Source organism: Streptomyces sp. NPDC054883, from assembly GCF_053610645.1.
Genome location: NZ_JBSGYT010000008.1, coordinates 55,745 through 112,116, shown reverse-complemented (window position 1 = coordinate 112,116; position 56,372 = coordinate 55,745). Strand labels below are relative to the sequence as shown.

Here is a 56,372-nt window from a genome sequence, read left to right as displayed (position 1 = left end):
GCCGTCAACTGGGCCCACAAGCAGGGACGGCCGGCCCGCATCCGGTTCCTCTACGACGGCGGTGTGCTGAGCCCGGCCGAACTCGGCGCCGTCCGGCTGCCGTCCAGCGAGCTGCTGAGCTGGCGCACCGCGGCCCGGGGCGAGCTGCGTTCGTCAAACCCCTGCTGCGCCGGCAGATCGAGGCCTGCCTGACCGCGCTGGCCGAGGGCACCGGCCCGCTGGAACTGCACGGCGGCCGTCCGTATGAGGAACCCTTGACCCAAGGTTGACCGCTTCCCTGGCGAGCCCCGCCGGTCCGGCAACTACGTTCCCATCCATGTCTCTACGACCCCCACCCCTCCCCGTACTCCCGTACCGCAAGCCGACGCGCGGCCGCGACTACTGGATACTCGACGACGTGCTGCCGGACCCGGACGCCGTCCGGCAGCGCTGCCTGACCAGGAACGACTGGACGGAGGGCTACCCCCACAAGCCGGAGAGCTGGCCGGGCCTGCGCACGATGCCCGCGCTGGAGCCGGCCGAACTGGCGCACGTGGAACGGCTGGTGCGCAAGGCGACCGGCGCCCCGAAGATCTGGGCCGAACAGCCCTCCGGGGGCGGTACCTTCAACCACAACTGCGTCCAGGTCGTCGGCGCGGGCGAGTGCGAGCCCCGCCCCCACACGGACTCCCGCTCCCTGTGCCGCTACGCGGCCGTGCTCTACCTCAACCCCTCGGTGCCCAAGGACTACGGCACGAGCTTCTACCGCCAGCAGCTGGCGGGCGGCAGCCTCGGCGGCAACCAGGTGGCCGCCCCGCACAACAACCTGGTCGACGCCCTCGGCACCCGCTTCGTCTCCCCCGAATCCTTCGTGGAGGACGTCCGCGTCCCCCACAAGGCCAACCGTCTGCTCCTCTACTCCGCCAATCTGATCCACACGGCCACGGCTTACTGCGGCACCACCCTGGAGGAGAAGCGCATGACGGCCGTCTTCTTCTGGATGGCCTGACGCCGCACACGGTCGGCCTCACGCGGCTCCCCCCACCCGTACGCCGCGCCCCCGCCGACGGCCGTGGACGGTATCGTCGGGCGCGGGAGGTCGGAGCGTGAGCGTGAGCCGGAGCGGTCGGGCGGCGGGTGCCTGGGGGCAGCTGCTGCTGATCGTCGTGCTCGCGCTCGGTGTCTTCGTGATGCACACGACCGGCCATCCCGACAGCCCGTCCGCCCACCAGACCGCCCACCCGTCCGCGCACGCACCGGCCGCGATGGCGGCCTCCGGCCCGGACCGCGGCGACCGGGCGGCACCGCACGCTCCGGGCATGGACATGGCCTCCCTGTGCCTGGCCGTGCTGGGCGCGGCCGTCCTCCTCGTGCTGGTGCGCGCGGCCCTGCGCCGGTGCACCGAAGGACCGGCGAATCGGCGCGCGGGCGCGGTGACCTGCCTGGTCCCCCGCCCGCCGCCACGGGCCCCCGACCTCACCCTGCTGTCGATCCTGCGCATATAGGCCGAACGCCGCCGCGGGCCGGTCCCTCCTGCCCGCGGAACCCCGTCCGTCCGCATCCGCAGATCAGACACCACGAGGTTTCACCATGCCCAGTACCACCCCGCGCACCACCCTGCGCCGCATCTCCCTCGCCGCCACCACGACCGCCGCCGGGCTGCTCCTCGCCGCCTGCGGGGGCGGCGGCAGCACGATGAACGGTATGGAGCACGGCGCACCCAGCGCCACCCGGGCGGCGTTCGGCGCCGCGGACGTCACGTTCGCGCAAGCGATGATCCCGCACCACCAGCAGGCCGTCGAGATGGCCGCGCTGGCGGAAGGACGGGCCCGGGACACCGGTATCAAGACGCTCGCCGCCGCGATCCGGACGGCACAGGACCCCGAGATCCGGACCATGAGGTCCTGGCTCGCGGCCTGGGGGAAGCCGGAAGCGGGCAGCGCCATGCCGGGGATGGAGCACGGCTCCGGCGCGCACGAGGGATCCGGCACCGCCGGGATGATGTCCGACCAGGACATGAAGGACCTCGGCGCCGCCCGGGGCACGGACTTCGACAAGGCGTTCGCCCGCCTGATGATCGCGCACCACAACGGGGCGATCGAGATGGCCCGCGCCGAACAGCGCAACGGCCAGGACCCCGCCGCGAAGAAGCTGGCCGACGAGGTCGTCAAGAACCAGTCGGCGGAAGTCGGGCAGCTGACCGCGATCCTCGCCCGCCTCTGACACTTCCTCGCTCTCCGTCCGGCCGCTACAGCGGTCGGACGGGGGCGGGGACACAGTCCCAGGGGGCGGGGCCGGTGCCGGCGGACCAGGCGTGCAGGGCCTGCCGGTCGAAGCAGAGGATGCCGCACTGCTCGGCGTACTCGGCCGCCGGGGCGGTGAAGTCGCCGGTGGTCACGACCGCGGCCACGTCGGCCTCGTGGACCGCGTAGCAGGTGCCGCCGAAGCGCTGGAGGTCCTGCGATCCGACCTTGTTGGTGGCGCAGTAGCGCTTGCACTGGACGACGACGCGCCGCCCGTCGGGGGCGGTGGCGACGATGTCGGCGCCCAGGTCCCCCGCGCCGCCGACGACGCTCACGTCCCGGCAGCCGTCCCGTTCGCACAGCTCGGCGACGGCCACCTCGAACGCGTCGCCGTCGAGCGCGTCGTAGTCCGTCCCGGCCATGGCCACCTGGGGCGCCACCGGCTCCGGCTCCACCGCCACGGGCTCCGGCGCCGCGCATTCCGGTGCGACGGCCTCGGCCGCCGCGCGGTCCAGCGCCCGCGCGGCCCGGCGAGCCGCCCGGCGCAGCCGCAGCCGGCGCCCCGCACGGACCGAGCTCCACCCGGCCGGGACGCAGGCCGCCGCCGCGAGGGCGGCCGCGGCCGGGTGCTCGGCGGCCGCCCCGGCCAGGATCCGTACGGCGAACCCTGCGCCGCACACCAGCAGCGCCACGGCGGCGAACCACAGCGCGGTCGCACGCAGGCTGAACCGGGGCCTGCGCCCGGCCGGTCGCACGGGCCCCGGTATGGGCCGGGTCGGAATGGTCATCGGCGCATCGTCCCCCTGTCGGTGCAAGATCGTTGCTGGCTTCTGCCCGGGTCGGCCGGGTTGAAGCGGCCGACGACGCGGCCGGCCCGTCCGTCGGCCGGACAAGAAAAGTGGCGGTGCAGTGTTTGCGCCCCCGGATCCGGGCCATACGGCTTGATGTCGGTGGGCTGGCGCTTCGAGCGGTGTGGCAGCCCACCGGGATCGGCGCCCGCACGCGGCACCCCCTCCCCCCGGGTGTCGTGTGCGGGCCACCGAACCGGTACCCCCCGCTGCCGTACCCACCCGTCCCGGCCGAGGCCCGACGGGCCGGTACGGCAGCTTGCGCTGCCCGGAAGACTCACGAACCGACCGTACGGGGAAGGTTGAGGGATGCGGCACATAGAGGTGGACGTCCGGCGCCCCGCGGGACGAGGGCCGGCCCGGTGACTTCCACGGTGGCCGACCAAGGGGTGCGCGCCGTCTCCCGCGGCGGCACCGCCCGCGAAGTCACGGCGCGCAGCGGGCTGGTGGCCCGGGGCGTGCTCTACGCCCTGACCGGGCTGCTGGCCGTACGCGTCGGCCTCGGCACCGGTGGCGGACAAGAGGCCGACCGGCAGGGGGCGTTGCAGGAACTGGCCGGGAAGCCGTTGGGGCCGTTCCTCGTCTGGGCCGTCGGCATCGGTCTGGTCGGCATGCTGCTGTGGCGGTTGTCCGAAGCCGCGTTCGGCGCCGCGGGCCCGAAGGGCGACGCGGCCACGAAGCGGCTGGCCTCAGCGGCCCGGGCCGTCTTCTACGCCGTCGCCGCCTGCTCGGTCCTGTCGTTCGCGGCCGGCTCGGGCGGCGCCCGGTCCGGCGACGAGCAGTCGCGCGACGTGACGGCGAAGGCCCTCGGCTGGCCCGGCGGCCAGTGGCTGGTCGGCGCGGTCGGCGCGGCCCTGCTCGTGGGCGGAGTCGTCATCGCGGTACAGGCCGTCCGGCGCACGTTCCGCAAGCACATGAACCTGAGCGGCCTCTCCCGCCAGTGGCGCCGGGCCGTCGAACTGCTCGGCGTGGCCGGCGGCGCGGCACGCGGCACGGTCTTCGCCGCGGCGGGCGGATTCGCGGTGCACGCCGCCGTGCGCTACGACCCGGCCCAGGCGAAGGGCGTGGACGACACCCTGCGCACGCTGACGCAGACCCCCGCGGGGCCGTGGCTGCTGGTGGTGGTGGCCGTCGGGCTGATGCTGTTCGGGGCGTTCTCCCTGGCGATGGCCCGGTGGCGCGAAGTCTGACCCGCGGCCTGCGAACAGTACGTGTCACTCGCCCGACCGGTTCGGCCGGGGAACCCGGACGCGTGGGTCCCGGGCGGCATCAGGCCGTACCGCCCGGCCCCCCCTTCGCTCCCGGCTCGGGGCGCCGCGGGCTTCGCGCACGGCCCCGCCGCCCGTGGAGCCGCGGGCCGGGTCGGCCGTCCCCTGGGCCGCGTACCCGGCTTGCTCCCGGGTGACGGACACGGCGTCCTGTGCGGCGGGCCCGACGGATTCGACCGCCGCTGCGCGGTTTACGTCCTGAGCCGCCGCCGAGGCGGTCTGCCCGGCCGGCTCCAGCACTCCCTCCTCCGCCGCGGTGACCCGGCAGCGGGCCGGCTCCGAAGGCGATGAGGCCCGCGGCCAGAGCTGCCCCGCGGCTGCCGTCCGGCCCGGGCGGGCGGCTGCCGGAGGGCCCCGGTCACGCCGCCCTCCGCCGCCGGGGCGGTGCGGCCGGGAGGCCCGGGCGGCTTGGTGCGCGGGCCGCCGGGGCGGTGCCGGCGAAGTGACCGGCGGCCTTCCGTCGGGTGGCCGGAAATCCGCGCGCAGACCGGCGCGGCGGGCGCGCCGTGTGCGTGCGGCGGCTGCGACCGTCCTGCGGTGTCGAGGGATCGGCGTACGGGCCCCGGCCAGCGCCCAAGTCGAGCGGCGCGCCCGTGCCGTCGGTGTCCGGCGAGTTCGGGGCGAACCGTTCGCCCCGGTGCCGGAGGGCCGGGCGGCGTTCAGTCCGTGGGCCACGCACGCGGCCGCGGAGCCCGCCGGTGCCACGTCCGCGAGAAACACGCCGGGTCGGCGCCGCGCGAAGTCCTGGAGCGACCGGGCCGTCGGCCCGACGCCCGCGGAACCGGCTCTCGGCCTGGGCCGACCGGGGCAGAAAAGACATATGCGGTGCAGGGTGGAATGCGCGCGGAAACGGGTAGCAGAACCCGTCCAGTCGCAGACGACGGCGGAGTGGTGCGTGATCGGTGATGGCCGACTGCAAGGTTCCCGACTACCGCACGGGCAGGCGCGGCCGGCACTGGACGCACGCCCTGCGCAGCGCGCAGCGGGCCGGAGCCGTGATCGTCACGGATGACACCGGGGAGCCCGTCTCCTACTCCCACACCGGCAGCGGCCCCGGCCGCCTGCGGCCGTGGGTCAGCGCGCAGGGCGTCCGCTACGACAGTTACGAGGTGCACCCGGAGTGGTAGCGCCAAGGGTCCCCGCCGTCGGCCGTGGGGCGTCCGGCGGGAGCGCTCAGGCCGCCGACAGGGCGCCGCGGCCGTGCCAGTCGAGGCAGACCACCAGCGCGTCGTCGTCCGCGTCGGCGTCGCGGTAGTCCGCGAGCGCCCGCAGCACCGCGGCGGGAACCTCGGCGGCGGGCAGCAGGCCGGCGGAGCCGATCGCCCGGGACAGCGCCTGCCTGTCGTACGTCTCCCCGCCGGGCGAGTGGGCGGCGTAGACCCCGTCGCTGACGAAGACCAGGCGGTCGCCCGGCAGGACGCGGAACTCCTGGAGCGCGTACTCCGACTGGTCGAACATGCCGAGGGGGAACTGGGCATCGAAGCGGATGCGCTCCACCACCTTGTCCCGCTGGCGCCACAGCTGCGGCGAGCCGGCGTCGACGACCTGCACCCGGCCGGTGGCCAGCTCGAAGGAGAGCAGGAGGGTGGAGACGTACGCCTCACCGCGGTGGGCGGCGTACAGGGCCTGGTCGGCGAGGGCGGCCTGGTCCGCGATGCCGATCCCGGCGCGCCGGGCGTTGCGCAGCGCGTTGACCGCGAGGTTGGTGAGCAGGGCCGCCTGGATGCCTTCGCCCATGCCGTTGGTGATGGTGAGGGTGAGGTTCTCGGCGGTGGTGGCCCAGTCGAAGTTGTCCCCGTGGATGGTGTACGCGGGCTCCAGCTGGGCGCCGATGGAGTACTCGGTCCGTGCGCAGGCGCGGGCCGGCAGCAGCTGCCACTGCATCTCGGCGGCCAGGGTGAGCCGGCTGACGCGGCGGGCCTGGAGGTAGACGTCGGTGTCCCGTTCGGCGACGAGGATCTCGTGCCCGAACAGACCGGCGATCTCGGCGAGGTCGTTGCGCGTCTCGGGGGTGACCAGTTCACCGGGGAGGGAAACCGAGAGGATCCCGAGCCGGTCGCCGCGGACGGTCACCGGCAGGTGCAGGACGACCATGTCCGGGCCGGTGTCCTCCTGGCAGGGCACCTGACTCCCGAAGGCCCGCCCCGCGACGGTGTTGTGGACGGACAGCGCGGCGGCGGTCCGGGGCAGGGCGGTGACGGGGTGCAGGGTGGTGAGGCTGTAATCGGCCATCAGCAGTTCCACGGCATGTGCCCCGTAGTGGGAGGCGAGGGCGGAGCGGGCCGCCTCGATCAGTGCATGCGGGGCGGCGGCGCGCAAGGCGCGCTCGACTGCCAGGAAGTTCGTCATCGTCGGGTCAGGCTCTCTTGGGAATCACAGCGGTCGGGGGTTCACAGCGGTCGGAGGTGACGGCGGTCGGCGTCACGGCGGCGGGCAGGGCTGGGGAAGCCGCGGCTCGGGTGACGGCCGGGACTGCCGGGATGGCTAGGACAGGGTGCGGGATGACACAGTAGGCCAATGCCCGCTCCCGGCCCGCCCCCAGACCACCTGGCGGCCGCGCATGCCCTGAGCACGGTCTCCCAGCTGCTCGACGTGTTGTGGGCGCGCGGACAGGAAGCGGTGGCGACCGGGTCGGTCCCGCCGTCCCAGCTGCGCGCGCTCTTCGTCATCGAAGGGAACCAGGGCAGCAATCTGCGGGCGCTGAGCGAGGCGTTGGGTTCCCGCCCCTCGGCGGTGAGCCGTCTGTGCGACCGCCTGGAGGCCGTGGGGCTGCTCCACCGGACGGCGAGTGCCCACAGCGCGCGCGAGATCGAACTGCACCTCACCCGGTCCGGGCAGGACACGCTCGATCAGATCCGCGCCTTCCGCCGGCGTGAGGTGACCGGCGTACTGGCCGCCATGACGCCCGGGCAGCTGGCCGCTCTCGCCGAGGGGCTCGCGGCCTTCGAGGACGCCGCCGGCACCCGCATGGGGCTGCCCCGCCGCGATCCGGGCTCCCCGGCCGCCATGGCGGACACTGCCTGAGCCGGACCTCGCCGCACACCTGGTCCGGAACCGGGGCCGCCGGTATGCCCGCCCCACCAGCAACTGTTGCCATGTGGAAACTATATCGCTAGCGTGGAGATCCTGGTCGTGCATCAAGGCCGGAACTGCGCACCGGTCCATCCAGCGAGGCGGGGCCGCCGCAGAACCCGAAGCGGGAGACGACCGTCCGGTCGGCCTCGCCGTCGCCCATGAGAGGCCATCTGTGCCGACGACTCGTATTCACCACCTGAGCAACGACCTGTTGAGCGTGACCACGGTCCGGACCGAGAACGCCTGGGTCATCACGGTCAGTGGAGAAATCGACCTCGACACCGTCGACCCACTGCGGCTCACCCTGGAGGCAGCGGCCTCCCCCCGCCAGTGCCTGCCCGTCCTGCTCAACCTGAGGGACGTGCGCTTCGGCGGCTCGGCCCTGATCAACACCCTGCTGCGGGCCCGCCTGGAACTCGGTTCCGACCGGCTCCTCCTCACCGACCCCGCCCCCCGCGTCATCCGGCTGTTGCGCCTGGCGGGCCTGGACGCCCACTTCACGATCAGCCCCCGCCTCGGGGCCCGGTCCGAGGCGGACAGCGTCGCGGAGGTCACGCACCCCTGAGCGGTGCGGCCCGGCAGCGGTGCGGCCCGGCAGCGGCGCCGCCGGGACGCCGGGGGCGCGTGAGAATTGTCCGCCGTCGGCGATGGCCCGGCGGGCGAGCGGGGTAGTCGGACGTTATGACCGACCTGAACCCGAACGAACAGCAGCCGGACAAGGACGTCGACGAGTGGGTGACCGGCGACGAGCCGGCCACCGGCCCGCAGCTGAGCTACCTGCACACCCTGGCCCGGGAGGCGGGCGAGAACGTACCGGAGGAGCTCACCAAAGCGGAGGCCTCCCGGCTGATCGACCGCCTGCAGCAGGCCTCGCCCCGGACGGCCGCGCCGCAGGGGTCGGTGCCCGGTACCCCCGCCGACGAGGCGGCCACCCGGCCCGGCGCCACCGAAAGCCCGTGACCTGCGGTCTTGAGCGGTAGCGCGGGGGAAGTCCGTGGTGCCGAGAGCCCCCAACGGGGGAGTCGAGATGCGTGTTGTGCCGGAGCGCCTCGTGCCGGAGCTGCGGGCCGCAGAGCGGCGTCTCACCCGGCGCATGGCCGGCTGGGACTCGCTCTGGGCGCGTCGGCTGCTGCCGGCGGTGGAGGACGCCGCCCAGCACACCAAGCTGTGGTGGGGCGTCGCCGTGGTCCTGGCCGTCGCGGGAGGCCGTCGCGGACGCCGGGCCGCGGCGGCCGGGCTGACCGGAATGGCGGTGGCCGAACTGCTGTCCAACGGGGTCGCGAAGCAGCTCGTACCCCGGGACAGGCCGCCGGAGGAATGGTTCCACGCGGACGAAGTGCGGGACCGGCCCGACTCCTCGTCGTTTCCGTCGGGACACACGGCGGCCGCCGTCGCCTTCACCGCGGCGGTGGCCGACAAGTGGCCGCGAGCCGGTGCGCTGTGCCTGGTGGCGACCGCCGCCGTCGCCGTCGAGCGGGTCCACAGCGGTGCCCACTACCCCAGCGACGTCGCGGCCGGGGCGGCCATCGGCCTCATGGCGCGGTCCGTGGCCCGCGCCGCTCCCGCGGTCCTGCGCCGCACGTGGCGGGTCCTGCCGCGGACCGCCCTGCGTCAGTGGCCCGGACGGCCGCGGCACTCGTAGCGGGCGTCGGCGCCTTCCTCGTTGAACCAGTAGTCCCCGGCGGCCAGGTAGCGCCGACGGGCCTCCCCGGCCGTGCCGACCGCGCTTCGGGGGGCGTCGGCCGCTGCGGCGACGGGGAGTTCGGTGCGGTCCTGACGGGGGTGGCGTTCGAACACAGCGGGCTCCTGACGAAGCTGGGGTGGGGATCCCCCTCATGATGGCGCCGCGCCCCGCGTCCCGCAGGTCGAGGCGGATCCCCCCGCTGCCGGCAGCCGCCTGCGGATGCGCGGGGCGCCCTTCCGTGGCAGCGTGAACGGCCCCCGGCGCGTGGGGTGCGCCGGGAGCCGGGCAGCGGGCCCTGGCCGGTTCCGGCCCCGGGTCCCGTACCGCTCAGGAGGTCTTGCCGGCACGGCCGAGGCCGATCGCGACGAGGGCCGCCGCGGCGATCACCGTCACCGCGTCGATCAGCAGGACCGTGCGCACCCCCTCGAAGAGGGAGACCCGCGTGGTCGCGAGCACACCGAGGAGCGGGATGCCGATGGTGATGCCGACCTGCTGGGTGGTGGTGACGAGGCCGGTCGCCAGGCCCTGTTCGTGGTCCGGGACGCCGCTCGTGACCGTCAGCCCGTACGAGATGATCGCGCCGAGGTGGAACATGCTGGCCACCGACACCGCGACGGTCGCCACCAGCGCGCCCGATCCCGCGCCCACCGCCAGCAGCCCGGCGGTGCACACGCCCTGGCCGAGCAGCGAGCCGATCAGGGTGCGCCGGGCTCCGAACCGGCCGATGACCTTCGGGGCGTACGAGCCGGCGACCGCGGACGCGGCGCCCTGGACGCCGAAGACCAGGCCGGTGCCGAGGGAGGACAGGTCCAGCGTCTCCTGGAGGTAGAGCGTCAGGACGAACACCACGGTGGACATCATGGAGAAGGTGACCAGACCGCCGAGGTTGCCCCAGGCCACCGTGCGCCGCCGCAGCATCGGCAGCGACACCAGCGGGGCCGCCGACCTCGACTCGACCGCGACGAAAGCGCCCAGCAGGGCCACTCCGACGATCAGCGTGCCCCATACGTCCGCTCCGCCGAAGCCGCGCTGGGCCGCCGTCGACAGGGAGTAGATCAGTGCGAGCAGGCCGCCGGTGACGGTGACCGCGCCCGGCACGTCCAGCCGGGGCCGGTGCGGGGTGCGCGATTCGGGCAGCAGTCCGGGGGCGAGCACGAGCACGATCACCGCGGTGGCCGCCAGGAGCCCCATCGTGGAGCGCCAGCCGAGGGTGTCGGTCATGACGCCGCCGAGGACCATCCCGACCGTGAATCCGAGGGACAGCAGGGTGCCGGAGATGCCCAGCGCCTTGTCCCGCAGCGGGCCCTCGGGGAACGTGGTGGTGAGCAGGGACATGCCGGTGGGCACGATGGCCGCCGCCCCGAGCCCCTGGAGGGCCCGCGCGGCCAGGAAGACCGCCGGGTCCCAGGCCAGCGAGGCCAGCAGGGACGCGGCGCCGAAGACGACGAGGCCGGTCAGGAACAGCTTCTTGCGCCCGTAGAGGTCGCCGGTGCGGCCGAAGAGGAGGAGGAAGCCGCCGGAGGGCAGGGCGAAGGCGGTGACCGCCCACTGGAGGGCGGACCGGCTCAGGCCCAGGTCCGCGCCCAGCACCGGCAGGGCCACGTTCAGTACGGAGAAGTCGAGCGCCACCATGAACTGGGCGGCGCACAGCACGAAGAGGACGAGCTTGGCCCGGCCGGTCAGCCGGTCCTCGCCGGGGGCCGCCACCTGCGGCCCGGGGGTTGTCACTTGGGTATCGATCGCCATGACCACCACCCTGGCGGGCGGGGAATGCCCGTGGAGAGTGGGAACTTATCCTGTTGGTGGCACCACCAGGCAGCCGACAGGGGGAGTGAGTGGCCACACCGACCGACCAGCACCGCCGTTCCGAGCTGCGGGAGTTCCTGATGAGCAGGCGGGCCAAGGTCAGCCCGACGGAGGCCGGGCTGCCCGTCGGCGGGGGCCGCCGCCGTACGCCGGGCCTGCGCCGCGAGGAGGTGGCGGTGCTCGCCGGGGTCGGGGTGTCCTGGTACCAGTGGCTGGAGCAGGGCCGCGACATCACCGTGTCGCCCCAGGTCCTGGACTCCGTCAGCAGGGTCCTGAAACTGACCAGTGCCGAACGCCGGCACCTGTACGTGCTCGCGAGACTGAACCCGCCGGCCCTGGCGGTGGCGCCGGGCGACCAGGACATGTGCCACGGCCTGAAGCGGCTGATCGACGCCTGGATGCCGTTTCCCGCGCACATCATGGACCCGTACTGGAACACGGTGATGTACAACGACTCGGCGGCGCTGGTGCTCGGCATGCGGCCGGAGATCGTGCAGAACTGCCTGATCGCGTTCTTCACCGATCCCGTCTACAAGGCGCGGTCGCGGCACTGGGAGGAGAACGCCGGTCCGGTGGTCGCCCAGTTCCGGGCGGCGTACTCGGAGTTCCCCGACGACGACGGGTTCCGCGCGGTCGTCGAGGAGGCGCGGGAGCTGAGCCCGGAGTTCGCCGAGCTGTGGGACCGCCGGGACATCCGGCCCGGCGGTCAGCTGCAGAAGGAGCTGGAGCACCCGGTCGTGGGCACCCTGCACGTCGAGTCGACCCAGCTGCGGGTCCCGGCGCGGCCGGACCTGGCGATCATCCTGCACACTCCGCTGCCGGAGACCGGCACGGAGGAGAAGCTGCAGTGGCTGACCTCGCCGGAAGCCCGTCGGGGCTCGATGTACCCGATCGCCGGCTGACCTGGGACGCCGAGCGCCCCGGGTCGCGGGCCGGGCGGCCGGGCGGCCGGGCGGCCGGGCGGCGTATGGGAGGCGTTAAGGGCACCTCGGCAGCCGTCAGGGGGTCGTCAAGGAGGGCTGGTCCCAGCACCGGGACGCGGTTAGCTCGACTCTGGCCATACGGCCGAATCCTTTCCTTCCCCTTCCTCCAGGAGCTCACGATGGCCGATGTGGCCTTCGTCTTCGCCACGGTCGCGGTGTTCGCGCTGGTGGCTCTTGTCGCCCGGGGGGTGACCAAGCTGTGAGCGTCGAGAACGTGGTCGGCCTCGCCGTGGCCGCCTCCCTGCTGGGTTACCTCATCCTCGCCCTCCTGTACCCGGAGAGGTTCTGAGCGGATATGAGCTCCGAAACCGCCGGCGTGCTCCAGTTGCTCGCGCTGATCGCCGCGCTCGCGCTGGCCTACCGCCCCCTCGGCGACCACATGGCCCGGGTCTACTCCTCCGAGAAGCACTACGCGCCGGAGAGGTGGATCTACAAGGCCATCGGCGCCGACCCGTCGACCGGGATGCGCTGGCCCGGCTACCTGCGCGGCGTCCTCGCCTTCTCCGCGGCCGGCGTCCTGTTCCTCTACGGGCTGCAGCGCCTGCAAGGCGCGGTGCCGGGCTCGCTCGGCTTCGCCGCGATCGATCCGGACCAGGCCTTCAACACCGCCGCCTCCTTCGTGGCGAACACCAACTGGCAGTCGTACGCGGGCGAGCAGGCCATGGGCCACGTCGTGCAGACCGGTGGCCTCGCGGTGCAGAACTTCGTCTCCGCCGCCGTCGGCATGGCCGTCGCGGTGGCCCTCGTACGCGGCTTCGCGCGCTCCCGTACCGGCGAACTCGGCAACTTCTGGGCGGACCTGGTGCGCGGCACCGTCCGCATCCTGCTGCCGCTCTCGGTGATCGGCGCCGTCGTGCTCGTCGCCTGCGGCGCGATCCAGAACTTCGCCGGCATCCACCAGGTCGGGCAGTTCGCGGGCGGAACCCAGCAGTGGAACGGCGGCGCGGTCGCCTCGCAGGAGGTCATCAAGGAGCTCGGCACGAACGGCGGCGGCTACTTCAACGCCAACTCCGCGCACCCCTTCGAGAACCCGACGCCCTTCTCGAACCTGTTCGAAGTCTTCCTGATCCTGGTGATCCCGTTCGCGCTGACCCGTACCTTCGGGCGCATGGTCGGCTCGATCCGGCAAGGCTACGCGGTCCTGGCCACCATGGCCGTCATCTGGCTCGGTTTCACCGCGCTGATGATGTGGACCGAGTTCGCCCACCACGGCCCGGCGCTCCAGGCCGCGGGTGGGGCGCTGGAGGGCAAGGAGACCCGCTTCGGGGTCGGCGCGTCGGCGATCTTCTCGGTGGCCACCACGCTGACGTCCACGGGCGCGGTCAACTCCTTCCACTCCTCCTTCACCGGCCTGGGCGGGGGCATCCAGCTGCTGGGCATGCAGCTCGGCGAGATCGCGCCCGGCGGTGTGGGCTCCGGCCTCTACGGGATGCTCGTCATGGCGGTCATCGCGGTGTTCATCGCCGGCCTGATGGTCGGCCGCACCCCCGAGTACCTGGGCAAGAAGATCGGCACCCGCGAGATCAAACTCGCCGCGTGCTACATCCTGATCACCCCGGCCCTCGTACTCGGCTTCACCGCCGCGGCGATGGCGCTGCCCACGCCGGTGACCTCCATGGCCAACCCGGGCGCGCACGGATTCTCCGAGATCCTCTACGCCTACACCTCCGGCGCCAACAACAACGGCTCCGCCTTCGCCGGCCTGAACGCCGACACGCAGTGGTTCAACAGCACCATCGGCATCGCCATGCTGCTCGGCCGCTTCCTGCCCATGGTGTTCGTCCTCGCGCTGGCCGGTTCGCTCGCCGAACAGCGGCCGGTACCGGAGACGGCGGGCACGCTGCGCACCGACAAGCCGCTCTACGCGGGCCTGCTCGTCGGGACGATCGTCATCATCACCGGTCTGACCTACTTCCCGGCGCTGGCGCTGGGTCCGCTCGCCGAAGGGCTCGCGTCATGAGCACCATCACCCCCACGCCCACGCCCTCCCGCGCATCCCGCGAGGACACCCCGGCGGACCGCGTGCCGTCCGCCGGCCGGGTGGGAGGCGGCCTCTTCGATGCCCGGCAGCTCCTCGCGTCCATCCCGGACGCGGTGCGCAAGCTCGACCCGCGCGCGATGGTCAAGTCGCCGGTGATGTTCGTCGTCCTGATCGGCTCGGTGGTCACCACCGGGCTGGCGCTCGAGGACCCGGCCGACTGGTTCGGCTGGGCGATCACCGCCTGGCTGTGGCTGACCACCGTCTTCGCCAATCTCGCGGAGGCCGTCGCCGAGGGCCGCGGCAAGGCCCAGGCCGACACCCTGCGCAAGGCCAAGACCGACACCGTGGCCCGGCGCTTGGCCGACTCCGGGGAGGAGTCCGTGCCCGGCACCGGCCTGCGGGTCGGCGATCTGGTCGTCTGCGAGGCCGGGGACGTCATCCCGGGCGACGGTGACGTGGTGGAAGGCGTCGCGTCCGTGGACGAATCCGCCATCACGGGCGAGTCCGCGCCGGTCATCCGGGAGTCGGGCGGCGAACGCAGCGCGGTCACCGGCGGCACGAAGGTCCTCTCGGACCGGATCGTCGTCAAGATCACGACGAAGCCGGGCGAGACCTTCATCGACCGCATGATCAGCCTGGTCGAGGGCGCGGCCCGGCAGAAGACCCCCAACGAGATCGCCCTCAACATCCTGCTGGCGTCCCTGACCGTCGTCTTCCTGCTGGCCGTCGTCACCCTCCAGCCGTTCGCCGGCTACGCGGGGGCCGGACAGTCGATGATCGTACTGACGGCGCTGCTCGTCTGCCTCATCCCGACGACGATCGGCGCGCTGCTCTCCGCCATCGGCATCGCGGGCATGGACCGCCTGGTCCAGCGCAACGTGCTGGCCATGTCGGGCCGCGCGGTGGAGGCGGCGGGCGACGTCTCCACCCTCCTCCTCGACAAGACGGGGACCATCACTTTCGGCAACCGCCGTGCCTCGGAGTTCGTCCCCGTCCCGGGCACGACGGAGTCCGAGCTCGCGGACGCCGCCCAGCTGTCCTCCCTCGCGGACGAGACCCCCGAGGGCCGCTCGATCGTCGTCCTCGCGAAGGAGAAGTACGGCCTGCGCGAGCGCCACCAGGGCGAGCTCGCGCACGCCACCTGGATCGGGTTCACCGCCCAGACCCGGATGTCGGGAGTCGACGTCGACGGCAAGCAGACCCGCAAGGGCGCCGCCGGATCCGTCATCGCGTGGGTCGAGGAGCAGGGCGGCGAGGTCTCCGACGAGTCCGGTCCGCTCGCCGACCGCATCTCCGAGGCGGGCGGCACGCCGCTCCTCGTCGCCGTCAAGGACGGGAAGGGCGCCCGGGTCCTGGGCGTCGTCCACCTCAAGGACGTCGTCAAGGAAGGCATGCGCGAGCGGTTCGACGAGCTGCGCCGCATGGGCATCAGGACGGTCATGATCACCGGTGACAACCCGCTGACCGCGAAGGCGATCGCGCGGGAGGCGGGTGTGGACGACTTCCTCGCCGAGGCCACCCCCGAGGACAAGATGGCCCTGATCAAGCGCGAGCAGGCGGGCGGCAAGCTCGTCGCGATGACCGGCGACGGCACGAACGACGCGCCCGCCCTCGCCCAGGCCGACGTGGGCGTCGCGATGAACACGGGCACCTCGGCCGCCAAGGAGGCCGGGAACATGGTGGACCTTGACTCCGACCCGACCAAGCTCATCGAGATCGTGGGCATCGGCAAGCAGCTCCTCATCACGCGGGGCGCGCTGACCACCTTCTCCATCGCCAACGACGTCGCGAAGTACTTCGCGATCATCCCGGCCATGTTCGCGGTGGTCTACCCCGGCCTGGACAAGCTCAACATCATGCGCCTGGCCTCGCCCGAGTCCGCGATCCTCTCCGCGGTCATCTTCAACGCGCTGATCATCGTCGCCCTGGTGCCGCTGGCCCTGAAGGGCGTCCGGTACCGGCCCGCGAGCGCGGACAGGATGCTCCGCCGCAACCTCGGACTCTACGGCGTGGGCGGTCTGATCGCCCCGTTCATCGGAATCAAGATCATCGACGTGCTCATCTCCTTCGTCCCCGGGATCGGCTGAGAGACCATGAACCACTCCGTAGGCAACACCGCGCGGCTGCTCGGCGCCGGACTGCGCGCCCTGCTCGTCCTCACCGTCATCTGCGGCGTCCTCTACCCCCTCGCCGTCACCGGCATCGCCCAGGCGGCGTTCCACGACAAGGCCAACGGCTCGGAGATCCGGGACGGCGGCGGCCGGGTCGTCGGCTCTTCCCTCATCGGGCAGAGGTACGACCTGCCCGAGCGGAACCCTGGCGACGCCCGGGAAGCGGCCGAGCCCGACCTCAGGTGGTTCCAGCCGCGCCCCTCCCGCGGACTCGGCACCAACACCGTCAACCGGCAGTACTCCCTCCTCCTGTCCGGCGCCACCAACAAGGCGGCCGACAACCCCGAGCTGGTCAAGGCGGTCACCGAAGCGAAGGCGGTGGTGGCCGAGAACAATTCCACCGCCGGCCACAAGGTGGAGCCGCAGGACGTCCCGGCCGACGCCGTCACCTCCTCCGGCTCGGGCCTCGACCCGGACATCTCCCCCGCCTACGCCGAGCTCCAGGTCCGCCGCGTCGCGGACCGCAACAGGCTCGACGTGGCGCAGGTCGAGAAGCTCGTAGCGGCCCACATCCAGCCCCGCACCCTCGGCTTCATGGGCGAACCCCGCGTCAACGTCCTGGAACTCAACGCCGCCCTCAGATCCCTCCCCGACAACTGACCCCAGCCCCGGAGCCGGGCCCCCCGCAAACCGGGGCGGCCCGGCTCCGGCGCAGTCTCAGACCGGGTCCTCCAGGAAGCCGCCCGACTGGTGCTGCCAGAGCTTCGCGTAGGCGCCGTCCGCGGCGCGGAGTTCGTCGTGCGTGCCCTGTTCGATGATCCGGCCGCGGTCGAGGACGACGAGGCGGTCCATGGTGGCGACCGTGCTCAGACGGTGGGCCACCACGAGCGCCGTGCGCCCCTCCATGAGCCGCCACAGCGCGTCCTGGACGAGGATCTCGCTCTCGGAGTCCAGGGCGCTGGTCGCCTCGTCCAGCAGCAGGACCGGCGCGTCGCGCAGGATCGCCCGGGCGAGGGCGACGCGCTGGCGCTGGCCGCCCGACAGCTTCACCCCCCGCTCGCCCACCATGGTGTCGAACCCCTCCGGCAGCCCGTCGGCGAACTCCGTGACGTGCGCCGCCTCCGCCGCACGGCGGATCTCGGCGGCGGTGGCGTCCGGCCTGGCGAACGCGATGTTGTCCCGCAGCGTGCGGTGGAACATCGCCGGGTCCTGGGGCACGTACGCGATCAGGCTGCGCAGATCGGTCTGGCACAGCCGGCTGATGTCCTGCCCGCCGATCAGGATCCGGCCGCCGTCGATGTCCGTCATGCGCAGCAGCAGCCGGGTGAGCGTGGTCTTGCCGCCGCCGGAGCGGCCCACGAGACCGATCTTCGACCCGCCGGGCACGGTCAGGTCGAGGCGTTCGAAGAGCGGCCGCGCGCCCGCGTGGGTGAAGGTCACCTGCTCGAAGCGCACGTCGGCGGCGGTCTCGGACAGCAGCGGCTCCGGGGACGGCGGGTCGAGCACGGTCGGCGGCTCCAGCAGCAGTTCGGTGAACTGCGCCGCCTCCGTCATCGAGCTCTCCAGCCGGCGGTAGATCTGATTGAACTCGAACATGATCCGGGTCGCGTTGGAGTAATAGGTGAAGGCGACGACGACCGCCTCCACCCCGTGCCCTCCCCCGGCGAGCGCGGCGGCGAGGAGCAGCCCGAGCGCGTTGGTCAGTACGGACATCGGCGCGACCAGCGTGTCGATGCGCAGGTTGCCGTAGTCCCACGAGCGCAGCGTGAGCCGCCGTGACTCCGCCACCCGCGACCGGTGCTCGGCGGCTTCACGCTCCTCGGCGCCGAACGCGCGGATCGTGTCGATGTTCATCAGGCTGTCCGCGACGTGGCCCGAGACCCGGGCGATCGCCTCCTCCCGCTCCCTGACGAGCGCCTGGCGGCGACGGATCAGGGGAGTCACGCAGAGCGCCGTCACCGCGATCATCGCCAGGAGGGTGACGACGAGCAGCGGCTCGTAGTGCCACAGCACCACCGAGCCGAAGGCCAGCGGTACGAAGCTGCCGACGACGGAGAAGGTCAGCGTGTCGACGAGCTCCTCGAAGCGGGAGGCGAAGCTCAGGACCCGCTTGGTCAGCGACCCGGCGAAGTTGTCGTGGAAGAACGCGGCGTCCTTGGCGAACAGCTCGTCCATGCCGATCACGTAGAGGCCCTCGATGCCGCGGGCGTCGAGGCGGTTCAGGCAATGCAGTCCGACGCGCCACATCACCTCGGCGAGCAGCAGGGTCCCGGCGAAGACGAGTACGTAGGGCAGCATCGGACCGATGCCGCCACCGGCGCCTCCCGCGATGCGGGCGATGAGCTTCGCGACGACCAGCGGGGCGATGTAGTTGATGCCGATGTTGCCCAGCGCGGGAAGCAGCATCGCGGGTACCGTCAGCCACTTGAGGCGGCCCAGCTCCCGTACGTAGTACCTGAGGGCAAGGAGCGTCGCGCCCGTGCCCGGCGAGGATTCGCGTAATTCGAACGTTCCCATCCCAACCCTTGCCTTGTCGGACGTTCAGGTCAGAACCGGAAGTGTCCCGCACCGGCGCGCACCCGGTCCAAGCGTTTTCCCACCGCCGGACCACCGCCGGACCATCGCCGGACCACCCCGTCGCGACGCCGGTGGTGCCCCGGCGCGGCCCCGGTATGGCCGAACTCCACCGGAATCCGGCTGCCGTTCGCCTGGTGTATCCACCGCCGTCACGCCAGGCTCCCTCTCCGGTACCCCGGGCGCGCTCTGCTGGGGGCGCTCAGCCATCCGCAACCGCAGAGGTCGTTCCCCATGGCAGAACTCAACCGCCGCCGCTTCCTGCAGCTGGCGGGCGGCGGCGCCGCCCTGACGGCGCTGGGCGAGAGCATCGCGCGCGCCGCCGCCATCCCGGCGCAGGGCACCAGCGGCACGATCGCCGACGTCGAGCACATCGTGGTCCTGGTACAGGAGAACCGTTCCTTCGACCACTACTTCGGCGCCCTGAACGGCATCCGCGGCTTCGGTGACCCCCGCCCGGTGACCCTGCCCAGCGGCAAGTCCGTCTGGCACCAGTCCGACGGCACGAAGGAGACCCTCCCCTTCCGGCCGCCGTCCGACGACCTCGGCATGGAGTTCCTCCAGGGCCTCAACCACGACTGGGCGGGCGGCCAGAGCGCCTTCAACAAGGGCAAGTACGACAATTGGGTCCCGGCCAAGACGGCCACCACCATGGCGTACCTGACCCGCGAGGACATCCCCTTCCACTACGCCCTCGCCGACGCGTTCACCATCTGCGACGCGTACCACTGTTCCTTCATCGGCTCGACCGACCCGAACCGCTACTACCTCTGGTCGGGCCACACCGGCAACGACGGCAAGGGCGGCGGGCCGGTCCTCGACAACGCGGAAGCCGGTTACGGCTGGACCACCTACCCGCAGCGCCTGGAGGCGGCCGGCGTGTCCTGGAAGGTCTACCAGGACATCGGCGACGGTCTGGACGCCGCCGGTTCCTGGGGCTGGATCAACGACGCGTACCGCGGCAACTACGGCGACAACTCGCTCCTCTACTTCAACAGCTACCGTGGCGCCGAGCCCGGGGACGCCCTGTACGAGAAGGCCCGCACCGGCACCGACGCCAAGAACGGCGAGGACTATTTCGCCCGGCTCCGCGCCGACGTGGCCGCCGGGGCCCTCCCCCAGGTTTCCTGGATCGCCGCGCCCGAGGCGTTCAGCGAGCACGCCAACTGGCCGTCGAACTACGGGGCCTGGTACATCGCGCAGGTGCTGGACGCCCTCACCTCGAACCCGGACGTATGGTCCCGTACCGCGCTGTTCATCACCTATGACGAGAACGACGGCTTCTTCGACCACGTCGTCCCGCCGTACGCCCCGGCCAACGCCGGCCAGGGCCTGTCGACCGCGCCCACCGCCCTGGACGTCTTCCCGGGCAAGGCCGGGTACGTCGCCGGTCCGTACGGCCTCGGGCCGCGCGTGCCGATGCTCGTGGTCTCCCCGTGGAGCACCGGCGGGTACTCCTGCTCGGAGACCTTCGACCACACTTCCGTCATCCGCTTCATGGAGAAGCGGTTCGGCGTGCGGGAGCCCAACATCTCGCCGTGGCGCCGGGCAGTCTGCGGCGACCTCACCTCCGCCTTCGACTTCGCCCGCAAGGAGACCGGTACGGTCCGGCTGCCCGACACGGGCGCCTGGTTCCCGCAGGACCGCGACCGCCACCCCGACTTCCGCCCCACCCCGCCGGCCGAGGGCGCGATGCCGCGCCAGGAGAAGGGCCTGCGTCCCACCAGGGCGCTGAAGTACGCCCCGTACGTGGACGGCGCGGCCCTGGTCGAGGAGGGCAGGTTCCGGCTGACGTTCAGCGGCGGTCCGGACCTCGGCGCGCAGTTCTACGTCACCTCCGCCAACCGCACCGACGCCCCCTGGACGTACACCACCGAGGCCGGCAAGTCGATCGCGGACGCCTGGGACACCCGCTACTCGGCCGGCGTGACCGACCTGACCGTGCACGGGCCCAACGGCTTCCTGCGCGGCTTCCGCAACCCCGGCACCACCGCCGGCCCCGAGGTCACGGCCCGCCACAACGCCGCGACCGGCAACCTGGACCTCACCCTCACCAACGCGGGCGCGACGACCGCCACACTCAGGGTCACCAACGCCTACGGCGGCGGCCCGAAGCGCCTGACGGTCGCCAAGGGCGCGACGGTCACGTACCCGGTGTCCCTGAAGAACACCCGGCGCTGGTACGACGTGACGGTCACCGCCACCGAGGCCCCCGACTTCGGACGCCGCTTCGCCGGCAAGGTGGAAACGGGCGCCTCCGGCCTCTCGGACCCGGCCGTCCTGACGGAGCAGTCCTCGTAAGCCGCCCCACCAGCAGATACGAACGAAGGGCCGGTCCGGAGCAATCCGGACCGGCCCTTCGTACTACGCCTCTGCGCCGGTCCGGCGCGGGCCACCACTCGTACGAGTCTACAAGGGGGGCCAGCTGACCAGCCAATTCCTTTAGGGCTTTGGTGACTTTCCCCGAGGGGTCCGGCCGGATGTACTTGCGCTATTCCGCATTAACGGCACATGAACAACGCCCGGAAGGGGCAGGGGGGGCTTTTTGATGATCGCCCGGACTTCTCCCTCCCGCACCCGCAGAACCAAGTCCCCCACACTCCCCGACATAGGAGCGACCATGACCGCGCACACTCAAGAGATCAGCATCGAGGAGCTTGAGCGCACCTGGATGGACGAGGCCATCGGCCTCGCCACCACCAGCGTCAAAAACGGCGGCGGTCCGTTCGGCGCGCTGATCGTCAAGGGTGGCGAGATCATCGCGATCGGGAACAACAACGTCACGTCGCACCTGGACCCGACGGCGCACGGCGAGGTAACCGCGATCCGCGCCGCCTGCCAGGCGCTGGGCTCCTTCTCCCTCGAAGGCTGCGTCCTGGTCACCTCGTGTGAGCCGTGCCCGATGTGCCTGTCCTCCGCCCTGTGGGCGAGGGTCGACCGGATCATCTTCGCCGCCGACCGGGATGACGCCGCGGTGGCCGGTTTCGACGACCGCAAGTTCTACGACCTCTTCGAGAAGCGGCCCGCGGAGCTGTGGCCGCTGCAGATCGAGCGCGTGGAGATGCCGAACCGCAACGCGCCGTTCGACGCGTGGATCGCCAAGACCGACCGCGTCGATTACTGAAAATCCGGTTCGAAGGGATCTCCGCCGCCCGGCCGTGCCGGCGGCGGATCATCCATGCCTCCGGCAGGAAGCCGAAAAGGGTGCCCCCGCACATGTGCGGGGGCACCCTCGTCGTTCCGGGTGACGGATCAGTCGCCGTCGGTTTCGAACCTGCGCAGCAGATCGGCGGCGACGCTCACGGCGATCGTCGCGGGTTCCTTGCCCGTGATGTCGGCCAGCCCGATCGGAGTCTTGATCCGGTCGATGGTCGCCTCGTCGTGACCGCCCTCGGTGGCGAGGCGCTTGCGGAACCTGACCCACTTGGCCGCGGACCCGATCAGCCCGATGGAGCCGAGGTGGGGGGTGCGCAAGGCGGCGTCGCACAGAGCGGCGTCCTCGGCGTGATCATGGGTCATGATCAGGACGTGGGTACCGCGCGGCAGCTCCTCCAGCACCTCCTCGGGCAGCAGCGGCGTGTGATGCACGTGCACCTGCGCCACCGAGTCCGCCAGGACGTCGAGCCGCTCCTCGGCGAGCATGTCGGAGCGGGTGTCGATCAGATGGAGGTCGAGGTCCTGACGTGCCAGGATGCGCGCCAGTTCCAGCCCGACGTGACCCACGCCGAACACTGCCACCGCCCTCACGACCGGCAGGGGTTCGAGCAGCACCGAGACCGTGCCGCCACAGCACTGCACGCCGTGCTGGTTGGTCACCTTGTCGTTCAGGGCGAAATCGATCAGCTCCGGCTCGGCCTTGGACGTGGCGATCATCTCCCTGGACCGGTCGATCGCGACGGCCTCCACATTGCCACCGCCGATCGAGCCCCACGTCCCGCTCTGCCCCACCACCAGTTTCGCACCGGCGTCGCGCGGGGCATGGCCGCGCACGGTCGCGACGGTCACCAGCACGCCGCACTCCCGGCGTGCCCGCAACCGCGCGACCGCAGCGACCCACGTCATGTCAGGCACCACTCAGTGCGGTTGCGTCGGTACGGATCCTGCCGTCGGCGGCGTGACCGTTGGCGGCATGACCGTTGGCGGCATGACCGTTGGCGGCGTGGCCGTTGCCGGCAGACCCCTCGCGCGCGTCCCCGTCGCGGGAGGCATCGCCCTGGCGAGCCGTCTCGATCGCCCAGTACACCGCCTCCGGCGTCGCGGGCGCGACCAGCTCGACGCTGACCCCGCTCGGACCGAACGCGGCAGCGGCCTGCCGCAGCGCCTCGCGCACGCAGAACGCCAGCATCAGGGGAGGCTCACCCACGGCCTTGGACCCGAAGACCGCCCCCTCTTCGTGGGCGTTCTCCATCAGCGTGACGTTGAACTCCTCGGGCATCTCCGAGAAGCTCGGGAGCTTGTACGTGCTCGCCGCCTGGGTCAGCAGCCGGCCGCGGTTCGGGCCGTCACTGGCGTCCCAGCGCATGTCCTCCAGGGTCAGCCAGCCCGCGCCCTGCACGAAACCGCCCTCGACCTGACCGATGTCGATCATCGGGGAGAGGCTGTCGCCGACGTCGTGCACGATGTCCACCCGGCGGATGCGGTACTTGCCGGTGAAACCGTCCACCTCGACCTCGGCCGCGGCGGCGCCGTACGAGAAGTACTTGAACGGCGAGCCGCGGAAGGCCTTCGCGTCCCAGTGCAGGCCCTCGGTCCGGTAGTAACCGGACGCCGACAGCTGCACCCGCTGGAAGTACGCGGTACGCACCAGGTCGTCCCAGGTCAGCTCCTTGTCGCTGCCCAGGGTGCGGGCGACGCCCTCGACGATGCGCACGTCCGAGGCGTTCGAGCCCAGCTGGCTGGCGGCCACCTGGAGCAGCCGCGCGCGCAGCTGCTCACAGGCGTTCTTGACCGCGCCGCCGTTGAGGTCCGCCCCGGAACTGGCGGCGGTGGCGGAGGTGTTGGGCACCTTGTCGGTACGCGTGGGGGCCAGCCGCACCTTGTGCAGCGGGATCCCCAGCGTGGTCGCGGCCACCTGCAGCATCTTGGTGTGCAGGCCCTGGCCCATCTCGGTGCCGCCGTGGTTGATCAGGACGGAGCCGTCCTTGTAGATCAGCACCAGCGCGCCGGCCTGGTTGAAGGCCGTCAGGTTGAACGAGATGCCGAACTTGATGCCGGTGATCGCGAGCGCCCGCTTGGTGTGCGGGTGCGCGGCGTTGAAGGCCGCGATCTCGCGCTTGCGGTCGGCGATGCCGCCGTTCTCCTCGACCTGCTCCCAGACGGCGGCGATCCGTTCCGCCTGCGGGACGGGCTGGCCGTACGGCGTCGCCTGACCGAGACCCGGCTGGTAGAAGTTGCGCTTGCGCAGCTCCATCGGGTCCAGGCCGAGCAGCGGCGCGACCCGGCCCAGGATGTCCTCGATCACCAGCATGCCCTGCGGTCCGCCGAAGCCGCGGAAGGCCGTGTTGGAGGTCTTGTTGGTCTTGGCGATACGACCGGCGACCCGCGCGTTGGGGATCCAGTACGTGTTGTCGATGTGACACAGCGCACGCGCGCACACCGGCTCGGACAGGTCCAGGCTCCAGCCGCCGTCCGCGGTCAGCGTGGCGTCCAGGGCCTGGATGCGGCCGTCGGCGTCGAAGCCGATCTTCCACTCGGCGTGGAACCCGTGCCGCTTGCCCGACATGGTCAGGTCCTGGGTGCGGTTGAGCCGCACCCGGACCGGCCGGCCGGTCAGCTTGGCACCGAGCGCGGCGACGGCCGCGAAGCCGTGCGGCTGCATTTCCTTGCCGCCGAAGCCGCCGCCCATCCGCAGGCACTGCACGGTTACCTCGTGGCTGTGCAGACCGAGGACGTGCGCGACGATCTCCTGGGTCTCCGAGGGGTGCTGGGTGCTGCTCTGGATGAACACCTGCTCGGCCTCGTCGATGTAGGCCAGCGCGGCGTGCGTCTCCAGGTAGAAGTGCTCCTGGTCGGAGAACTGGAACTCGCCGGTGAACACGTGCGCGGAGTCGGCGAAGCCGGCATCGACGTCGCCGGTCTCCATCACGGGCCGGGCGCCGTGGAAGCTCTCGGCCGCGATCGCTTCCTTCAGGGTGATCAAGGAGGGCAGTTCCTCGAGTTCCACCTCGACGGCCGCCGCACCGAGCCGGGCCGCCTCCAGGGTCTCGCCGAGCACCCAGGCGACCGCGTGGCCGTGGAACATGACCTCGTCGGGGAACAGCGGCTCGTCGTGCTTGATGCCGGCGTCGTTGACGCCGGGCACGTCGGCCCCGGTCAGCACGCGGACCACACCGGGTACGGCGAGCGCGGGCTCGGTGCGCAGCGCGGTGATCCTGCCCCGGGTCTTCATGACCTGGACCGGGTAGGCGTGCAGCGTGTCCTTGGTGCGGTACACCAGGTCGTCGGTGTAGAGCGCGGTACCGGTGACGTGCAGCACCGCACTCTCGTGCGGCAGGGAGACGCCGACTACGGGCTTCTCGGGACGCTCGGACAAATGGCTCATGACGACACCGCCTCGGTGGTTTGCGCGTGCAGCTTCAGCAGGCTCTGGCCGAGCATCGCGGAACGGTAGATGGCGCTGGCGCGGTGATCGCTCATCGGCGTGCCCTCGCCCCGCAGTACCCGGGCCGCGGCCTCGACGGTCTCCGCCGACCACGGCTCGCCCTCCAGGGCCGCCTCGGTGGCGAGTGCGCGGATCGGGGTGGCGGCCACGCCGCCCAGACCGATGCGTGCCTTGCGGACGATCCCGTCCTCGATGTCGAGTGCGAAGGCGATCGCCACGCTGGAGATGTCGTCGAAGCGACGCTTGGCGATCTTGTGGAAGGCCGTGACCGGCGACAGCGGCAGCGGGATGCGCACCGCGCGGATCAGCTCGTCGGGACGGCGCACGGTCTGCCGGTAGCCGGTGAAGTACTCCGCCAGCGGGACCACGCGCTCACCGTCGGCGTCGGCGAGCACCAGCGACGCCTCCAGCGCGAGCAGCACCGGCGGACTGTCACCGATGGGCGAGCCGGTACCCAGGTTGCCGCCGAGGGTGCCGCTGTTGCGGATGAGCCGGGAGGCGAACTGCGGGAACAGCTCGGCCAGCAGCGGGACCTCGCCGTCGAGGCGGCGTTCGATCTCGGTGAGCGTCACCGCCGCCCCGATCTCGATGTGGTCGGCTTCGACGCGCAGCTCACGCAGTTCGGGCAGCCGGTCGATGGCGACCACGCACTCCGCCCGGCGGGAGCGGATGTTCACCTCGACGCCGTAGTCGGTCGAGCCGGCGACCACCACCGCGTCGGGCCGCTCGCGCAGCAGCTGCAGCGTTTCCGCCAGGGTGTCCTTGCGCAGGAACGTCGCGCCGTCCTGGGTGTACTCGGTGGCGACCGGGGCCGGCGGGTCCTGTTCCCGGCGCTGCGCCAGCGGGTCCTCGTCGGTGGGCTCGCCGACGGCGTACGCCGCGTCGCGGATCGGGCGGTAGCCGGTGCAGCGGCACAGGTTCCCGCTCAGCGCGTGCAGGTCGAAGCCGTTCGGACCGTGCTCGGCGTCGGTGCTGTCGTCCGGGTCCGCGTGGGCGCAGCGGTCGGGCCGGTAGTACTCGGCGGCCATGCTGCAGATGAATCCCGGCGTGCAGTACCCGCACTGGGAGCCGCCCCGGACCGCCATCTCCTCCTGCACCGGGTGCAGGGTGGCCGGAGCGCCGGATTCGCCGACGGTGGCCAGGCCCTCGGAGGTGATGACCTCCTGGCCGTCGAGCGCCGCGGCCGGGACCAGGCAGGCGTTGACCGCCACCCAGTCGGTGGGCTTGTCCACGCCGGGACGGGCCACCAGGACGGAGCAGGCCCCGCACTCACCCTCGGCGCAGCCCTCCTTCGTACCCGTGAGGCCACGCTCGCGCAGGAAATCCAGCACCGTGGTGTGGGGTGCCGCCGGTGAAAGCGGGGTTTCCTTCCCGTTGACCGTGATGCGCGCCGCTACCATGGCACGTCCTCATTTCGGCACGCGATCGATCGGACTGTCTTAGTAGCCATTTCGGAGCTTTCTACTTCGGTGGCGCAGCTCGAGAACCCGGAGCGCAACAAATCAGCACGTGACGACGTGCCTGAGCGGGGATGGAGACGCAAAGATGCCCGGGGCCGCAAAAAGGGCACACCGGGAAAGGGACTGTTCAGCAGCCGTGTGCTACACGGCCCGGAGCCCAGGCGATCTTGTGAGCGAGGCGAAGCAGCTCGGAGATGGTCGACATCCGACTTCGCCTCCTTCAAGTAGCTCACGAGTCGTTGCTGTCGAATTTACGTTGCCGTAGTACATCGGTCAAGCCAATGTCGGGTCAATTCCATGAAGGCCAGCCACTTCCCGTGGCGGTCGTTCGTACGCGAAACCAGTTGCGTCCCCCGGCCTTGTCGCTTCGCCGCCTTCCGCCCCGAGGGTGCCGCGTACACGCCCAGGGGCCCGGCGCACATGACGTGTGCCGGGCCCCTGGGCGTGCGTGCGGTTCAGTTCAGGTGGTGGGTGTCGTTGAGCGTCCGCACCGTGGCGGTCCCGTCCCCCTCGTACGTCACCGTCGACAGGGAGGCCGCCGCGACCTCCATGCGGAACAGGGTGTGCGGTGGAGCCTGGAGGGCGAGGCGGATCAGGGTCCTGATGGGGCCGACGTGGGAGACGACCAGGACCGTCGCGCCGGCGTACCGGGCCACGAGGCCGTCCCGCACGGCGGACGCCCGGCGGACGACCTGTTGCATGGTCTCGCCTCCGCCCGAGGGCGGCGCCTCGGGCGAGGCGAGCCATGCGCTCAGGTCGTCCGGATGGCGTTCGCGGACTTCGGCGAAGGTCAGGCCCTCCCAGGCGCCGAAGTCCGCTTCCCGCAGATCCCGGTCGACCTGGACGTTCAGGCCGAGGCGCGCGGCCACGGACCGGGCGGTCTCCTGGCAGCGCCGCATCGGTGAAGTGACGACCGCCTCGATGCCGCCGCGGTGGGCGAGGGCGTCCGCCGTCGCCCGGGCCTGGCGGCGTCCGGCCGGTGAGAGTCCCGGGTCGGACCCTCCGCTGCCGGAGAGCCGGCGGTGCGGGGTGAGCAGGGTCTCGCCGTGCCGCAGCAGCACGAGCGTCGTCACGTCACTCACTGCGCGGTCTTGGCGAAATGGTCGCGCACGGCGTCGGTCTGCTGCTCCATGACGTCGATGATGGCCTCGACCACCTTGAGGTCGGCGTCGTCGGCGATCTCGAGGATCCGCGACCACTCGAAGAAGCTGCGGTCCGGCTCGTTGGTGATGTGGTGCACGCGGATGGTGGCCTCGTAGTTGGCGACGCCGCTGGTGGGGGCGATGGCCCGGTAGGACTGGGTCTTGTTGATCTCGTCCCGGGCGGCGATCTCCTGCTGGACGAGGCGGCCGTTGAGCGTCAGCCGGAAATCGTAGCGGGCCGGGACCGTGTCCACCGAGGCTCCGTCCACCCACGTGACGTCCGTGTGGATGTCCAGGTCGCCCGGGGACACGATCTCCAGGATCTGCATGGCGTCGCGGACGGTCGCCCACACGGTGTCCGGGTCGGCCTCCAGGATGGTGGAGTGGTACATGGTGTGCTTGCGCTGGATCGGCACGGGGTGCTCCTTCTTCTACTGGCTCTCGTGGCCGGTCTTGGTGACGAGGTGGTTCCCGAGGACCAGATGGTCGATCTCGGTTCCCATGAAGCAGTTCAGGGCGTCGGCAGGAGTGCAGACGATGGGTTCGCCGGCGACGTTGAACGAGGTGTTGATCAGGCAGGGCGTGTCGGTGAGTTCGATGAACTTCCGCAGCAGTGCCGTGAGCCGTGGGGTTCCCTCGTCCGTCAGGGTCTGGATGCGGGAGGTGCCGTCCACGTGTACGGCGCCGGGGATGCGGTCCTTGTACTCCTCGCGCACCGGGAAGACGAACGTCATGTGCGGGGAGCTGGTCTTGCGCCCCATGTCGAAGATCTTCGGCGCCTGCTCCTCGAGGACGAGGGGAGCGAAGGGGCGGAACGGCTCGCGGTGCTTGACCCGGGTGTTGATGATGTCCTTGATGTCGCTGAAGCCCGGGTTGGCGATGATGCTGCGGTGCCCCAGCGCGCGCGGTCCGTGCTCGACGCGGCCTTCGAACCAGCCGATGACGACCTTCTCCGTCAGCAGCTTCGCCACGTGCTCGATGACCTCGTCATCGTCCAGGCGCGAGACGACGACGCGGCCGGTGAAACCCGCGAGGGCCTCCTCGATCGCGGCGTCGTCGTAGGCCGGACCCAGATAGGGCGTGACGGGTGCGGCGGCGGCCCGGATGCCCGCGCGGTCGGTGTCGGGGTGGTGCAGCCAGGCGTGGGCGGCGGCACCGATGGTGATGCCGGTGTCGGAGGCGCCGAAGCTGACCTGCATGTCCTCGAAGCGGGAGCCCTCGAAGAGCGGGGTGTTGTTGAGGCAGTTCAGGGCGACGCCGCCCTCGAACAACAGCCGGTCGAGGTCGGTCCTCTCCTCCAGGTGGCGGACCTGATGGGCGGTGGCGACGTTCAGCATCTGCTGCGCGGCGGCGGCGACGCGGGCCTTGTATTCGAGCGTGTCCTCGAAGGGTCCGAAGTACTCCTCGAACAGGGTGTCGTGGCTGTGCAGGTCGTCGGTCCGAAGGCGCTCGGCGAAGGTGTAGCGGCCGTCGTCGTGCAGCCGCAGAAAGTGCTCGACGAACGGGTTCGGGGTCGGGGGGGCGGTGTATCCGGCCAGGCCCATCACCTTGTACTCGTCGTTGTTGGGGACGAACCCGAGGAAGCGGGTGATGCAGGAGAACAGGGTGCCGATGGAATACTCGGCGCCGGTGACGGTTTCGTCGAAGACGGTGATCCGGCCGTCGCGGATCTCGCCCGTCAAGGTCGAGAAGCGTTCGGCGCGGCCGTCGCTGACGAGGAACGCGGAGTCCTTCATGCCGGCGAGGTAGTAGCCGGTGGTGGCGTGAGCCAGGTGGTGCGGGACGAAGCGGACCTTCGCCGGGTCGGGGCGGTGTCCGGTGCGGGCCTCGAAGTCCGCGAGGACCGCTTCGTGGCTGACGACCTGGTCGAAGAGGTCGGATATGGTCCCCACGAGTCCGGCCTTCGAGGCCTGCGGTGCCGACGAGGTGCGGATCCCGTCCAGGATCTCGTCCCGGATCTGGGCGGACCAGTTCCAGGGGAAGGCGAACAGGTCGACGTCATCGAACGTGATGCCGGCTTCCTTCAGGCACCAGTCGATCGCGTTCACGGGGAAGTCGGTGGTCTTCTTCTCCCGGTTGAGCCGCTCTTCCTCTACCGCGGCGACCAGGCGGCCGTCCACCAGGAGTGCGGCGGCGGCGTCGTGACCCAAGAGGTAGTGCTTGTTGATGCCGGTCGCACCGAGGCGTTCGGCGAAGAACTCCGACACCCTGCTGAAACCATTACATCCCAGGACAATCACGGCATTCCTTCCTCTTGCGGGGTTACTTGGCGATCAGCAGGTCGCGGAGCTCTTCGCCGGCCGCGGGCGCCTGGCACAGGCCCGCGCCGGTGAATCCGGCCGCGTACAGGAAACGCCGGGTGGGGTGCGCGCCGATGAAGGCGGTGTTGTTGGGGCTCGCGTCGAAGTCGCCGGACCAGGCGCGGTGCAGACCGATGCCGTCCAAGGCCGGGAACAGGGTGCCGAGGTGGCCGGAGACGCGGTCGAGCCAGGCTTCCCGCGCCTCTCCGGCCTTGGGCATGCCCATGGCCAAGAGGATGCGGTCCTTCCACGAGCGGATCCGCAGGCCGGACGCCGCGTGCATCGTCATGGGCAGCTCGCCGTGCGGCGAGGGCGGGACGTCGGTGAACAGCATCTCGATCGCGTGGGGCGTCATCGGCAGGTCGACCGACGCCATCGACGCCACCTCGCCGGACCAGGGCCCGGCCGTGCACACGATGCTGCCTGCCTTGATGCTGCCCCGCGTGGTGTGGACGGTGTTGTCGTCGTCGATGCGCGTGACGGGGGTGTGGGTGAACAGCCGGGCGCCGTGATTGCGGGCACCGGCGGCGTAGCCGCGGACGATGTCGAGGCCGTCCACGTGGTACGCCTCGGGAGACCAGGCGGCCGCGAGGACCGCGCGTTCGTTGATCAACGGGTTGAGCCCCGCCGCTTCGCGGGCACTGATCAGGTCGACTTGGACGCCGACGGCCTGGTGTGCTTGACGGGTGGCCCGGAATTCGGCGATCTGCTGTTCGTCGGTCAACAGCACCATGAACCCGAGCCGCTTCATGGCGAGGGGTGCTGCGGTGTGGCGGGCGAAGTCGTGGTAGGCGCTCAGGCTGCGGACGGCCATGCGCCCGGTGCGGGGATCGCCGGGGAAGTAGGTGCGGACCATGCCCGCGGTGTGCGCGGACGCCCCGCCGCCGAGGCTTCCGCGTTCCAGCAGCACGGTGTCCACACCGGCTTCGGCGAGGTGGTAGGCGGTGGAGGTGCCGATCACTCCCCCGCCGATGACGACGGCGTCGGCGCGGGCGGGCAGGGCGTTCAACGTCTTCTCGGCTCCGCGCACCACTACGCGGCCGCCTCGGCGCCCTGCTGGCGCAGGTGGTCACCGGTCTCCCACGGGTACAGCTGGAGGTTCCAGCCGCCGAGGCAGTTGATGTAGAGGGCCAGCTGGCTGGTGACGGCGTAGAAGTCGTCACGGTCGAGGACGTCGAGGACGTCGAGGAAGCGCTGGGTGAACGCCCACAGCTTCTCCAGGCCGCAATAACCCAGGAACTCGGCGGGGACGCCGACGAGCAGGCGGGTCATGTGGACGAGGGAGTCCATCGGCATGCCCTGGACGGCTGCGCGGACGAGCCCGCCGTAGGCGGCGTAACCCAGGGGCCGCGTCTCGCCGTTGACGAACAGCAGGGTGGGCAGGACGGTGCCGAAGTTGCCTGCCCGGGAGGGGATGATGCCCTGGTGGAGGCCGTCCAGCTCGGCCGGGGGCGCGAGCCAGATCTTCTCGGTCTCGGCGACGATGTCGGCGATCAGCCGGCCGGCGTCCGTGTTGGTGGCGTGGAGCGTCGGGATGCGGTGGCCGCCCGGCTCGCCCGCGCGGCGGACTTCGGCGAGGATCTGCTTCTTCGTGGAGTAGACGGCGTCCCAGACCGCGGCCCCCGCTTCCAGCAGGGCGGGCATGTCTTCTGCACGGATCTGGCCGACGGGGGTGGCGGGCATCGGCTCGGTCAGAGTGCCGTACTTGATGCCCAGGTGCTGCAAGCCGGAGCAGAACACGGTGCCGTTGGGGGCCTCGCGCCGGTCGGGGATGCGGGTGGTGTGGGGGGTGTGCAGCAGGGTGGGTATCGGCGCCACGTGGTAGAGGTGCTCGCCCGCGATGAGGGCGTGTCCCTGGAGGCTCTGGTAGGGCAGTGACTCCCACAGCGCGTCGGCGAGCGCCGGGTTGCGATCGTCAAGGTCGGCGGTGACGGTGATGCCCAAGTCGGGCCAAGAGATCTCGATCTGACGGTCAGAAGGCTTTGCGGACACGATCTTCCCCGTTCGTTGATGCAACTTTCCGGAGGAGTACATCGCCAACGGGAGTGTTTGAGGCAGGTGTTGAAGACATGAAACTTGATCATCGCGCGACGTGCGTTTCTACGAGAATCAGCCCGTCCGGATAAGAACCCGCAGCTCACGCCGGGTGGCGAGCAACAAATTCAGGATTCCCGGGTTCGCCGGCAGTTGCCGTGAAGGGGGCCTGACAGCAGGGCGCTGCGCGTCGGCCGAGGCGGTAACACCCGCGCACGCCCCGCGCGAGATCACCGGACACGGGTCGGTTCCCGGAAACGGGTCAGGGGCCGTATCGGATCACTCCGATACGGCCCCTGATCTGCGACTCTCACGAGTCGGGACGACAGGATTTGAACCTGCGACCCCTTGACCCCCAGTCAAGTGCGCTACCAAGCTGCGCCACGTCCCGAGCCCCGTTGACCTGGGGTTTTCCCCCTGGCCGAACTGGCAGGGAAACAATACCGCACTTCTCGGGGTGGTCGCGCGCGGATTCGCCGGGGCGGGTCGTCCTGACGGACCGGGTCGGCGGCGCTTGACCTGAAGCGGGCTTGAGGTTGCACGGTGGCCGCATGACGCAAACGACCGCGGACGCGGAGCTCCGCTACGAGGACCTGGGCCGGCTCATCGCGTTCATGACGGGCGCCGAGAAGCACGGTCCCGCCGCCACCTCCACGCTCGACGTGCTGTGGGTGCTGTACGACCGGGTGCTGCGGGTCGCGCCCGGGACCGCCGGGGACGCCGGGCGGGACCGTTTCCTGCTGTCCAAGGGGCACGGCCCGATGGCCTACTACGCCGTCCTCGCCGCCAAGGGGTTCTTCCCCGTCGGGTGGCTGAGCGGCTTCGGCGGGTTCGACTCCCCGCTCGGGCACCACCCCGACCGGACCCTGGTCCCGGGGGTCGAGATCGGCAGCGGCTCGCTCGGGCACGGCCTGCCACTGGCCGTCGGCACCGCGCTGGGCCTGCGCGCGCAGGGGCTGGACGACCCGGCCGTGTGGGTGCTGATCGGGGACGCGGAGCTCGACGAGGGCAGCAACCACGAGGCACTCGCCTACGCGGGTTCCGCCGGGCTGGAGCGGCTGCACACGGTGGTGATCGACAACGACTCGGCGACCCACGGCTGGCCCGGCGGGATCGCCTCCCGCTTCGAGGCCGCCGGCTGGTCGGCGACCACCGTTGACGGGCGGGACCACGCCGCCCTGCACGCCGCCTTCACGGCGCCGCACCCGGGCCGGCCGCACGCCGTCGTGGCCCGCGTCGAGAAGAAGTTCTGAGACCACACAGCAAGGGGCAGGGGAGAAATGGACACCATGCGGGAGCGGTTCGTCAGCGTCACGTCGAAGGTGCTCGAAGAGGACCCCCGGCTGGCACTCGTGCTCGCCGAGATCACCATGGACGGGTTCCGCCCCGCCCAGCAGCGTCATCCCGACCGGGTGATCAATGTGGGGATCCGGGAGCAGCTGCTCGTCGGAGTGGGCGGCGGACTCGCCCTCACCGGGCTGCGGCCGATCGTGCACACCTTCGCCAGCTTCCTGGTGGAGCGGCCGTTCGAGCAGGTCAAGCTGGACTTCGGGCACCAGGACACGGGCGGCGTCCTCGTCAGCGCGAGCGCCAGCTACGACTGGCCGGCCGGCGGTTTCACCCACATGGCGCCGGGCGACGTCGCCCTCCTCGACACCCTCGACGGCTGGACCGTGCACGTCCCGGGCCACCCCGACGAGGCGGAGGCGCTGCTGCGCGACGCGTACGCCGCCGGGGACGACAGGGTGTACGTCCGCCTCAGCGAGCAGCGGAACGCCGAGCCGCGCCTTCCCGCCGGCCCGGGCCCGCACACCGTACGGGAGGGACGCGCGGGCGTGGTGCTGGCGGTCGGCCCGCTGCTGGACAACGTCCTCGCCGCGACCGAGGGCATGGACGTGACGGTGCTGTACGCGACGACCGTGCGGCCCTTCGACGACGCGGCCCTGCGCGCTGCCGCCGGCCGGGCTACGGCGGCCGACGTGGTCCTGGTCGAGCCGTACCTCGCCGGAACCTCCACGGCCGCCGCCAACGACGCGCTCGGCGACCTCCCGCACCGGGTGCTGGGGCTGGGCGTCGGCCGCGCCGAGCTGCGGCGCTACGGCACCATCACCGAGCACACCGCCGCCCACGGCCTGGATCCCCGCTCGCTGCGAGAGCGGATCGCCGCCTTCCTGCGGCCGGCCGCCTGACGCCGGGGCTCACCCCCGGCCGTCCTCCCGCTCCAGCAGCAGCTCCGCCAGCTCCGCCGCGAGCGCCTTCACCGTCCCCACCCCCTGCGTCCCCCACCGCCTCGGCGCCACGTCCACCGCGCACACCGTCCCGAGGACGACGCCCCGCCGGTCCGTCAGCGGGGCGCCCGCGTAGGAGCGCACCCCGCTCTCGTCCACGACCGCGTTGCCCGCGAAGCGCGCGAAGTCCCGTACGTCCTCCAGCACCAGCGCCCGGCGCCGGACCACCACATGCGGGCAGTAGCCGTGGTCGCGGGCCAGCACGCGGGCCGGGTAGCCGCTCGGCGCGGCGTCGGGGCGGTGGTGGAGGCCGGCGAAGAACTGCCGTTCCTCACCGACGAAGTTGACTCCCGCGTACGGCGCGTCCAGGGTCTGCGCGATCCGCCGCGCGAAGGCGTCGAGTTCCGCGTCGGGGCGCTCCCCCAGGCCCAGTTCGCGCAGCCGGACCGCACGGGCGGGTGCTTCCCGGTCCACCGGGGTGAGCAGCAGGTGGCCGGTCGATTCGTAGTACGTCATGACGTTCCCCCGATCCTCCTAGGTGGCCACGTCCGCCGTGCGCGCGGACCTGGCGTTGAACAGCAGGTGGTGGACGAGGGCGGCGAGCGCCCCCGTACCGGAACTGGCCAGCCGCGCGTCACACCGCACGACGGGCACCTCGGGCCCGAGCCCCACCGCCCGGCGGACCTCACCGGGCGTGTAGCGGTGGCATCCGTCGAACTCGTTGACGGCGACGATGAAGCCGATCCCGCGCCGCTCGAAGAAGTCGACGGCGGGGAAGCAGTCCGCGAGGCGGCGCGTGTCGGCCAGGACCACCGCCCCCAGTGCGCCCGCGCACAGCTCCTCCCAGAGGAACCAGAAGCGCTGCTGCCCGGGCGTGCCGAAGAGGTACAGGACGTGGCCCCGGTCGAGGGTGATCCTTCCGAAGTCCAGGGCGACGGTGGTCGTCGTCTTGGCCTCCACCCCGTCCAGCGGGTCGGCGCTCTCGCCGAGGTCGCTCAGCAGCTCCTCCGTGCACAGCGGTTCGATCTCGCTCACCGCGCCCACGAAGGTCGTCTTCCCCGCCCCGAACCCGCCCGCGACCAGGATCTTCAAGGTCGCCGGCAGGCCCTGGCCGTCACAGCCTTCGGCGTAGGCCATCGAGCACCGCCCGCAGCAGGTCCAGGTCATCGGCGGCGAGCGAGTCACCGCCCGGGAACCTCGGCGGCCGCGCCTCGACGGCCCCGTGTTCCATCAGATCGGCCAGCAGCACCTTCACCACCCCGGCCGGCAGCCGCAGCTGCCCGGCCACCTCGGCGACGGTCAACGCCGCCGCGCCCGCGCACAGGCGCAGCGCGAACGTGTGTTCGGCGCCGAGCGGCGCACGCGGGCGTACGCCGGTCGCCGTGACGATCGAGAGCAGGTCGAGCGCGACGGCCGGCCGGGTCCGGCCGCCGCTGGCCGTGTACGGCCGCATGACCCGGCCCGCCGTGTCGTCCAGCCAGGGGGTCGTGTCCCACCCCGGGCCGGATCCGTACGCCCCCCGCGCCCGGGCCCTCACCGCTCCGGTTCGGCGACGGGCCGCCGCGGCGGAGCCGCCAGGTAGGGACGTACGCTCTTCACCAGCATCGCCATCTCGTAGCCCAGCACGCCCGCGTCGGCCTCCCGGTCCGCCAGGACCGCCAGGCAGGTGCCGGACCCGGCCGCCGATACGAAGACCAGCGCCGAGTCGAGCTCCACCACCACCTGCCGGACCTCCGCGCCGTCCGCGAACCGGGAGCCGGCGCTGCGGCCCAGCGAGTACAGGCCCGAGGCCAGTGCCGCAAGGTGGTCGGCGCTGTCGGCGTCCAGTCCGTGCACGCAGCTGACCAGCCCGTCCGCCGTGAGCAGCACCGCGCTGCGGGTGTACGGCACCCGTTGGACCAGGCCGCCGAGCAGCCAGTCGAGATCCGAGAGCCGGCTTGTCCTGGTCGCCACTTCGCCGCTCATGAGGGTGCGCTCCTTGCTGGGGTGGGGGGTGGTGGGGAGGGGAGGGGAGCCGGGTCCCGGCCCCGGGCGCCGTCACGCGCGGTGCTCCGACTGGGCCCTGCCGAAGCCCCGTTGGAAGGCCGCCATCAGGCCGGGATCGTGTACGGGCGGCTCGGCCTCCGGGGCGGGTCGCGGGGCCGGGGCCTCGCGCAGCTCGGGTACCAGGTGCTCCTGGGCGCGCCGCCGGGGCAGCGGCGGCCGGTCCGGGTCCGTGCGGGCGGCGGGCACGGTGACGGCGGCCGGCACCAGTCCGGTCGGGGCGGCGAATCCGGGGGCGAATCCGGGACCGGCGTCGGAGCCGGGGCCGAAGCCCGGAGCGGCGTCGGAGCCGGGGCCGAAGCGCGGACCGACCGCTGGGCCCGGGTCGAAGCCCGGATCGAAACCCGGGTCGAAACCCGGGTCGGTGGCCGGACCCGGGTCGGGCACGGCGTACGCGACCGGCTCCGCGGGCGGCTCCGTACGCACCCGCGCGACCGGCACCGGCTCCGCCCACGCCGGTACCGCCGCCGGGCCCGCCTCCGCCGGACCGGGCCGGCGCGGCGCGGCGGTGGCCATGCGTACGGGCTCCAGCGGGGGCGTCGCCGCCCCCGCCCCGCTCCCCCACGACGTGGCCCGCGAACCGCCCTGCGCGTCGGCGGCGTTCGGCGCCTGCGCGCCCAACAGCTCCTGCGGCAGGACGAGCACCGCGAGCACCCCGCCGTAGATGTTGGACTTGAGCTCGACGGCGATCCCGTGCCTGCGGGCCAGCGCCGACACCACGAAGAGGCCGATCCGGCCGTCCGCCAGCAAGTGCCGCACGCTGACCTGGTCCGGGTCGCCGAGCAGGGCGTTCATCCGGTGCTGTTCCTCGGCCGGCATGCCCAGCCCCCGGTCCTCCACCTCGACCGCGATCCCGGAGGTCACGCGCTCGGCGCGCACCACCACGTCGGTGTCGGGGGCGGAGAAGACGGTGGCGTTCTCGATGAGTTCCGCCAGCAGGTGCACCACGTCGGCGACGGCGTGCCCCCGGACGGTGCCGCCCGCCGGCGGCACCACCTTGACCCGGGTGTACTGCTCGACCTCCGCGACGGAGGAACGCAGCACCTCGCTCAGGTCGATGGGCCGGGTCCACTGCCGCCGGGAGGCGGCGCCGCCGAGCACGGCGAGGTTCTCGGCGTGGCGCCGGATCCGGGTGGCGAGGTGGTCGACGTGGAAGAGCTCCTTCAGCAGGTCGGGATCCTCGACCGTGTCCTCCAGGTCGTCCAGCAGCGAGATCTCGCGGTGCACGAGGGACTGGAGCCGGCGCGCGAGGTTGACGAAGACCTCGACCTTGCGGTCGCTGTCGGAGGGGGCGGCCCGGCCGGCCAGCCGTACGAGGACCTCGTGCGCCTGCTCGCGCGCGCCGCGCAGCTCCTGCGCGAGCAGCCAGAACTCGTCCACGCCCGCGGAGTCGGCGGCCTGCGGCGGCCCGCCGGGGCCGCCGCGCACCGGGTGGGGCGGGGTTTCGCCCCGCTCCAGCCGGTCGGCGGCCGCCCGCAGTTCCTGGCGGCCGCGCAGGCTGGAGCGGCGCAGTGCCTCGCACCGTTCGCGTACGGCCTTGGCCGCTCGCTGGGCCCCGAGCAGTGCGGCGGCGAGCGCGCCGACCACGAGCAGTCCGCAGCCGGTGAGCACGGGCCAGAGCCGGGGGTCGCGGTCGCCCGCTCCGCCGCCGAGCTGCAAGGCGAAGATCACGGCGGCCGCGCCGCTGAGGCCGGCGGCGAGCGTGGGCAGGACGGCGGCCCGGACCAGCTGCGGCCGTAACTGCCGGCCGGGGCCGGTGGCGGCGTGTCTCGACGGAGCGTGGGGGGCGGCGCGGTAGCCGGACATCTGCGTCCTCGGTACGTGGGGCCCGGGCCCCCGGCACTGTCGGGGCCCGGTGTCGATCACCGGATACCCACGCTAGACCGCGCGCTCCCGCCCCGGACGCCGAGTCGGCCAACTTCACCGAGGTGCTTACCGCCTGGGAAGGAGCGCTCGCACGACCGCCCGAATCCGCCGAGCGGCGAGCGGGGTTACGAGCCCACCGCCTCCGGCTCCTCGTGGGGCAGCGCCGGCTTCCGCGAGGTGTCGGCCGGGTGGGCGGGGGACGCGGGCGCGGGGGCGGGGGCGGCGTTCACGACGAAGGGACGCCACCACGGCTCCGCCGGCGCGTCGGTGGCGCCCGGCTCGAAGGGCTGGCCCGGTACCGGCAGGGCGATCGCCGCTCCGGCCGCCTGCGCCGCCGCGAACGTGCCCTCGCCGGGCTCGTCCCACGGGTGCGGGGCCAGGTTGAACGTGCCCCAGTGGATCGGCAGCATGGTGCCGTGCGGTGTGCCGCCCTGGAGGTCGAGGTGGGCGCGCATGCCCTCCTCCGGGGTCATGTGGATGTCGGGCCAGTACTCGGAGTACGCCCCGATCTGGATCATCGTGGCGTCGAACGGGCCGTGCGCGGCGCCGATCTCCTGGAAGCCCGGGAAGTAGCCCGTGTCGCCGCTGTGGTAGATCCGGTGCGCGTCGCCCTCGACGACCCAGGACGCCCACAGGGTGAACTGCTGGTTGCGCAGGCCGCGCCCGCAGAAGTGGCGGGCGGGGGTGGCGGTGAGGGAGAGCCCGGCCACCTTGGTGCTCTCGTTCCAGTCCAGTTCGCGCAGCCGGTCCGCCGGGACTCCCCAGCGCTCCAGGTGGGCGCCGACGCCGAGCGGGACGGCGAAGACCGTGTCGGTACCGGCGAGTGCCTTGATCGTCGGGAGGTCGAGGTGGTCGTAGTGGTCGTGCGAGATGACCACGACGTCGACCTCGCCGAGCGAGGCGAGCGGTACCGGCACGGGGTGCAGCCGCTTGGGCCCCGCGAAGGGGAAGGGAGAGCACCGCTCTCCCCACACCGGGTCGAACAGGACCCGCCGGCCGTCGATCTCGGCGAGGACGCTGGAGTGCCCCGTCCACGTCAGCCGCAGTCCGCTCGCCGGCGGCTTGGCGAGCTCGGCCAGCGTCGTCGGGTAGACCGGGATCGGCGCACCCGGGCTGCGCCGCAGGCGCTGCTCCTTGTGGAAGTAGATCTTCGCGAACTCCGCCATGGAGCCGGAAGGCCTGGTCCGGGCCCCGACCGGGTTCTGGAAGACTCCGTCGGCGAAGTTGGGCGAGCGCAGGATCCGCTCCAGCCGCGCGCCGGACGGGTCCGCGCCGAAGGCTTCGGGCCGCAGGGCACGCAGCCGGGGACGCAGGGGACGGGAGCCGGACAAGGCGCCTCCTGTGAGGATGGGGGCAGGACGGTCGTACGTGTCTACGACCATCCCAACGCACACCGGCCCCCAGGGATTCCGCTTGCGGCCCCCGGCGTGTCGCAGTGCCCCGTGCCCGCCCCGGCGTGTCGCGGTGCCCCGTGCCCGCCCCGGCGGCTCGCGGTGTCCCGGCCCCGCCCCCGTCGCGTACGCCCTACAGCGGCAGCAGGTCCGGCCGCTTCGCCTCGACGTGGTCCCCCGAGGACTCGCCGCGCAGCCGCCGCCCGATCCAGGGCACGAGGTGTTCGCGCGCCCACTGGATGTTGTCCCGCGTCACGTCCACCGAGCCGCGCGGCCGCTCCGGCGGCCACGGCTGGTCGGGATCGGCGGGTACGTCCAGCCCGAGCACCTGGGCGGCGCGCAGCGCGACCCGGGTGTGCCCCTCGGGCGAGAGGTGCAGCCGGTCGGTGTCCCAGGCCCGCCGGTCCTGCACGGACCTGAGCGACCAGAGGTCGAGCACCGGGCAGTCGTACCGGTCGGCGATGGCGCGCACGTGTGCGCTGTACGTCGCCACCTTGCCCCGCAGGTGCTTGAGGACCGGCACGCCCCGGGTGTCGAAGCCGGTCGTGACCATGATCTGGCCGACGGAGCCGGCGAGGTCGGCGACGGCCGCCTCGAAGCGTTCCGCCACGTCGTCCGGGTCGGTCCCCGGACGGATGATGTCGTTGCCCCCCGCACAGAAGGTGACGAGGTCGGGCGCGAGGGCCTTGGCCCTCGGCACCTGCTCGGCCACGATCTGGTCGAGGACCTTCCCCCGGACGGCCAGGTTCGCGTACCGGAAATCGTGTTCTTCCCGCTGGTCGGCCAGGAGCACGGCCAGCCGGTCCGCCCAGCCGAGATACGAATCCCCGGGTCCCGGGTCCCCTACGCCCTCGGTGAAGCTGTCCCCGATCGCCGCGTACGAGCCGATGGTCTTGAGTGTCGTCTTCGTCGCTGCCACAGCACCACATCCTTCACCCCCGCGGGCGACCTACGCCAACGTAAGCAGGGTTTGACGGACCGTGATCTACGCCACCACGCACATGCGGAATAAGAATCGCGTGAGGCCGGAACCCCCTCGGGGTCCCGGCCTCACGCGGCTACCTGCCCACGCCCGCCCGGCGTCAGATGCCGACGCCCTTCGAGCGCAGGTACGCGAGCGGGTCGATGTCCGAGCCGTACGACGGGCCGGTGCGGATCTCGAAGTGGAGGTGAGGGCCGGTCACATTGCCGGTGGCGCCGGAGAGCCCGATGCGCTGCCCGGCGGTGACGCTCTGGCCTACCGAGACGGACAGCTGCGAGAGGTGGCCGTACTGGGAGTACTTGCCGTCGGCGTGCCGGATCACGACCTCGTTGCCGTACGCACCGCCCCAGCCCGCCGTGACCACGGTGCCCGCGCCGACCGCCTTGACGGTGGTGCCGGTGCTCGCGATGAAGTCGACGCCGGTGTGGTAACCGGAAGACCACATGCTGCCCGCGAGCTTGTACGGGGTGGAGATCCCGCCGCTGACCGGGGCGACGAATCCGGCCGCCGTGACGGCGCCGGAGGCGGAGCCGGAGCCCTGCGCGGCGGGTGCGGCGGGCCGCTCGGCGGCGGAAGCGCTGCCGGAGCCGGTCTCGGAAGGCGCCTGAGCCTTGCCGGAGGACCGGTCGGAGGAGGACGGAACCGACGCCGGCCCGGAGTCCCGGGAGGCCGGCTTGGCGGAGGTCCGGTCCCCGTGCCCGCCGAGCGTCAGCTTGAGCCCGGGGTGGATCAGCGAGGGGTCCGCACCGACGGCCTCGCGGTTGTCGGCGTACAGCCGCTCCCAGCCGCCCGACAGGTGGCGGTCGGCGGCGATCTGCGACAGGCAGTCGCCGGGGACGACGGTGTAGACGCCGGGGGCGGCGACCGGGGTGACGGCGGGCGCGGCCTGCGCGGACGCCGGGAGCTGCGGGGCCTGGACGGGCAGCGCGGCGGGGGCCGCGGCGGGGGCCGCATGGGCACCGGCGGCGCCCAGCAGCGGCAGCGCGAGGGCCGCGCCGCCGGTACCGGCGGCGGCCAGTCCGCGGGGTATGGCAAGGGACTTCGGGCGGCGGTGCTTGCCGTGTGCGGGCATGACGAATTCCTCTCCGTCGCCTGCGAGGTGAGCTGTCGGGTTCGGGCTGGAGATGTCCGGCCGTACGCACAGCAACGGCGTACGGCTTCACCCCGAGCCGTTCCGGCGGGAACGTCCGGAACAGCGGCTTACCTGGTTCCCCCGCTCCTGCCGCGCGCGTGAATAGTCGGGTGCGGTTCCCGGGCGGCGGCAGGATTCGGCGGTCCACCCGGATCGATCGCGAAGGTAATCGAGCGACGCCGTGCACAACAAGCCATGAATTCCCTGACGGAATAGCAGGTGGCAAAAGCCGGCTGAATTTCCGTCACCCTCCGTCCATTCCGCTCCCGCAACGACCGCGGCGACAAGGGAATTCGGGTTTCGCGATCAGGCACGCACGGTCACCGTATGATCTGGCTCACGGGATCGGCCGCGATCTCGCCCCCGGATATGGCAAGTTGTTCGCAACCGGTCCAATTCGGACAGTCGGCAACGGCCCCACGGCCGCGCGCCCACCACCCCGGCCGCGACGGCCCACGACGATGCGGAGGACCCGTCCCGTGACCCAGCAGATAGCCGCCAACCCGCCCACGGGGCCCGAACTGTCCGGAGTGCGCAATTTCCGCGACGTGGGAGGACTGCCGACCACCGACGGACGAAGGGTCAGGACGGGACTTCTGTTCCGAAGCGGACATCTCGCACATGCCACCGAAAACGATGTGGAATTCCTGGCCTCGCTCGGCCTCCACACCGTTTTCGACTTCCGCAACGGCGCCGACCACGCGCTGGAAGGGCCGGACGTCGAGCTGCCCGGCGTCCGGAACGTGAACATCCCGCTGACGGATCCCGCGGACGGCCGGGAGTTCTGGACCATGGTCCGGGACGGCGATCTGGGTCAGCTCCGGGGGCTGCTGGGCGAGGGGAGGGCCGCCGCCCGGATGCGGAACTCGTACCGGTCGATCATCAGGGACCGGACGGCCGAGCACAGCCGGGTCGTGCACGCCCTCGCCGAGGACGGCGTCCCGGCCCTGATGCACTGCGCGGCCGGCAAGGACCGGGCGGGGCTCTCGATCGCCGTCACGCTGCTCGCCCTGGGGGTCGAGCGCGAGGCGATCGTGGCGGACTACCTGGAGTCGAACGCCCCGCACAACCGCTACCGGGTGCGCCGCGGCGACGACTCCCCCGAGGCCCGCTCCCCCGAGGTGATGGAGCTGCTGGCCCCGCTCTTCGACGCCCGCGACGAGTTCCTGACCACGGCCTTCGAGACCATCGACGGTACGTGGGGCGGAGTGGAGCCCTACCTGGCCGAGGGACTCGGGCTCACGCCCGCGACCCTCGGCCGGCTGAGGGACCGGCTCCTCGACTGAACGACCCCTGCGGCAGGCCGTCAGCGGTTGCCGACGGCCTGCTTCACCAGCGTCCTGCCGAAGTCCCACATCAGGGCGCCCCCGCCGTGCGCCTCGTCCATGACCTCGCGGAAGGCGCCGACGAACCGGTTGACGTCAGCCTCGTCCACGATCAGCGGCGGGATCAGCTTGATGACCTCCAGGTGGTCGCCGGAGACCTGGGTGAGGATCCGGTGCTTCTGCAGCAGCGGCACCACGACCATCTGCGCGAAGAGTCCCTTGCGGGCCGCCTGGAGCATCGTCCAGCGGCTGCGCAGCCCGAGCGAGGACGGCCGGCCGAACTCGATGCCGATCATCAGCCCCCGCCCGCGCACCTCGTGCAGCAGCTCGTACTCGTCCACCAGGGCCGCGAGCCGCCCGCGCAGCAGGTCCCCCGTCGCCCGGGCACGGGCCACGATCCCCTCGTCCTCCATGACGGTGAGCACCGCCAGTCCGGCGGCCATGGCCTGGGCGTTGGAGCCGAAGCTCGCGGAGTGCACGAGCACCCGGTCCATGGACGAGTAGACCTTCTTGAAGATCCAGTCCTTGCCCAGGGTCGCCCCGACGGGCACGTAGCCGCCGGAGAGCGCCTTGGCCACGCACACCAGGTCCGGTTCCACGCCCGGCTCATGCTGGTACGCGTAGAACTCCCCGGTGCGTCCGAGGCCGGTCTGTACCTCGTCGGCGATCAGCAGCGCCTTGTGGCGGCGCAGCAGGTCCTGGGCGGCGAGCAGGAACCCGGGCGGCGGCGCGAGCACCCCCTTGCCCTGGACGGGTTCCACGACGAAGGCGGCCACGTCGCCGCGTTCGAGCTCCCGCTCCAGCGCGGTCAGGTCGCCAAGCAGGATCCGGGTGTCGGGCAGCAGGGGCGCGAAGCCGTCGCGGAAGCCGCCCTCGCCGTTGACCGAGAGGGAGCCGGCCGTCAGACCGTGGAAGGCGTGGTCGCAGTAGAGGACCCTGGGGCGTCCGGTGGCGTACCGGGCGAACTTGAGGGCCGTCTCCACCGCTTCCGTGCCGCTGTTGCCGAAGAAGACCCGGTCCAGGTGGGGGCTGTAGGACAGGAGCTTCTCGGCGAGCAGCCCGGGCAGGGGCTGGCAGTCGAAGCGGGTGAGGTCGGCGAGCTGGGCGTCCAGGACGTCGTGCAGGGCCCGGCGGACGACCGGGTGGTGCCGGCCGAGCCCCATCACGCCGAAACCGGCGAGCATGTCGAGGTAGTCGTTGCCCTCGGCGTCCCAGAAGTGGGCCCCCTGCGCCCGCTCGTAGACCTTGTCGAAACCGAGGGTGTGCAGCATCCGGGGCAGCTGGTGGTTGAGGTGCCGGGCGTGCAGTTCGTACCGCTCGGCGCCGCGTTCGGCCAGCAGGGCGCCGAGGTCGAAGCCCTTGCCGCCGCCCGTCGCGGGGGTCATGCCGACGTACCGCGGTTGCCGCCGATCGTATCCCTGGCCGCGCGCAGGGACTCCTTGAGGGAGCCCATCGTGGCGAGGACGGCGGTCGGTTCGTAGCCGCAGTGCGCCATGCAGTTCGCGCAGCGCGGGTCCTTCCCGCGGCCGTACTTGTCCCAGTCGGTGTCGTTGATCAGTTCCCGGTACGTCGGGACGTATCCGTCGCTCATCAGGTAGCAGGGGCGCTGCCAGCCGAAGAGCGTGTAATTCGGAATGGCCCAGGCGGTGCAGGGGAAATCGGCCTTGCCTTCCAGGAAGTCCAGGAAGAGCGGGGAGTGGTTGAGCCGCCAGCGCCGCCGGTTACCACCGGCGAACGCCTTCTTGAAGAGTTCTCTGGTCTGCTCGACGCCCAGGAAGTGTTCCTGGTCGGGGGCCTTTTCGTAGGCGTAGGCGGGCGAGATCATCATTTCGTCGACCTTGAGGTCGTCGTTGAGGTAGTTGAGCACCTCGATGATCGTCTGCGGTGTGTCGGTGTTGAAGAAGGTGGAGTTCGTGGTGACCCGGAAACCACGGCTCTTGGCCTCCTTGATGGCCGCCACGGCCTCGTCGAAGACGCCTTCCTTCGCCACGGACTCGTCGTGCCGCTCGCGCAGCCCGTCGATGTGCACCGCGAAGGCGAAGTACGGGGAGGGGGTGAAGTTCTCGATCTTCTTGCGGAGCAGCATCGCGTTGGTGCAGAGGAAGACGTACTTCCTGCGCGCGACCAACTGCCGGACGATCTCGTGGATCTGGGGGTGCATCAGGGGTTCGCCGCCGGCGATGGACACCATGGGTGCCCCGGATTCCAGCACGGCGCCGACGGCCTGGGCGACCGGCATGCGCTGCTTGAGCACCCCCGCGGGGTGCTGGATCTTCCCGCACCCCTCGCAGGCCAGGTTGCAGGCGTAGAGCGGCTCCAGCTCGACGATCAGCGGGAACTTCTCACGCTTGCGCAGCTTCTGTTCGAGAAGATAGGTCCCGACCCTGATGGACTGTCGCAACGGCATGGCCATCTGGCTCACCTCCTGGGGAGCAGCAAAGAACGGTGCCAGTCATAAAACGCGGGCAGTACGGCACGCAATACGCGGAAGGCCGATATTCCTCCGCGAACCGTGCCGATTCGGACGAGCTCGTGCTCCGGAGCGTCCACGATCACCCGGACGGCCGCAACCGGACGGCTCGCGCCCCTGGTGGCGGTCCACAGGGTGGCCGCGGATTCCATGTCCACGGCGATGGCGCCGGTGGCGCGCAGCTGGGCGCGCTCCTGGCCCCGTACGACGTGGTCCGATCCGGTCAGTGCGCCGGTGTGCACGGTCCGGCCGGGGACCGCCCGGGCCAGTGCCTCGGCGAGCAGGGGGGCGCCGTCGCAGGCGACGGTGCCGCGGGGGTCCCGGGCCTCCTCGGCGACGACCAGGTCGCCCGGGTTCATGCCGGGGGCGAGGCCGGCGCAGAAGCCGGTGGCGAGGACGGCGGCCCCCGTCATGCCGGGCGGGGCGAGGGCCCGGGTGACGGCGCGCTCGGCGGCGCGCGGGCCCATGCCGGTGCGCAGGACGGCGTACTCCTGAGGCGAGCCGCGGTCGCCGCCGCTGCCCAGGGCCAGCCGTTCGATGCGCAGGGCACAGGCGATGAGCAGCGGCACGCGGGAGGGGTCGCCCCGGTCGCCCATCAGGCCTCCTCGGCCAGGACCGCCGTGGCCTCGCGGACGGGGTCGGCCGTATGGCGGCCGTCGGGGCCGAACGGTTCCCCGTACAGGTAGCGGCCGAGCGCGGTCAGCGGGAACACCTGCCGGTACAGGTGGTAGTTGATGGAGAAGTCCCAGGGGAAGCCGGTGCCGGTGAAGTACGGCTCGTCCCAGGAGCCGTCCTCGCGCTGGGTGTGCACGAGGTGGGCGATGCCGCGTCGCACGGCCTTGCCCTCGCGTTCGCCGGCCGACAGCAGGGCCATCAGCGCCCAGGCGGTCTGGGAGGCGGTGGAGGCGCCCCGCCCCGCCCGGGCGGGGTCCTCGTAGGACCGCTGGTCCTCCCCCCACCCCCCGTCCTCGTTCTGTACGGACTCCAGCCAGGCGACGGCCCGCCGGATCGCGGGGTGCCCGGTGGGCAGGCCGGCGGCGGTGAGGGCCGGGACGACGGAGCCGGTGCCGTACACGTAGTTGGTGCCCCAGCGGCCGAACCAGGCGCCGCTGGGCTCCTGTTCGGCCAGCAGCCAGTCGATGCCGCGCCGGGTCCGGGGGTCGGCCGCCTTGCCTTCGACGGCGAGCATCTCGACGACGTGGGCGGTGACGTCGGCCGAGGGCGGGTCGATGACCTCGCCGAAGTCACAGAAGGGCAGCCGGTTGGGAAAGGGACTGGTGTTGTCGGCGTCGAAGGCACCCCAGGCACCGTTCTTCGACTGCATGCCGAGGGTCCAGGACACCCCGCGGGCGATCGCCGCCTCGACCTTGGCCGGCTCGGGGTGTGCGATCCGGCGCAGGGCCAGGACCACCTCGGCGGTGTCGTCGATGTCGGGGTAGTTGTCGTTGTGGAACTCGAACGCCCAGCCCCCGGGGGCGAGTCCGGGCCTTCGCACGGCCCAGTCGCCGCTGCGCGTGACCTCCTCGCCCAGCATCCAGTCCGCTGCCTTGAGCAGGGCGGGGTGGTCGGCCGGCACGCCCGCGTCGGCCAGGGCGATGGCGGCGAGGCAAGTGTCCCAGACCGGCGACTGGCAGGCCTCGATCATCCGGGAGCCGTCCTCGCGCCAGACGGCGAACCGGTCGAGGGATTCCAGGCCGGCCCGCATCACGGGGTGCCCGAGGTCGTAGCCGAGCAGGTGCAGGGCGATGACGGAGTAGACCGCGGGCGGCTGGATCCCGCCCCAGCAGCCGTCGTTCTCCTGGCGCTCGATGATCCAGCGGGCGGCGGTGTCCACGGCCGCCTTGCGCAGCCGGCGCGGGGCGAAGCGCCGGTAGAGGTGCAGGGCCTTGTCCATCCGCTGGAAGACGCCGTCCCAACTGGCCAGCGGGGCGGGCGCGCCGACCGGGTCGGGGTTGCGCGCGTCCGTGTGCAGCTCGTCCAGCGCGAACGGGGCCGGGCGGACCGGGCGCAGGGCGGAGACCACGGTGAGCGGGACGATGGTCTGGCGGGCCCAGCAGCCGAAGTCGTAGATGTTGAGGGGCACCCAGGGCGGCAGGAAGACGAGTTCCGGCGGGAGTTCGGGCAGGCGGTCCCACTTCCACCAGCCGAACAGGGCCAGCCAGATCCGGGTGAAGACCCGGGCGGCGGCGATCCCCCCGTGGGCCCGCACCCAGGCCGAGGCGCGCACCATGTGCGGGGCTTCGGGCGGGTCCCCGGCGAGCCGCAGCGCCACGTACGCCTCGACGGTGGCGGAGAGGTCGGGCGGTCCCCCGTGGAAGGTGGCCCACGTGCCGTCCTCGCGTTGCCCGCTCCTGATGAAGAGGGCGGCGGCGTGCGTGGTGGCCTCGTCCCGGATGCCGAGGAACTGCCGCAGCAGCAGGTCCTCGGCGTCCATGGTGACGTTGGTCTCCAGGTCGCCCTTCCACCAGCCGGCCGGGTCCTGCCGGTCGAGCAGGTGGCGGGCGGCGCGTTCGGTGGCGTCCTGGACACCGGGCAGCACGCCCGGTGTGGCGGCCGGCTCGCGCGCGGGCCCCGCGCCGGGGGCTCCGCCGCCGTCGGTCGTCGCTGTCATGGCTTCCCCTTCGTGCAGTGTCGTCCTCTGCTGTGCTGGGGTCTGCCGTCGGCCGGTGCACCCGCCTAGGCAGTGCCGATCAGGTGGGCGGCGCCGGCCGGCGACTCATGATTCATATCCGCGCCCGGACGATAATCACCTCTTGCGCACGACGACGAAGTCGGCGAGGGCGACGAGCTGGTCGCGCACCCGCTGCGGCATGTCGACGTCGTCGAGCGCGCGGATCGCCACGGCGTGCTGGCGGCGGGCCTCGTCGGCGGTCCACTGGCGGCCGCCGGCCTCATCGATGAGGGCGGCGCGGGCGGCGAACTCCGCTTCGGAGAAGTTCTCGAAGTCGTTGCTCTTGGCGTCGGCGGCCAGCAGCCGGGCCAGTTCCTCGCACGCGGGTCCGCCCGCCGCGAGGGCGGCGACCACCGGCAGGGACTTCTTGCGCTGGCGCAGGTCGCTCCAGGTCTGCTTGCCGGTGGCTTCCGGGTCGCCCCAGATGCCGAGCAGGTCGTCGACGGCCTGGAAGGCGAGGCCGAGGTGGTACCCGTACTCCTCCAGCTTGTCGGCGGTACGGTCGTCCGCGCCGCCGAGCACGGCGCCGATGGAGACCGCGCAGGCGAGCAGGGCGCCGGTCTTGTTGCCCTCCATCTCCAGGCACTCCTCGACGCTGACGCGCTCACGGTGCTCGTAGGAGATGTCCTGCGCCTGGCCGTCGATGAGCTTGCGGCTGGCGGTGGTCAGCCGGCGCGCCGCGCGCCCCGCCTCGACGGTGCCCAGCTCCAGCAGGACCTCGTTGGCGAGGGCGAAGAGCGCGTCGCCGACGAGGATGGCCTGCGCCGGGCCGTGCACCTTCCACACCGTGTCGCGGTGGCGGCGCTGTTCGTCGCCGTCCATCAGGTCGTCGTGCAACAGGGAGAAGTTGTGGACCAGTTCGACGGCGACGGCGCCGGGGATGCCGACCTCGGGCGCCGCGCCCGCGGCTTCGGCGGAGAGCAGCGCGAGGGCCGGGCGCACGGCCTTGCCCTGGTCGCCGTCCGCGGGGTTGCCCTGGGCGTCGATCCAGCCGAAGTGGTAGGCGGCGACGGTGTCCATGGGCGCCGCGAGCCGGTCCACGGCGGCGCGGAGCACGGGGGTGGACAGCGTGCGGCCGCGTTCCAGGAGGGCGAGCGTGTCCGCTGCCTCTCCACCGGCCGCGCCCACACTGCCGCCGGTGTTCTCGACAGCCGGATTCCCCGGGTTCACTGGCTCTCCTCTGGTTCCTGTACGTGCTGCTGTGCGTGCTGCGGGTGTGCCGCTGGTGCTGGTGGTGGTCATGCCGCCTCTTGCAGGGGGTGTTCGCGGTGGCGGCCGAGCGCGGCGAGTGCGGCGTGCGCCGCGCCCAGTCCGCTGCGGACGGCGCTCTCCATGGTCGCGGGCCAACCGGTGGCGGTCCACGCACCGGCGAGATACAGCCCCGGCGTGTCGGTCCGGAAGCCCGGGCGGAGCCGGCCGACGCCGGGGGTGGGGGCGAAGGTGGCGGTGCGTTCGCGGGTGACGAAGAAGTCCCGTACCTTGGCGCCGCGCGCGGCCGGAAGCAGCCGCTCCAGTTCGGGCAGGTACTTGGTGCGCAGGACGGAGACGGGCTCGTCGATGTCGTCCTGGGCAACGGACTGGGACAGGGCCAGGTACTGACCGCCGTCGGTGAGTCCGGAGGCGTCGGTGCGGTCGAAGACCCACTGGACCGGGGAGCCGAGCGCGGCGAAGAAGGGCCGCTTCAGCACCTTGCGGTCATAGACGACGTGGACGTTGAGGATGGGGGCGGTGCCGATGTCGAGGAGCTTGTCGGGGTCGGCCAGGGCCCCGGCCGGGAGCAGCCCGTGGGCCTCTCGCTGCGGGACGGCGAGGACGACCGTGGCGGCGTCCAGCGTCTCGGTCTCGGTGGCCACGCGCCAGTTCCCGTCCGTGGAGCGGGAGATGCCGGTGACGCGGGCGCGCAGTTCGGTGCGCACTCCGGCGGCGTCGAGCTCCTTGCGGGCGAGCGTGTCGTGGAGGTCGCCGAGCGGGACCTTGGCCCAGCCGATGTCGGCGGCGCCGTTCTCGGAGAGCAGGCCGGTCTTGAAGACCATGGCGGCCAGGCCCAGCGAGGACTGGTCGGCGGTGGCGTTGAGGGTGGCGATGCCGACGAGGTCCCACAGTGCCTCGATGGCGCGCGGGGACTGGCCGTAGCGGCCGAGCCAGGTCGCGAAGTCCAGGCCGTCGAGCGCCGGGTCGGCGGGGTCGAGGCGGCGCAGCGCGAGGGCGGCCCGCCCGACGCCGGCCCGCTCGGCGAGTGACAGGTGCGGGTAGCGGGCCAGTGAGGACGCCAGGTGCAGGGGTACGGGCAGGGCGCTGCGGCGCAGCCGGCCGAGGCGCGGGCCGCCGGGGTGGGCGACGTCGAGCACGGGGACGTCGAGCCGCTCCTGCAGCGGCGCGAGGGCCGCGCCGCCCACGCGGTCGAGGAACCAGCGGTAGGCGGTGCAGCAGCGGAGGTAGACGTGCTGGCCGTTGTCGACGGTGAGGTCGCCGCGCTTGAAGGAGAAGGCGAGGCCGCCGAGCCGGGGCCGGCTTTCCAGGAGGGTCACCCGCAGGCCCGCGCCGGCGAGTTCGAGGGCGGTGGTGACCCCGGCGAGGCCGCCGCCGACGACCACCGCGTGGTTCGCGGTCATGCGCCCTCCCTTGTCGCCCCGAAGGACGCCGGGGCGTCGGTCCGGGTTGCTCCGGCGGCCATCAGATCCGCCTCCTGGTGCTCTGGCGGGAGATGGTCCGCGCGTCGAGGCCGGAGAGGCCGCGGACGGCGACGTACGCCTTCTCGTGGGGCGGCAGCGAGACGCGGCCGCGCAGGACCGCCTCGGGCTCGCGCTCGATCCGGTCGAGCAGGCGCCGGTAGATGCCGGCCATGGCGGCCACGCAGGCGCCGCTGCGCCGGTCGAGCATGGGCAGCAGCCGGTAGCCCTCGACGAACAGGGCACGGGCGCGCCGGACTTCGTGGTGGACGAGGCCGGCGAAGTCGGCGCCGGCCGGGGCCCGGTCGCCGTGGAAGCCGTCGGAACAGCCGAACTTGGCGAGGTCCTCGGCGGGCAGGTAGGTCCGGCCGTTGCCGGCGTCCTCGCGAACGTCCCTGAGGATGTTGGTGAGTTGCAGCGCGAGGCCGAGGGTGTCGGCGTACTCGGGGGCGCGGGCCGCGTCGGCGGCGCCGGGGGCCGTGCCGAACACGCCGAGGGAGAGCCGTCCGATGGCGCCGGCCACGCAGCGGCAGTAGACCTTGAGGTCGTCCCAGGTGCCGTAGGTCTCGCCGCGGACGTCCATCAGGACTCCGTCGATGAGTTCGTCGAGGCCGCCGAGGGGGATCGGGAAGCGGCGGGCGGCGTGGGCGAGGGCGACGGCGACCGGGTCGGTGTCGTCCTCGGCGATCTCCCCGGCGCGGATCCGGCCGAGCAGGGAGCGGGTCTCCTCCAGCCGGACGAGCTTGGCGTCGGCGGGCAGCGTGCCGTCGCCGATGTCGTCGACGCGGCGGGAGAAGGCGTACAGCGCGGACATCGCCTGCCGCTTGTCCGTGGGCAGCAGCCGGATGCCGTACGCGAAGTTGCGCGCCTGGGTGCCGGTGACGGCCTCGCAGTAGCTGTAGGCCGCCGAAACCGGTGCGGAGAGCACGGGCGGTGCGGACGGTACGGACGCGTGTGTGGGGCCCTCCACGTTCGGGCTCACCCCTTTCTCGGCGCTGTGCGCAGGACGGCGGCCACCTCGCGGAGCAGGCCGCTCCTGGTGGGCTTGGGCGGGCCGGGGGCCACGTCGAAGCCGGCGGCCGCGATGGCGTTGAGGGCGGCACGCCCCCCTCCCACGAAACCCGCGAGCAGCAGCCGTAGCCTGCCGTGCACGCTGCCGACGAGCGGGGTGCCCTCGTCCAGCAGTGCGCGGGCGCGTTCGGTTTCGAATGCGATCAGGGAGCGTACGGACGCTCCGGCGGTGGGCGCTTCCAGGTCGGCCTCGGTGACGCGGAAGCGGCGCAGGTCCTGGCCGGGGAGGTAGATCCGGTCGCGGCCGAGGTCTTCGGTGACGTCCTGGAGGTGCTCGGCGATCTGCAGGGCGGTGCAGACCGCGTCGGAGCGGCGGATCCGCTCGGGGGTGCTGGTCCCGGTGAGCGAGAGGACGAGCCGGCCGACGGGGTTGGCGGAGAGCTCGCAGTAGGCGACGAGGTCCTCGTACGTGTCGTAGCGCGAGACCATCTGGTCCTGGCGGTTGGCCTCGATGAGCCCGAGGAAGGGTTCGGGGGTCAGGCCGTGCGCGCGGACCACGGGCTGCAGGGTCTGTAGGAGCGGGTGGCGCGGAGCGCCGCCGGCGGCGCCGAAGACGCGGCCCAGGTCGGCTTCGAAGGCGTCCAGCATGGCGAGCCGGTCGTCGGCGGCGGCCGCGTCGAGGCCGAGGAGCACGGCGTCGCGGCCTCCGGGGGCGAGGTCGCCGTCGCCGATGTCGTCCACCAGCCGGGCGTAGCCGTAGACCGCCATCAGGCCCGCCCGCCAGGCGCGCGGGAGGAAGGAGGGGGCTACGGGGAAGTTCTCCGTCCGCGCCTTGCCGAGGGTGGCGCGCGCGTGGGCGTCGGGGGCTGTGGGGGCCGGGTGCCGCCGGGATCGGGTGCCGTGCCCCGGGGTCACCGCCCGCCGCCCGGGGCGGGGACGGCCGCCGTGCCTGGGGGCCGGAGAATTCCCATAGCCATTGCCGTCACATCTCCCGTTCTACACTGCCGACCCAAGTCATCCTATTTCGGACACGCCGCCGGACTTTACCCGGGGTACCCCCGGCTTTTTCGACTGCGGGGAATCGTCCCCTCTTGGCGCGATTGGAGAACTGGTCCAGCTTACGCTGTACAACGCCGCGAAGGCCTATCGGGTATTCGTCCGAGAGGGAATGTCGGGCATCCGGAATACCGTCGTCACGCCGAGGCCCCCACCGCACGGAGCGGCAGGGGCCTGCGGTCGTCACGCGGGGTGTGCCGTCAGTGGCTGGTGGCCTTCTCGTACGCCGAGACGACTTCCTCGGTGGGCCCGTCCATCAGGAGTTCGCCCTTCTCCAGCCACAGCACCCGGTCGCAGGTATCGCGGATGGACTTGTTGTTGTGGCTCACCAGGAAGACCGTGCCGGCCTTCTCGCGCAGCTCGCGGATGCGGGCCTCGGAACGGACCTGGAACTTCCGGTCACCGGTCGCCAACGCCTCGTCGATCATCAGGACGTCATGGTCCTTGGCGGCCGCGATGGAGAAACGCAGGCGTGCGGCCATGCCGGAGGAGTACGTGCGCATCGGCAGGGAGATGAAGTCCCCCTTCTCGTTGATGCCCGAGAAGTCGACGATGTCCTCGTAGCGCTCCTGGATCTGCTCGCGCGTCATGCCCATCGCGAGACCGCCGAGCACGACGTTGCGCTCACCGGTCAGATCGTTCATCAGCGCCGCGTTGACGCCCAGCAGCGAGGGCTGGCCGTCGGTGTAGACCCGGCCGGACTCGCAGGGCAGCAGACCCGCGATGGCGCGCAGCAGCGTCGACTTGCCCGAGCCGTTGGAGCCGATGAGGCCGATGGCCTCGCCGCGGTAGGCGGTGAAGGAGACCCCGCGCACGGCGTGCACCCGGCGGACGCCCGGGGAGTCGCCCTTGCCGCGGCGCATGATCTTGCTGAGCGCCGCGGTGGCGCTGCCCTTGCCGGCGCTGCCGGTGTTGACCCGGTAGACGATGTGGACGTCGTCGGCGATGACGGTGGGGACGGCGCCCCTGTTGTTCTCAGCCACGGCCGTAACGCTCCTCAGCCTTCCAGAAGTACACGAAGCCACCGGCGCCGATGACGACGGCCCAGCCCACCGCGAAGGCCCAGACGTGCGGCGGCAGGTGGTGCGTGCCGTAGCTGTCGATCAGCGAGAAGCGGATCAGGTCCATGTAGATCGCCGCGGGGTTCCACTGGAGCACGTCCGCGATCCAGTGCGGCTTGCCCTTGAGCATCTCGCCGATCGAGAACATGACGCCGGAGGCGTACATCCACGTGCGGGTGATGAACGGCATCAGCTGCGCGAGGTCGGGGGTCTTGGACCCCATCCGCCCGAAGATCAGCGCGAGACCGGTGTTGAAGACGAACTGCAGCGCCAGCGTCGGGATGACCAGCAGCCAGGCGGGGCGCGGGTAGTTCCCGAAGGCGACCACGATGACGAGCACCACGATCATCGAGTACAGCAGCTGCCCGAGCTGCTGCAGCGAGAACGAGATCGGCAGCGAGGCGCGCGGGAAGTGCAGCGCGCGGACCAGGCCGAGGTTGCCCGGGATCGCCCGGACACCCGCCATCAGCGAGCTCTGGGTGAACGAGAAGACGAAGATGCCGATCACCAGGAAGGGGATGTACGCACCCTTCGGCATGCCTCGTCCCGCGTTCAGGATCAGGCCGAAGATCAGGTAGTACACCAGGGCGTTCAGCAGCGGTGTCGCCACCTGCCAGATCTGGCCGAGCTTCGCCTCGCTGTACTGCGCGACGAGCTTCGCCCGGGAGAAAGCCATGATGAAGTGGCGCCGCCCCCAGAGCTCGCGCACGTACCCGCCCAGGCTGGGCCGGGCGCCGCTGACGGACAGGCCGTACTTCCCGGCGAGCTCGGCGGGGGCGAGCCCCGCGTCTTCGGACGGCGGCTTGCTCGTGGCGAGGGCGCCGTCGTGGGTTGTGTCACTCACAAGTTGAAACTTTCCGTCTTCAAGATGCGGCAGAAGGGGGCATCGGACCCTGGGGCGCGGGCCCGGTGGTGGGGCCCATGCTCCCAGACCCGAGCTTGTCAGATGACAGGCGGTCGGCCCAGCCGGGTCAACCGCCAGACCGTACGCCACTTCATGGGGCGACGGGGACCGCAGGGGGCGGTCCAGCCCTCCTTGAACCCGCCGAACCAGGCTTTGAGCGCCGGGGCGGAGGGCCTGCGCACGAGGGTCAGGGCCAGCCAGACGCCCAGGTAGACCGGTACCAGGGGGGCGGGCAGGTTGCGGCGGGCGAGCCACACCCGGTTACGGGCCACCATACGGTGGTAGACGGCGTGCCGGGAGGGGGCGGTGGTCGGGTGCAGCAGCACCATGTCCGCGCGGTAGTCGATCAGCCACCCGGCGTCGAGCGCCCGCCAGGCCAGATCGGTCTCCTCGTGGGCGTAGAAGAACTCCCCCGGCAAGGCGCCAACCTGTTCGAAGACCTTGGTGCGGACGGCGTTGGCGCCGCCCAGGAAGGTCGTCACGCGGGACGAGCGCAGCGGGTCGGAGGCGCGCAGCCGCGGTACGTGCCGGCGCTGCGTCTCGCCGGTGTCCGGGTCGGCGATCCGGAAGCTGACGATCCCCAGCCGGGGGTCCTCGGCGAAGGCCTGGCGGCACAGCTCGGCGGTGTCGGTCCGCTCCAGCAGCCCGTCGTCGTCCAGGAAGAGCAGCACGTCCACGTCGCGGCCACCGGGGCCGAAGGCCTCGATGCCGACGTTGCGGCCGCCGGGGATGCCGAGGTTCTCGGGCAGCGCGACGGTACGGATGCCCGCCGACGGGTCGGCGAGGCCGTCGAGCTCGACGCCCTGGCCCACGACGACGACCTCGACCCGGTCGCCCTCCTGCCGGGCCACGGAGTCGAGGAGCGCCTTGAGCTCGTCGGGCCGGTTGCCCATGGTGATGATCACGGCGCCGAGCCGCATCGCGGCACTCACCGCAGCCTGCTCGACGCGAGGACCGACACCAGGTGCAGCAGGGTCTGCAGCAGGGCGATGCCGGCCAGTACCGCGACGCCGAGCCGGGTGAAGAACAGGTCGCCGCGGAGCTGGTCCAGGACGGCCAGCAGCAGGATCAGCAGGGACGCCTCGATGCCGAGGACGAGGCGGTGGAACTTCAGCGCGGCGGCGGCCCGGCGGGCGAGGGCCATGCCGGAGGAGCGCGGCTCGGCGGCCGCCTCCTTCACCGGCGGCAGGCCGCCCTGGTGCCGGGCGACGCCGACCAGGTCGGTCTCGGCCTTGATCAGGATCGCGCCGAGCGCCGCCAGGGTGCCGAGGAAGGCCCACAGCCAGTCGATCCGGCCGGTCCCCCACAGGTCGGCGGCGCGCAGGCCGAAGCCGACCAGGACCGCCGCGTCGCACAGGTAGGCGCCGACCCGGTCCAGGTAGACGCCGGAGAGCGAGAACTGCTGCTTCCAGCGGGCCACCTCCCCGTCGACGCAGTCGAGCAGCAGGTACAGCTGGACGGCGACCACGCCGAG

Annotated in this window: 52 protein-coding genes, 1 tRNA gene, 1 pseudogene and 1 riboswitch (2 of these 55 running past the window's edge); of the genes and pseudogenes, 20 read left to right on the top strand and 34 right to left on the bottom strand. The window is 72.0% G+C overall.

Annotation, left to right across the window (positions count from 1 at the left end):
• From ACWGH1_RS09000 to ACWGH1_RS08985, 4 genes are all read left to right on the top strand, one after another.
• Positions 1–192, top strand: partial view of an NUDIX hydrolase gene (locus ACWGH1_RS09000; RefSeq protein WP_453408560.1) — the final stretch only. It extends 786 nt beyond the left edge of the window; the window shows 192 of its 978 coding nt (coding positions 787–978); the start codon falls outside the window, past its left edge; it ends in the stop codon at positions 190–192.
• A 124-nt stretch (positions 193–316) separates the two neighbouring features.
• Complete coding sequence (locus ACWGH1_RS08995) at positions 317–988, top strand: DUF6445 family protein (protein WP_453356998.1); 672 nt, start codon at positions 317–319, stop codon at positions 986–988.
• A gap of 103 nt (positions 989–1,091) precedes the next feature.
• Positions 1,092–1,484 (top strand): DUF6153 family protein, encoded by a 393-nt coding sequence (locus ACWGH1_RS08990; protein WP_453356999.1) that lies wholly within the window; start codon positions 1,092–1,094, stop codon positions 1,482–1,484.
• Positions 1,485–1,569: 85 nt separating this feature from the next.
• On the top strand, positions 1,570–2,202 hold the full coding sequence (locus ACWGH1_RS08985) for a DUF305 domain-containing protein (protein ID WP_453357000.1): 633 nt from the start codon (positions 1,570–1,572) through the stop codon (positions 2,200–2,202).
• Positions 2,203–2,227: 25 nt separating this feature from the next.
• Here ACWGH1_RS08985 and ACWGH1_RS08980 read toward each other — a convergent pair whose 3' ends face one another.
• On the bottom strand, positions 2,228–3,010 hold the full coding sequence (locus ACWGH1_RS08980; protein ID WP_453408559.1) for a restriction endonuclease: 783 nt from the start codon (positions 3,008–3,010) through the stop codon (positions 2,228–2,230).
• 422 nt (positions 3,011–3,432) lie between these two features.
• On the opposite strand from ACWGH1_RS08980, the gene ACWGH1_RS08975 reads away from it, so the two are divergent.
• Positions 3,433–4,260: a DUF1206 domain-containing protein gene (locus ACWGH1_RS08975; RefSeq protein ID WP_453357596.1), complete on the top strand. Its 828-nt coding sequence runs from the start codon at positions 3,433–3,435 to the stop codon at positions 4,258–4,260.
• 983 nt (positions 4,261–5,243) lie between these two features.
• Positions 5,244–5,465: a hypothetical protein gene (locus ACWGH1_RS08970; RefSeq protein WP_453408558.1), complete on the top strand. Its 222-nt coding sequence runs from the start codon at positions 5,244–5,246 to the stop codon at positions 5,463–5,465.
• Positions 5,466–5,511: 46 nt separating this feature from the next.
• On the opposite strand, the gene ACWGH1_RS08965 is transcribed toward ACWGH1_RS08970, so the two are convergent.
• Positions 5,512–6,687 (bottom strand): PP2C family protein-serine/threonine phosphatase, encoded by a 1,176-nt coding sequence (locus tag ACWGH1_RS08965; RefSeq protein ID WP_453408557.1) that lies wholly within the window; start codon positions 6,685–6,687, stop codon positions 5,512–5,514.
• A gap of 168 nt (positions 6,688–6,855) precedes the next feature.
• Here ACWGH1_RS08965 and ACWGH1_RS08960 point away from each other — a divergent pair, with 168 nt between their 5' ends.
• From ACWGH1_RS08960 to ACWGH1_RS08945, 4 genes are all read left to right on the top strand, one after another.
• The gene (locus ACWGH1_RS08960; RefSeq protein ID WP_453356659.1) at positions 6,856–7,362 is read left to right on the top strand and encodes a MarR family winged helix-turn-helix transcriptional regulator; all 507 of its coding nucleotides are present in this window, start codon (positions 6,856–6,858) and stop codon (positions 7,360–7,362) included.
• Positions 7,363–7,585: 223 nt separating this feature from the next.
• Positions 7,586–7,978, top strand: coding sequence for an STAS domain-containing protein (locus tag ACWGH1_RS08955; RefSeq protein WP_453356660.1), 393 nt, complete (start codon positions 7,586–7,588; stop codon positions 7,976–7,978).
• 116 nt (positions 7,979–8,094) lie between these two features.
• Positions 8,095–8,373, top strand: coding sequence for a DUF3072 domain-containing protein (locus ACWGH1_RS08950; RefSeq protein WP_453356661.1), 279 nt, complete (start codon positions 8,095–8,097; stop codon positions 8,371–8,373).
• A gap of 67 nt (positions 8,374–8,440) precedes the next feature.
• Positions 8,441–9,055 carry a phosphatase PAP2 family protein gene (locus tag ACWGH1_RS08945; RefSeq protein WP_453356662.1) on the top strand — a complete coding sequence of 205 codons (615 nt, stop codon included), beginning with the start codon at positions 8,441–8,443 and terminating at the stop codon, positions 9,053–9,055.
• Here ACWGH1_RS08945 and ACWGH1_RS08940 read toward each other — a convergent pair.
• Both ACWGH1_RS08940 and ACWGH1_RS08935 read right to left on the bottom strand, forming a co-directional pair.
• Complete coding sequence (locus ACWGH1_RS08940; RefSeq protein WP_453408556.1) at positions 9,025–9,210, bottom strand: hypothetical protein; 186 nt, start codon at positions 9,208–9,210, stop codon at positions 9,025–9,027. The genes ACWGH1_RS08945 and ACWGH1_RS08940 overlap by 31 nt on opposite strands.
• Positions 9,211–9,424: 214 nt before the next feature.
• The gene (locus ACWGH1_RS08935; RefSeq protein WP_453355496.1) at positions 9,425–10,843 is read right to left on the bottom strand and encodes an MFS transporter; all 1,419 of its coding nucleotides are present in this window, start codon (positions 10,841–10,843) and stop codon (positions 9,425–9,427) included.
• Positions 10,844–10,983: 140 nt separating this feature from the next.
• Between ACWGH1_RS08935 and ACWGH1_RS08930 the strand changes: the two genes are divergently transcribed.
• The 5 genes from ACWGH1_RS08930 (at position 10,984) to ACWGH1_RS08910 (ending at position 16,638) form a co-directional block, all read left to right on the top strand.
• Entirely contained in the window at positions 10,984–11,805 is an 822-nt protein-coding gene (locus ACWGH1_RS08930; protein ID WP_453355497.1) for a helix-turn-helix transcriptional regulator, read from the top strand.
• A gap of 280 nt (positions 11,806–12,085) precedes the next feature.
• Complete coding sequence (kdpF, locus tag ACWGH1_RS08925; protein WP_453355495.1) at positions 12,086–12,175, top strand: K(+)-transporting ATPase subunit F; 90 nt, start codon at positions 12,086–12,088, stop codon at positions 12,173–12,175.
• 6 nt (positions 12,176–12,181) lie between these two features.
• Positions 12,182–13,846, top strand: a complete 1,665-nt coding sequence (gene kdpA, locus ACWGH1_RS08920) for a potassium-transporting ATPase subunit KdpA (protein ID WP_453355494.1) — start codon at positions 12,182–12,184, stop codon at positions 13,844–13,846.
• A complete protein-coding gene (gene kdpB / locus ACWGH1_RS08915) occupies positions 13,843–15,954 on the top strand; it encodes a potassium-transporting ATPase subunit KdpB (protein WP_453408555.1) in 2,112 nt (703 codons plus the stop codon). The genes kdpA and kdpB overlap by 4 nt, the downstream gene beginning before the upstream one ends.
• A gap of 6 nt (positions 15,955–15,960) precedes the next feature.
• Positions 15,961–16,638, top strand: coding sequence for a potassium-transporting ATPase subunit C (locus ACWGH1_RS08910; protein ID WP_453357735.1), 678 nt, complete (start codon positions 15,961–15,963; stop codon positions 16,636–16,638).
• A gap of 57 nt (positions 16,639–16,695) precedes the next feature.
• Here the strand turns inward: ACWGH1_RS08910 and ACWGH1_RS08905 are convergent, their stop codons facing one another.
• Positions 16,696–18,495, bottom strand: a complete 1,800-nt coding sequence (locus tag ACWGH1_RS08905; protein WP_453408554.1) for an ABC transporter ATP-binding protein — start codon at positions 18,493–18,495, stop codon at positions 16,696–16,698.
• Positions 18,496–18,786: 291 nt separating this feature from the next.
• Here ACWGH1_RS08905 and ACWGH1_RS08900 point away from each other — a divergent pair, with 291 nt between their 5' ends.
• The gene (locus tag ACWGH1_RS08900) at positions 18,787–20,853 is read left to right on the top strand and encodes a phosphocholine-specific phospholipase C (RefSeq protein WP_453408553.1); all 2,067 of its coding nucleotides are present in this window, start codon (positions 18,787–18,789) and stop codon (positions 20,851–20,853) included.
• Positions 20,854–21,172: 319 nt separating this feature from the next.
• Positions 21,173–21,676, top strand: a complete 504-nt coding sequence (locus ACWGH1_RS08895) for a nucleoside deaminase (protein WP_453357867.1) — start codon at positions 21,173–21,175, stop codon at positions 21,674–21,676.
• A gap of 128 nt (positions 21,677–21,804) precedes the next feature.
• On the opposite strand, the gene xdhC is transcribed toward ACWGH1_RS08895, so the two are convergent.
• The 9 genes and pseudogenes from xdhC to ACWGH1_RS08850 form a co-directional block, all read right to left on the bottom strand.
• A complete protein-coding gene (gene xdhC / locus ACWGH1_RS08890; RefSeq protein ID WP_453355826.1) occupies positions 21,805–22,614 on the bottom strand; it encodes a xanthine dehydrogenase accessory protein XdhC in 810 nt (269 codons plus the stop codon).
• Position 22,615: 1 nt separating this feature from the next.
• A complete protein-coding gene (gene xdhB, locus ACWGH1_RS08885) occupies positions 22,616–25,093 on the bottom strand; it encodes a xanthine dehydrogenase molybdopterin binding subunit (protein WP_453355827.1) in 2,478 nt (825 codons plus the stop codon).
• On the bottom strand, positions 25,090–26,553 hold the full coding sequence (locus tag ACWGH1_RS08880; RefSeq protein ID WP_453355828.1) for a xanthine dehydrogenase small subunit: 1,464 nt from the start codon (positions 26,551–26,553) through the stop codon (positions 25,090–25,092). Before ACWGH1_RS08880 ends, xdhB begins: the two co-directional genes overlap by 4 nt.
• 515 nt (positions 26,554–27,068) lie before the next feature.
• Positions 27,069–27,680: pseudogene (locus ACWGH1_RS08875) on the bottom strand (histidine phosphatase family protein); the annotation flags it as partial.
• A gap of 11 nt (positions 27,681–27,691) precedes the next feature.
• Entirely contained in the window at positions 27,692–28,171 is a 480-nt protein-coding gene (locus ACWGH1_RS08870) for an SRPBCC family protein (RefSeq protein ID WP_453355802.1), read from the bottom strand.
• A 15-nt stretch (positions 28,172–28,186) separates the two neighbouring features.
• Positions 28,187–29,962, bottom strand: a complete 1,776-nt coding sequence (locus tag ACWGH1_RS08865) for a carbamoyltransferase family protein (protein WP_453355801.1) — start codon at positions 29,960–29,962, stop codon at positions 28,187–28,189.
• A gap of 55 nt (positions 29,963–30,017) precedes the next feature.
• Positions 30,018–31,085: an NAD(P)/FAD-dependent oxidoreductase gene (locus ACWGH1_RS08860; protein WP_453355800.1), complete on the bottom strand. Its 1,068-nt coding sequence runs from the start codon at positions 31,083–31,085 to the stop codon at positions 30,018–30,020.
• 2 nt (positions 31,086–31,087) lie between these two features.
• A complete protein-coding gene (locus tag ACWGH1_RS08855; protein WP_453355799.1) occupies positions 31,088–32,047 on the bottom strand; it encodes a cucumopine synthase-related protein in 960 nt (319 codons plus the stop codon).
• Between the two features lie 359 nt (positions 32,048–32,406).
• Positions 32,407–32,480: transfer RNA gene (locus tag ACWGH1_RS08850), tRNA-Pro, on the bottom strand.
• 160 nt (positions 32,481–32,640) lie between these two features.
• Here ACWGH1_RS08850 and ACWGH1_RS08845 point away from each other — a divergent pair.
• Positions 32,641–33,342 carry a transketolase gene (locus ACWGH1_RS08845; protein ID WP_453356461.1) on the top strand — a complete coding sequence of 234 codons (702 nt, stop codon included), beginning with the start codon at positions 32,641–32,643 and terminating at the stop codon, positions 33,340–33,342.
• Between the two features lie 27 nt (positions 33,343–33,369).
• A complete protein-coding gene (locus ACWGH1_RS08840; protein ID WP_453356460.1) occupies positions 33,370–34,278 on the top strand; it encodes a transketolase family protein in 909 nt (302 codons plus the stop codon).
• Between the two features lie 9 nt (positions 34,279–34,287).
• Here the strand turns inward: ACWGH1_RS08840 and ACWGH1_RS08835 are convergent, their stop codons facing one another.
• From ACWGH1_RS08835 to ACWGH1_RS08800, 8 genes are all read right to left on the bottom strand, one after another.
• The gene (locus ACWGH1_RS08835) at positions 34,288–34,833 is read right to left on the bottom strand and encodes a GAF domain-containing protein (RefSeq protein WP_453356459.1); all 546 of its coding nucleotides are present in this window, start codon (positions 34,831–34,833) and stop codon (positions 34,288–34,290) included.
• Between the two features lie 18 nt (positions 34,834–34,851).
• Positions 34,852–35,454 (bottom strand): GTP-binding protein, encoded by a 603-nt coding sequence (locus tag ACWGH1_RS08830; protein WP_453356458.1) that lies wholly within the window; start codon positions 35,452–35,454, stop codon positions 34,852–34,854.
• Complete coding sequence (locus tag ACWGH1_RS08825) at positions 35,432–35,770, bottom strand: DUF742 domain-containing protein (RefSeq protein ID WP_453356457.1); 339 nt, start codon at positions 35,768–35,770, stop codon at positions 35,432–35,434. Before ACWGH1_RS08825 ends, ACWGH1_RS08830 begins: the two co-directional genes overlap by 23 nt.
• Before the next feature lie 80 nt (positions 35,771–35,850).
• The gene (locus tag ACWGH1_RS08820; RefSeq protein ID WP_453356456.1) at positions 35,851–36,282 is read right to left on the bottom strand and encodes a roadblock/LC7 domain-containing protein; all 432 of its coding nucleotides are present in this window, start codon (positions 36,280–36,282) and stop codon (positions 35,851–35,853) included.
• A 72-nt stretch (positions 36,283–36,354) separates the two neighbouring features.
• The gene (locus tag ACWGH1_RS08815; RefSeq protein ID WP_453408552.1) at positions 36,355–38,166 is read right to left on the bottom strand and encodes an ATP-binding protein; all 1,812 of its coding nucleotides are present in this window, start codon (positions 38,164–38,166) and stop codon (positions 36,355–36,357) included.
• Between the two features lie 185 nt (positions 38,167–38,351).
• The gene (locus tag ACWGH1_RS08810; RefSeq protein ID WP_453357164.1) at positions 38,352–39,557 is read right to left on the bottom strand and encodes an MBL fold metallo-hydrolase; all 1,206 of its coding nucleotides are present in this window, start codon (positions 39,555–39,557) and stop codon (positions 38,352–38,354) included.
• Between the two features lie 193 nt (positions 39,558–39,750).
• Complete coding sequence (locus ACWGH1_RS08805) at positions 39,751–40,536, bottom strand: SGNH/GDSL hydrolase family protein (protein ID WP_453357163.1); 786 nt, start codon at positions 40,534–40,536, stop codon at positions 39,751–39,753.
• Positions 40,537–40,699: 163 nt separating this feature from the next.
• Positions 40,700–41,671, bottom strand: a complete 972-nt coding sequence (locus tag ACWGH1_RS08800; protein ID WP_453408551.1) for a LysM peptidoglycan-binding domain-containing M23 family metallopeptidase — start codon at positions 41,669–41,671, stop codon at positions 40,700–40,702.
• Between the two features lie 4 nt (positions 41,672–41,675).
• Positions 41,676–41,850: riboswitch (cyclic di-AMP (ydaO/yuaA leader) on the bottom strand.
• Positions 41,851–42,210: 360 nt separating this feature from the next.
• Here ACWGH1_RS08800 and ACWGH1_RS08795 point away from each other — a divergent pair.
• Positions 42,211–43,017 (top strand): tyrosine-protein phosphatase, encoded by an 807-nt coding sequence (locus ACWGH1_RS08795; RefSeq protein ID WP_453352595.1) that lies wholly within the window; start codon positions 42,211–42,213, stop codon positions 43,015–43,017.
• A 20-nt stretch (positions 43,018–43,037) separates the two neighbouring features.
• Here the strand turns inward: ACWGH1_RS08795 and ACWGH1_RS08790 are convergent, their stop codons facing one another.
• From ACWGH1_RS08790 to ACWGH1_RS08735, 12 genes are all read right to left on the bottom strand, one after another.
• Complete coding sequence (locus ACWGH1_RS08790) at positions 43,038–44,441, bottom strand: aspartate aminotransferase family protein (RefSeq protein ID WP_453352596.1); 1,404 nt, start codon at positions 44,439–44,441, stop codon at positions 43,038–43,040.
• Positions 44,438–45,469, bottom strand: a complete 1,032-nt coding sequence (gene hpnH / locus ACWGH1_RS08785) for an adenosyl-hopene transferase HpnH (RefSeq protein ID WP_453352597.1) — start codon at positions 45,467–45,469, stop codon at positions 44,438–44,440. The genes ACWGH1_RS08790 and hpnH overlap by 4 nt, the downstream gene beginning before the upstream one ends.
• A 5-nt stretch (positions 45,470–45,474) precedes the next feature.
• Positions 45,475–46,122 (bottom strand): phosphorylase family protein, encoded by a 648-nt coding sequence (locus ACWGH1_RS08780; RefSeq protein ID WP_453352598.1) that lies wholly within the window; start codon positions 46,120–46,122, stop codon positions 45,475–45,477.
• Complete coding sequence (gene shc, locus ACWGH1_RS08775; RefSeq protein WP_453352599.1) at positions 46,122–48,137, bottom strand: squalene--hopene cyclase; 2,016 nt, start codon at positions 48,135–48,137, stop codon at positions 46,122–46,124. The genes ACWGH1_RS08780 and shc overlap by 1 nt, the downstream gene beginning before the upstream one ends.
• Before the next feature lie 135 nt (positions 48,138–48,272).
• A complete protein-coding gene (locus ACWGH1_RS08770; RefSeq protein ID WP_453352600.1) occupies positions 48,273–49,367 on the bottom strand; it encodes a polyprenyl synthetase family protein in 1,095 nt (364 codons plus the stop codon).
• A 68-nt stretch (positions 49,368–49,435) separates the two neighbouring features.
• Positions 49,436–50,809 (bottom strand): hydroxysqualene dehydroxylase HpnE, encoded by a 1,374-nt coding sequence (hpnE, locus tag ACWGH1_RS08765; protein WP_453352601.1) that lies wholly within the window; start codon positions 50,807–50,809, stop codon positions 49,436–49,438.
• Between the two features lie 61 nt (positions 50,810–50,870).
• A complete protein-coding gene (gene hpnD / locus ACWGH1_RS08760; RefSeq protein WP_453408550.1) occupies positions 50,871–51,848 on the bottom strand; it encodes a presqualene diphosphate synthase HpnD in 978 nt (325 codons plus the stop codon).
• On the bottom strand, positions 51,845–52,792 hold the full coding sequence (gene hpnC, locus ACWGH1_RS08755; protein WP_453352603.1) for a squalene synthase HpnC: 948 nt from the start codon (positions 52,790–52,792) through the stop codon (positions 51,845–51,847). Before hpnC ends, hpnD begins: the two co-directional genes overlap by 4 nt.
• Before the next feature lie 341 nt (positions 52,793–53,133).
• Positions 53,134–53,916, bottom strand: coding sequence for an ABC transporter ATP-binding protein (locus ACWGH1_RS08750; protein ID WP_361132700.1), 783 nt, complete (start codon positions 53,914–53,916; stop codon positions 53,134–53,136).
• A complete protein-coding gene (locus ACWGH1_RS08745) occupies positions 53,909–54,838 on the bottom strand; it encodes an ABC transporter permease (RefSeq protein ID WP_453352604.1) in 930 nt (309 codons plus the stop codon). The genes ACWGH1_RS08750 and ACWGH1_RS08745 overlap by 8 nt, the downstream gene beginning before the upstream one ends.
• 98 nt (positions 54,839–54,936) lie before the next feature.
• The gene (locus ACWGH1_RS08740; protein ID WP_453352607.1) at positions 54,937–55,818 is read right to left on the bottom strand and encodes a glycosyltransferase family 2 protein; all 882 of its coding nucleotides are present in this window, start codon (positions 55,816–55,818) and stop codon (positions 54,937–54,939) included.
• Positions 55,819–55,826: 8 nt separating this feature from the next.
• Positions 55,827–56,372, bottom strand: partial view of a CDP-alcohol phosphatidyltransferase family protein gene (locus ACWGH1_RS08735; RefSeq protein ID WP_453352605.1) — the 3' portion only. It continues 234 nt past the right edge of the window; 546 of the gene's 780 nt are visible here — the last part of the coding sequence; its start codon lies off the right edge, out of view — the gene reads right to left on this strand; the stop codon is at positions 55,827–55,829.

Bases quoted from the DNA above. Each gene is read 5' to 3' on its own strand.
- ACWGH1_RS08835 (WP_453356459.1), bottom strand. From the start codon at position 34,833: ATGACGTACTACGAATCGACCGGCCACCTGCTGCTCACCCCGGTGGAC.
- ACWGH1_RS08910 (WP_453357735.1), top strand. From the start codon at position 15,961: ATGAACCACTCCGTAGGCAACACCGCGCGGCTGCTCGGCGCCGGACTG.
- ACWGH1_RS08970 (WP_453408558.1), top strand. From the start codon at position 5,244: ATGGCCGACTGCAAGGTTCCCGACTACCGCACGGGCAGGCGCGGCCGG.
- xdhC (WP_453355826.1), bottom strand. From the start codon at position 22,614: ATGACGTGGGTCGCTGCGGTCGCGCGGTTGCGGGCACGCCGGGAGTGC.
- ACWGH1_RS08845 (WP_453356461.1), top strand. From the start codon at position 32,641: ATGACGCAAACGACCGCGGACGCGGAGCTCCGCTACGAGGACCTGGGC.
- ACWGH1_RS08780 (WP_453352598.1), bottom strand. From the start codon at position 46,122: ATGGGCGACCGGGGCGACCCCTCCCGCGTGCCGCTGCTCATCGCCTGT.
- ACWGH1_RS08840 (WP_453356460.1), top strand. From the start codon at position 33,370: ATGGACACCATGCGGGAGCGGTTCGTCAGCGTCACGTCGAAGGTGCTC.
- ACWGH1_RS08995 (WP_453356998.1), top strand. From the start codon at position 317: ATGTCTCTACGACCCCCACCCCTCCCCGTACTCCCGTACCGCAAGCCG.
- ACWGH1_RS08820 (WP_453356456.1), bottom strand. From the start codon at position 36,282: ATGAGCGGCGAAGTGGCGACCAGGACAAGCCGGCTCTCGGATCTCGAC.
- ACWGH1_RS08960 (WP_453356659.1), top strand. From the start codon at position 6,856: ATGCCCGCTCCCGGCCCGCCCCCAGACCACCTGGCGGCCGCGCATGCC.
- ACWGH1_RS08980 (WP_453408559.1), bottom strand. From the start codon at position 3,010: ATGACCATTCCGACCCGGCCCATACCGGGGCCCGTGCGACCGGCCGGG.
- ACWGH1_RS08740 (WP_453352607.1), bottom strand. From the start codon at position 55,818: ATGCGGCTCGGCGCCGTGATCATCACCATGGGCAACCGGCCCGACGAG.
- shc (WP_453352599.1), bottom strand. From the start codon at position 48,137: ATGACAGCGACGACCGACGGCGGCGGAGCCCCCGGCGCGGGGCCCGCG.
- hpnH (WP_453352597.1), bottom strand. From the start codon at position 45,469: ATGGCCATGCCGTTGCGACAGTCCATCAGGGTCGGGACCTATCTTCTC.
- ACWGH1_RS08930 (WP_453355497.1), top strand. From the start codon at position 10,984: ATGAGCAGGCGGGCCAAGGTCAGCCCGACGGAGGCCGGGCTGCCCGTC.
- ACWGH1_RS08965 (WP_453408557.1), bottom strand. From the start codon at position 6,687: ATGACGAACTTCCTGGCAGTCGAGCGCGCCTTGCGCGCCGCCGCCCCG.
- ACWGH1_RS08790 (WP_453352596.1), bottom strand. From the start codon at position 44,441: ATGACCCCCGCGACGGGCGGCGGCAAGGGCTTCGACCTCGGCGCCCTG.
- kdpB (WP_453408555.1), top strand. From the start codon at position 13,843: ATGAGCACCATCACCCCCACGCCCACGCCCTCCCGCGCATCCCGCGAG.
- ACWGH1_RS08880 (WP_453355828.1), bottom strand. From the start codon at position 26,553: ATGGTAGCGGCGCGCATCACGGTCAACGGGAAGGAAACCCCGCTTTCA.
- ACWGH1_RS08815 (WP_453408552.1), bottom strand. From the start codon at position 38,166: ATGTCCGGCTACCGCGCCGCCCCCCACGCTCCGTCGAGACACGCCGCC.
- xdhB (WP_453355827.1), bottom strand. From the start codon at position 25,093: ATGAGCCATTTGTCCGAGCGTCCCGAGAAGCCCGTAGTCGGCGTCTCC.
- ACWGH1_RS08950 (WP_453356661.1), top strand. From the start codon at position 8,095: ATGACCGACCTGAACCCGAACGAACAGCAGCCGGACAAGGACGTCGAC.
- ACWGH1_RS08830 (WP_453356458.1), bottom strand. From the start codon at position 35,454: ATGGCCTACGCCGAAGGCTGTGACGGCCAGGGCCTGCCGGCGACCTTG.
- ACWGH1_RS08895 (WP_453357867.1), top strand. From the start codon at position 21,173: ATGACCGCGCACACTCAAGAGATCAGCATCGAGGAGCTTGAGCGCACC.
- ACWGH1_RS08935 (WP_453355496.1), bottom strand. From the start codon at position 10,843: ATGGCGATCGATACCCAAGTGACAACCCCCGGGCCGCAGGTGGCGGCC.
- ACWGH1_RS08900 (WP_453408553.1), top strand. From the start codon at position 18,787: ATGGCAGAACTCAACCGCCGCCGCTTCCTGCAGCTGGCGGGCGGCGGC.
- ACWGH1_RS08985 (WP_453357000.1), top strand. From the start codon at position 1,570: ATGCCCAGTACCACCCCGCGCACCACCCTGCGCCGCATCTCCCTCGCC.
- ACWGH1_RS08945 (WP_453356662.1), top strand. From the start codon at position 8,441: ATGCGTGTTGTGCCGGAGCGCCTCGTGCCGGAGCTGCGGGCCGCAGAG.
- hpnE (WP_453352601.1), bottom strand. From the start codon at position 50,809: ATGACCGCGAACCACGCGGTGGTCGTCGGCGGCGGCCTCGCCGGGGTC.
- ACWGH1_RS08800 (WP_453408551.1), bottom strand. From the start codon at position 41,671: ATGCCCGCACACGGCAAGCACCGCCGCCCGAAGTCCCTTGCCATACCC.
- kdpA (WP_453355494.1), top strand. From the start codon at position 12,182: ATGAGCTCCGAAACCGCCGGCGTGCTCCAGTTGCTCGCGCTGATCGCC.
- ACWGH1_RS08905 (WP_453408554.1), bottom strand. From the start codon at position 18,495: ATGGGAACGTTCGAATTACGCGAATCCTCGCCGGGCACGGGCGCGACG.
- ACWGH1_RS08825 (WP_453356457.1), bottom strand. From the start codon at position 35,770: ATGCGGCCGTACACGGCCAGCGGCGGCCGGACCCGGCCGGCCGTCGCG.